The 56,799-nt window shown below is 61.1% G+C and carries 51 protein-coding genes, 2 rRNA genes and 1 riboswitch (1 of these 54 running past the window's edge); of the genes, 22 read left to right on the top strand and 31 right to left on the bottom strand.

The window, feature by feature from the left end; all coding sequences use genetic code 11:
* From gcvA to argH, 6 genes are all read right to left on the bottom strand, one after another.
* Positions 1–259: the 5' end (the start) of a transcriptional regulator GcvA gene (gene gcvA / locus BM399_RS00290; protein WP_092862585.1), read on the bottom strand. 695 nt of this gene lie to the left of the window's left edge; only the first 259 of its 954 coding nucleotides appear in the window; its start codon is at positions 257–259; the stop codon falls past the left edge of the window.
* Positions 260–482: 223 nt separating this feature from the next.
* Positions 483–959, bottom strand: coding sequence for a DUF411 domain-containing protein (locus BM399_RS00285; RefSeq protein ID WP_092862582.1), 477 nt, complete (start codon positions 957–959; stop codon positions 483–485).
* A 39-nt stretch (positions 960–998) separates the two neighbouring features.
* A complete protein-coding gene (locus tag BM399_RS00280) occupies positions 999–3,641 on the bottom strand; it encodes a TIGR02302 family protein (protein WP_244531000.1) in 2,643 nt (880 codons plus the stop codon).
* 202 nt (positions 3,642–3,843) lie between these two features.
* Entirely contained in the window at positions 3,844–5,115 is a 1,272-nt protein-coding gene (lysA, locus tag BM399_RS00275; RefSeq protein WP_092862576.1) for a diaminopimelate decarboxylase, read from the bottom strand.
* Positions 5,116–5,210: 95 nt separating this feature from the next.
* A complete protein-coding gene (lptM, locus tag BM399_RS00270; protein WP_092862572.1) occupies positions 5,211–5,435 on the bottom strand; it encodes an LPS translocon maturation chaperone LptM in 225 nt (74 codons plus the stop codon).
* Positions 5,436–5,495: 60 nt separating this feature from the next.
* Positions 5,496–6,905 (bottom strand): argininosuccinate lyase, encoded by a 1,410-nt coding sequence (gene argH / locus BM399_RS00265; protein ID WP_092862569.1) that lies wholly within the window; start codon positions 6,903–6,905, stop codon positions 5,496–5,498.
* 40 nt (positions 6,906–6,945) lie between these two features.
* Here argH and BM399_RS00260 point away from each other — a divergent pair, with 40 nt between their 5' ends.
* Positions 6,946–7,593 carry a TlpA family protein disulfide reductase gene (locus tag BM399_RS00260; protein ID WP_092862566.1) on the top strand — a complete coding sequence of 216 codons (648 nt, stop codon included), beginning with the start codon at positions 6,946–6,948 and terminating at the stop codon, positions 7,591–7,593.
* Between the two features lie 59 nt (positions 7,594–7,652).
* Here BM399_RS00260 and BM399_RS00255 read toward each other — a convergent pair whose 3' ends face one another.
* A complete protein-coding gene (locus BM399_RS00255; protein WP_092866001.1) occupies positions 7,653–7,901 on the bottom strand; it encodes a hypothetical protein in 249 nt (82 codons plus the stop codon).
* Between the two features lie 239 nt (positions 7,902–8,140).
* Here BM399_RS00255 and dapD point away from each other — a divergent pair, with 239 nt between their 5' ends.
* Genes dapD through dapE form a run of 3 tightly spaced genes read left to right on the top strand, consistent with a single transcriptional unit; the run spans position 8,141 to position 10,911 of the window.
* Positions 8,141–8,983, top strand: a complete 843-nt coding sequence (dapD, locus tag BM399_RS00250) for a 2,3,4,5-tetrahydropyridine-2,6-dicarboxylate N-succinyltransferase (RefSeq protein WP_092862563.1) — start codon at positions 8,141–8,143, stop codon at positions 8,981–8,983.
* 3 nt (positions 8,984–8,986) lie between these two features.
* Positions 8,987–9,739, top strand: a complete 753-nt coding sequence (locus BM399_RS00245; protein ID WP_092862560.1) for a hypothetical protein — start codon at positions 8,987–8,989, stop codon at positions 9,737–9,739.
* On the top strand, positions 9,739–10,911 hold the full coding sequence (gene dapE / locus BM399_RS00240; protein ID WP_092862557.1) for a succinyl-diaminopimelate desuccinylase: 1,173 nt from the start codon (positions 9,739–9,741) through the stop codon (positions 10,909–10,911). Before BM399_RS00245 ends, dapE begins: the two co-directional genes overlap by 1 nt.
* Before the next feature lie 106 nt (positions 10,912–11,017).
* Here dapE and BM399_RS00235 read toward each other — a convergent pair whose 3' ends face one another.
* Together BM399_RS00235 and BM399_RS00230 are read right to left on the bottom strand one after the other, a co-directional pair.
* Positions 11,018–11,356, bottom strand: coding sequence for an HU family DNA-binding protein (locus BM399_RS00235; RefSeq protein WP_045838258.1), 339 nt, complete (start codon positions 11,354–11,356; stop codon positions 11,018–11,020).
* Positions 11,357–11,604: 248 nt separating this feature from the next.
* Positions 11,605–12,744, bottom strand: coding sequence for a 2'-deoxycytidine 5'-triphosphate deaminase (locus BM399_RS00230; RefSeq protein WP_092865999.1), 1,140 nt, complete (start codon positions 12,742–12,744; stop codon positions 11,605–11,607).
* A 136-nt stretch (positions 12,745–12,880) separates the two neighbouring features.
* Positions 12,881–12,959: riboswitch (SAM riboswitch) on the top strand.
* Positions 12,960–13,031: 72 nt separating this feature from the next.
* Between BM399_RS00230 and metZ the strand changes: the two genes are divergently transcribed.
* The 4 genes from metZ to BM399_RS00210 all read left to right on the top strand — a co-directional run bounded on the left by metZ (position 13,032) and on the right by BM399_RS00210 (position 16,666).
* Positions 13,032–14,243 (top strand): O-succinylhomoserine sulfhydrylase, encoded by a 1,212-nt coding sequence (metZ, locus tag BM399_RS00225; RefSeq protein WP_092862553.1) that lies wholly within the window; start codon positions 13,032–13,034, stop codon positions 14,241–14,243.
* A gap of 10 nt (positions 14,244–14,253) precedes the next feature.
* Positions 14,254–14,706 (top strand): Co2+/Mg2+ efflux protein ApaG, encoded by a 453-nt coding sequence (gene apaG / locus BM399_RS00220; RefSeq protein ID WP_092862550.1) that lies wholly within the window; start codon positions 14,254–14,256, stop codon positions 14,704–14,706.
* A gap of 15 nt (positions 14,707–14,721) precedes the next feature.
* A complete protein-coding gene (gene argE, locus BM399_RS00215; RefSeq protein WP_092862547.1) occupies positions 14,722–15,891 on the top strand; it encodes an acetylornithine deacetylase in 1,170 nt (389 codons plus the stop codon).
* A 211-nt stretch (positions 15,892–16,102) separates the two neighbouring features.
* The gene (locus tag BM399_RS00210; protein ID WP_092862544.1) at positions 16,103–16,666 is read left to right on the top strand and encodes an EF-hand domain-containing protein; all 564 of its coding nucleotides are present in this window, start codon (positions 16,103–16,105) and stop codon (positions 16,664–16,666) included.
* A gap of 43 nt (positions 16,667–16,709) precedes the next feature.
* Here the strand turns inward: BM399_RS00210 and BM399_RS00205 are convergent, their stop codons facing one another.
* The 3 genes from BM399_RS00205 to BM399_RS00195 are packed head-to-tail and all read right to left on the bottom strand — an operon-like array spanning position 16,710 to position 19,852.
* The gene (locus BM399_RS00205; protein ID WP_092862540.1) at positions 16,710–17,681 is read right to left on the bottom strand and encodes an Hsp33 family molecular chaperone HslO; all 972 of its coding nucleotides are present in this window, start codon (positions 17,679–17,681) and stop codon (positions 16,710–16,712) included.
* 15 nt (positions 17,682–17,696) lie between these two features.
* Positions 17,697–18,638, bottom strand: coding sequence for an ornithine carbamoyltransferase (gene argF, locus BM399_RS00200; RefSeq protein ID WP_244530999.1), 942 nt, complete (start codon positions 18,636–18,638; stop codon positions 17,697–17,699).
* A 38-nt stretch (positions 18,639–18,676) separates the two neighbouring features.
* A complete protein-coding gene (locus tag BM399_RS00195; protein WP_244531113.1) occupies positions 18,677–19,852 on the bottom strand; it encodes an aspartate aminotransferase family protein in 1,176 nt (391 codons plus the stop codon).
* 663 nt (positions 19,853–20,515) lie between these two features.
* Here BM399_RS00195 and BM399_RS00190 point away from each other — a divergent pair.
* Together BM399_RS00190 and ppk2 are read left to right on the top strand one after the other, a co-directional pair.
* Positions 20,516–21,079 (top strand): GcrA family cell cycle regulator, encoded by a 564-nt coding sequence (locus BM399_RS00190; protein ID WP_092862530.1) that lies wholly within the window; start codon positions 20,516–20,518, stop codon positions 21,077–21,079.
* Positions 21,080–21,319: 240 nt separating this feature from the next.
* Positions 21,320–22,321: a polyphosphate kinase 2 gene (gene ppk2 / locus BM399_RS00185; protein ID WP_092862526.1), complete on the top strand. Its 1,002-nt coding sequence runs from the start codon at positions 21,320–21,322 to the stop codon at positions 22,319–22,321.
* 34 nt (positions 22,322–22,355) lie between these two features.
* Here ppk2 and BM399_RS00180 read toward each other — a convergent pair whose 3' ends face one another.
* Together BM399_RS00180 and BM399_RS00175 are read right to left on the bottom strand one after the other, a co-directional pair.
* Complete coding sequence (locus tag BM399_RS00180; protein WP_092862523.1) at positions 22,356–23,213, bottom strand: hypothetical protein; 858 nt, start codon at positions 23,211–23,213, stop codon at positions 22,356–22,358.
* On the bottom strand, positions 23,210–24,922 hold the full coding sequence (locus tag BM399_RS00175) for an AAA family ATPase (protein WP_092862519.1): 1,713 nt from the start codon (positions 24,920–24,922) through the stop codon (positions 23,210–23,212). Before BM399_RS00175 ends, BM399_RS00180 begins: the two co-directional genes overlap by 4 nt.
* A 116-nt stretch (positions 24,923–25,038) precedes the next feature.
* On the opposite strand from BM399_RS00175, the gene BM399_RS00170 reads away from it, so the two are divergent.
* Positions 25,039–25,536, top strand: a complete 498-nt coding sequence (locus tag BM399_RS00170) for an MmcB family DNA repair protein (RefSeq protein ID WP_092862516.1) — start codon at positions 25,039–25,041, stop codon at positions 25,534–25,536.
* Between the two features lie 36 nt (positions 25,537–25,572).
* Here the strand turns inward: BM399_RS00170 and BM399_RS00165 are convergent, their stop codons facing one another.
* Together BM399_RS00165 and BM399_RS00160 are read right to left on the bottom strand one after the other, a co-directional pair.
* The gene (locus BM399_RS00165; RefSeq protein ID WP_092862513.1) at positions 25,573–26,139 is read right to left on the bottom strand and encodes an ActR/PrrA/RegA family redox response regulator transcription factor; all 567 of its coding nucleotides are present in this window, start codon (positions 26,137–26,139) and stop codon (positions 25,573–25,575) included.
* 158 nt (positions 26,140–26,297) lie between these two features.
* Complete coding sequence (locus BM399_RS00160; RefSeq protein ID WP_092862510.1) at positions 26,298–27,695, bottom strand: ActS/PrrB/RegB family redox-sensitive histidine kinase; 1,398 nt, start codon at positions 27,693–27,695, stop codon at positions 26,298–26,300.
* Between the two features lie 134 nt (positions 27,696–27,829).
* On the opposite strand from BM399_RS00160, the gene BM399_RS00155 reads away from it, so the two are divergent.
* Positions 27,830–28,441 (top strand): SCO family protein, encoded by a 612-nt coding sequence (locus tag BM399_RS00155; protein WP_092862507.1) that lies wholly within the window; start codon positions 27,830–27,832, stop codon positions 28,439–28,441.
* 182 nt (positions 28,442–28,623) lie between these two features.
* The gene (locus tag BM399_RS00150; RefSeq protein ID WP_092862503.1) at positions 28,624–29,418 is read left to right on the top strand and encodes a M48 family metallopeptidase; all 795 of its coding nucleotides are present in this window, start codon (positions 28,624–28,626) and stop codon (positions 29,416–29,418) included.
* Here the strand turns inward: BM399_RS00150 and BM399_RS00145 are convergent.
* Positions 29,398–31,683: a transglycosylase domain-containing protein gene (locus BM399_RS00145; RefSeq protein WP_425284062.1), complete on the bottom strand. Its 2,286-nt coding sequence runs from the start codon at positions 31,681–31,683 to the stop codon at positions 29,398–29,400. The genes BM399_RS00150 and BM399_RS00145 overlap by 21 nt on opposite strands.
* A 366-nt stretch (positions 31,684–32,049) precedes the next feature.
* On the opposite strand from BM399_RS00145, the gene BM399_RS00140 reads away from it, so the two are divergent.
* Both BM399_RS00140 and BM399_RS00135 read left to right on the top strand, forming a co-directional pair.
* Complete coding sequence (locus BM399_RS00140; RefSeq protein ID WP_092862497.1) at positions 32,050–33,840, top strand: cation:proton antiporter domain-containing protein; 1,791 nt, start codon at positions 32,050–32,052, stop codon at positions 33,838–33,840.
* Positions 33,841–33,933: 93 nt separating this feature from the next.
* A complete protein-coding gene (locus tag BM399_RS00135) occupies positions 33,934–34,392 on the top strand; it encodes a DUF4112 domain-containing protein (protein WP_244530997.1) in 459 nt (152 codons plus the stop codon).
* Positions 34,393–34,508: 116 nt separating this feature from the next.
* On the opposite strand, the gene gyrB is transcribed toward BM399_RS00135, so the two are convergent.
* The 7 genes from gyrB to rpsT all read right to left on the bottom strand — a co-directional run bounded on the left by gyrB (position 34,509) and on the right by rpsT (position 43,512).
* Entirely contained in the window at positions 34,509–36,962 is a 2,454-nt protein-coding gene (gyrB, locus tag BM399_RS00130; RefSeq protein WP_092862494.1) for a DNA topoisomerase (ATP-hydrolyzing) subunit B, read from the bottom strand.
* A gap of 147 nt (positions 36,963–37,109) precedes the next feature.
* The gene (locus BM399_RS00125) at positions 37,110–38,342 is read right to left on the bottom strand and encodes a DNA replication/repair protein RecF (RefSeq protein WP_092862491.1); all 1,233 of its coding nucleotides are present in this window, start codon (positions 38,340–38,342) and stop codon (positions 37,110–37,112) included.
* 75 nt (positions 38,343–38,417) lie between these two features.
* On the bottom strand, positions 38,418–38,705 hold the full coding sequence (locus tag BM399_RS21295; RefSeq protein WP_244530996.1) for an immunity protein Imm33 domain-containing protein: 288 nt from the start codon (positions 38,703–38,705) through the stop codon (positions 38,418–38,420).
* A 380-nt stretch (positions 38,706–39,085) separates the two neighbouring features.
* Positions 39,086–40,204, bottom strand: a complete 1,119-nt coding sequence (gene dnaN, locus BM399_RS00115) for a DNA polymerase III subunit beta (protein ID WP_092862485.1) — start codon at positions 40,202–40,204, stop codon at positions 39,086–39,088.
* A gap of 337 nt (positions 40,205–40,541) precedes the next feature.
* Positions 40,542–42,062: a chromosomal replication initiator protein DnaA gene (gene dnaA / locus BM399_RS00105; RefSeq protein WP_092862479.1), complete on the bottom strand. Its 1,521-nt coding sequence runs from the start codon at positions 42,060–42,062 to the stop codon at positions 40,542–40,544.
* Between the two features lie 110 nt (positions 42,063–42,172).
* A complete protein-coding gene (locus BM399_RS00100) occupies positions 42,173–42,616 on the bottom strand; it encodes a rhodanese-like domain-containing protein (RefSeq protein WP_092862476.1) in 444 nt (147 codons plus the stop codon).
* 629 nt (positions 42,617–43,245) lie between these two features.
* Positions 43,246–43,512, bottom strand: a complete 267-nt coding sequence (gene rpsT, locus BM399_RS00095) for a 30S ribosomal protein S20 (protein WP_092862473.1) — start codon at positions 43,510–43,512, stop codon at positions 43,246–43,248.
* Between the two features lie 290 nt (positions 43,513–43,802).
* On the opposite strand from rpsT, the gene BM399_RS00090 reads away from it, so the two are divergent.
* Together BM399_RS00090 and BM399_RS00085 are read left to right on the top strand one after the other, a co-directional pair.
* Positions 43,803–44,387 carry a hypothetical protein gene (locus BM399_RS00090; RefSeq protein ID WP_092862470.1) on the top strand — a complete coding sequence of 195 codons (585 nt, stop codon included), beginning with the start codon at positions 43,803–43,805 and terminating at the stop codon, positions 44,385–44,387.
* A gap of 42 nt (positions 44,388–44,429) precedes the next feature.
* On the top strand, positions 44,430–45,047 hold the full coding sequence (locus BM399_RS00085) for a hypothetical protein (protein ID WP_092862467.1): 618 nt from the start codon (positions 44,430–44,432) through the stop codon (positions 45,045–45,047).
* 9 nt (positions 45,048–45,056) lie between these two features.
* On the opposite strand, the gene mutM is transcribed toward BM399_RS00085, so the two are convergent.
* A complete protein-coding gene (gene mutM / locus BM399_RS00080; protein WP_092862463.1) occupies positions 45,057–45,938 on the bottom strand; it encodes a bifunctional DNA-formamidopyrimidine glycosylase/DNA-(apurinic or apyrimidinic site) lyase in 882 nt (293 codons plus the stop codon).
* A gap of 89 nt (positions 45,939–46,027) precedes the next feature.
* On the opposite strand from mutM, the gene ubiE reads away from it, so the two are divergent.
* The 3 genes from ubiE (at position 46,028) to ubiB (ending at position 49,122) form a co-directional block, all read left to right on the top strand.
* Positions 46,028–46,864 carry a bifunctional demethylmenaquinone methyltransferase/2-methoxy-6-polyprenyl-1,4-benzoquinol methylase UbiE gene (gene ubiE / locus BM399_RS00075; protein ID WP_244530995.1) on the top strand — a complete coding sequence of 279 codons (837 nt, stop codon included), beginning with the start codon at positions 46,028–46,030 and terminating at the stop codon, positions 46,862–46,864.
* A gap of 126 nt (positions 46,865–46,990) precedes the next feature.
* Positions 46,991–47,284: a hypothetical protein gene (locus BM399_RS00070; RefSeq protein WP_092862460.1), complete on the top strand. Its 294-nt coding sequence runs from the start codon at positions 46,991–46,993 to the stop codon at positions 47,282–47,284.
* A 245-nt stretch (positions 47,285–47,529) separates the two neighbouring features.
* On the top strand, positions 47,530–49,122 hold the full coding sequence (ubiB, locus tag BM399_RS00065) for a 2-polyprenylphenol 6-hydroxylase (protein WP_092865993.1): 1,593 nt from the start codon (positions 47,530–47,532) through the stop codon (positions 49,120–49,122).
* Positions 49,123–49,135: 13 nt separating this feature from the next.
* Here the strand turns inward: ubiB and BM399_RS00060 are convergent, their stop codons facing one another.
* A complete protein-coding gene (locus BM399_RS00060; protein WP_045838265.1) occupies positions 49,136–49,456 on the bottom strand; it encodes a carboxymuconolactone decarboxylase family protein in 321 nt (106 codons plus the stop codon).
* A 112-nt stretch (positions 49,457–49,568) separates the two neighbouring features.
* Between BM399_RS00060 and BM399_RS00055 the strand changes: the two genes are divergently transcribed.
* Entirely contained in the window at positions 49,569–50,039 is a 471-nt protein-coding gene (locus BM399_RS00055) for a nuclear transport factor 2 family protein (RefSeq protein ID WP_092862457.1), read from the top strand.
* Positions 50,040–50,093: 54 nt separating this feature from the next.
* On the opposite strand, the gene BM399_RS00050 is transcribed toward BM399_RS00055, so the two are convergent.
* Both BM399_RS00050 and BM399_RS00045 read right to left on the bottom strand, forming a co-directional pair.
* Positions 50,094–50,924 carry an FTR1 family iron permease gene (locus BM399_RS00050; RefSeq protein ID WP_092862454.1) on the bottom strand — a complete coding sequence of 277 codons (831 nt, stop codon included), beginning with the start codon at positions 50,922–50,924 and terminating at the stop codon, positions 50,094–50,096.
* Between the two features lie 6 nt (positions 50,925–50,930).
* Positions 50,931–51,317, bottom strand: coding sequence for a cupredoxin domain-containing protein (locus BM399_RS00045; RefSeq protein ID WP_092862450.1), 387 nt, complete (start codon positions 51,315–51,317; stop codon positions 50,931–50,933).
* A 230-nt stretch (positions 51,318–51,547) separates the two neighbouring features.
* Between BM399_RS00045 and BM399_RS00040 the strand changes: the two genes are divergently transcribed.
* The gene (locus BM399_RS00040) at positions 51,548–52,366 is read left to right on the top strand and encodes a hypothetical protein (protein ID WP_092862447.1); all 819 of its coding nucleotides are present in this window, start codon (positions 51,548–51,550) and stop codon (positions 52,364–52,366) included.
* Between the two features lie 9 nt (positions 52,367–52,375).
* Here the strand turns inward: BM399_RS00040 and BM399_RS00035 are convergent, their stop codons facing one another.
* The 3 genes from BM399_RS00035 to BM399_RS00025 all read right to left on the bottom strand — a co-directional run bounded on the left by BM399_RS00035 (position 52,376) and on the right by BM399_RS00025 (position 56,615).
* Positions 52,376–53,338: a hypothetical protein gene (locus BM399_RS00035; RefSeq protein ID WP_092862444.1), complete on the bottom strand. Its 963-nt coding sequence runs from the start codon at positions 53,336–53,338 to the stop codon at positions 52,376–52,378.
* Between the two features lie 243 nt (positions 53,339–53,581).
* A 5S ribosomal RNA gene (rrf, locus tag BM399_RS00030) occupies positions 53,582–53,696 on the bottom strand.
* Positions 53,697–53,822: 126 nt separating this feature from the next.
* Positions 53,823–56,615: ribosomal RNA gene (locus tag BM399_RS00025) — 23S ribosomal RNA — on the bottom strand.
* Between the last annotated feature and the right edge of the window lie 184 nt (positions 56,616–56,799).

Here is a 56,799-nt window from a genome sequence, read left to right as displayed (position 1 = left end):
AGCGGCTCGACGCAGCGGCGATCAGATCGAACCCCTTCGTCAACTCCTGAGCGAGTGATTGCCCGGCTTCTGTCAGCACGACGCCGCGGCCCGTCCGCTCGAAGAGCGGCGTCCGGAACTCGGATTCGAGCGTGCGGATATGGCGGCTGATCGCGGCGTGCGTGACGTTGAGCTCTTCAGCCGCGCGCGAAAAACTCGATAGCCGCGCGGCGGCTTCGAACGCTTTCAGGGCATTGAGCGGCGGCAGTCTGCGGGCCATGCCCGATGTAACAATTCCTTACACGTCCTGTAAAGCAATGCCGTTTGTCTGGCGCGTGCGCCGGGCGCACCGTTCCGTCAGCGAACAACGCAATCGGAGAACGGCAATGATGCGCGTTATCGAGCACCTGATCGAGACGATAGAAGCGCTGCTTTTTAGCGGTCATCCGCGGGCTCATCCCGAGCATCCCTCAAGAGCCAAACGGAGAAGCTAACTGTCCCTTTTACGATATGGGGCGATCGGCTTTGTAACGGCCAAACGACCGCTGCCCATCTTTTGTAAAGATCACCACTTCATAGGGTTCCGGCTCACCACCCATGCCGGGTGACCCAGCGGGCATTCCGGGAACCGCGAGTCCGATGGCCTGGGGTTTCTCGGCCAGCAGCCGTTGGATGGCATGGAACGGCACATGCCCCTCGATCACATATCCCGAAAGCTCTGCTGTGTGACAGGACGAGAGCGCGGCCGGCACGCCCAAGCGCGCTTTCAAGGCCTTCATTTCCAATGTTTCGGATACGGTCGTCTCGAACCCATGACTACGCAAATGCTCAACCCAGGCGGTGCAGCATCGGCAGTTGGGGTCTTTGAAAACCTTGAGGGTCGGGGCTGATTGAGCCGAGACGCCAGTCGTCAGCGACGATAGCGCCAATACGAGACCTCCAAGAACGGCGCGTCGATCGTAATGATTGGCTTGCTGCATTCGAGGTCCCCCCGAAGATTGAGGCAACGCTGAAACACGCTAAAACCGCTTCAGCAGCCGGTCGATGTATTCGAGTTCGTCCTGCGGCCTGAGGCTCTCACCCGAACGCTTGCGCAGCTCTTCGAGGATTTCGCGCGCACGCTGTGCGTCGATCGCGTCCGGCACCTTCACGGACGTGCCGAGATCAGGCCCCTGCGCGCGCTGCGGCCGGCCCATCGGATCGCGTGGAGAGTTGCCGCCGCGGCCCAAACGCTGCTGTGCATTCTTCTGCATCTGCTCGGCCATCTGCTGAGCGCTTTGGCGCATCTGCTCGAGCGCCTGCCCCTGCTGATCGGCAGCTTCGGCAAGATCGTTTTGCTTCAGCGCATCCTCGGCCCTGCCCATCGCATCCTGCGCATTGCCGAGCTTGTCGGGATCGCCCGCACCCATTTCCTCGAGATCTTTTTTCAGCTTGTCGAGTTCGTTGCGAAGCTGCGCCTGACGATCCTGCAAGCTGCCCTTGCCGTGCTGTTGCCGCCCGGCGGAGTTGCCCTGCGAACCCTGCTGGCCTTGGCCCTGCTGGCCGCCACCCTCCTGATCGGCATCCATGTCGCCCTGGCCGCCTTGCTGGCGACCCTGGCCTTGCTGACCCTGCTTGCCTTTGCCGGTCTTCGGTGACCCCTGACCGTTCGGATCATCCTGCGAGCCGCCTTGTCCTTCCTGGCGGCGCTGCTGACCGTACGTGTCGTCCATCAGCTGCTGCTGCTTGCCGGTGAGGTCGCTCAGCTCATTGAGCTTCTTCATCATCTGCTGAGCGCGCTGCTGCTGGGCGCGTGCCTCGGGCGAATTGCTCGCCTGCAGACGATCCATCAACTCGCGCAACTCGGAAAGCATCTTCTCGGCATCGTCGCGCGAGCCTTCCCGCGCGCTCTTCTCCAGATCCTTCATCATCTGGTCGAGATCTTGCTGGCCGAGCTCCTGGTTCTGATCGCCCTGCTGCTGATCGCCGGAAGGATTCTCCTTCTCCGCGTTCTTCTGCATTTCGTTGAGATAGTCGTTGAGGCGTTTCTTCAGATCCGCCATCGCATCTTGGATTTCTTTGTCGTCGCCCTTTTCGATGGCATCCGACAATCGATCCTGCGCATCCTTGAGCGCGCGCTCCGCCTGTGACAGCGCACCATCCTCGACCTTGAGCGCGATCTGCCAAAGCTCAGCGATGGACTCGTTCATCGCCGAGCGCGTCTCCTGCCGGTCGAGGCGATGATAGATCGCCCGCAGACCAAGATAGACGCCGTCGTCTGTGATGAAGCCCTGCGGCTCCATGGTCAGCGCATCGAGCGCCCGCACGACCTTCGGCCGGTTGCGCGAGTCCTCCGCGAGGTACCGCCGCTGCTCGACCAAAGCTCTCGCCAGCGGATTTTTGAAGCGGCGCGACGGCAGCACGATTTCGATCGGCTCACTGCGCCCGACTTGCCCGCCGACATCCGTTGCTTCGAGCCAAAGCTGAACGCGCTGGCCGGCCCACGGGTGCTCGCCAATGTCGAGGAGCGCCGACGTATCGACCGTCTTTGCCCCCGGGCGCGGAATTTTGAGGCTGAGCACCGGCGGACGCTCGAGCGGCAACCGCGGCCCCGTGAGCGGCGGCGGCTGCGCCCACGACTTTGTTGCGTCCACGGGCTTCGGCGGCGCCTTGCGGACTTTCACTTCGGCGCTCTGAAGGCCGTAGTCGTCTTCCGCCTTGTAGAAAACGCGCATCGACCCGCGCGGCGTGCCGGTGATTTCCTTCGTCAACGCGATCTTCGGCAGCGCATCGGGGATGACGTCGAATGTCCAAAGGCCAAGCTCCCGCGTTCCCGAAAGAGCGCGAACGCGTGCCGACTTGCGGATCTCGTAGCGCGTCTCCGACACGCTCGAGGTATCGCCCTTCTTCGATTTTTCGGGAGGCACGATAACCGGCGCAGTCGCGCCATCGGTCAAGACTTCCAGCGCAACCCCATCCGCGCCGAACCCGACACCCCGGAGCGTCAGCAGGCTGCGATCGGGCACCTCGAAAAATTTGATCCTGTCCTTGGCGTCGTCGGCATTTTGCTGCGAGCCGTCGGCCAGCAGCACCGGCGGCAGCGCCGTATAGGGCGGCGGCGTGACCCAGGCATCGACGCGCGCCGGAGGTCCGGACTCGGCGGTACCGAAACGGAAAGCGGCAGCCAGGCGATCACTGAGGCTTCCTGTCGCCAGAACCGCAATCGGCACGAACATGACGAGCAAAAGCCCGCGGACAGCCCAGGGATCGAAGCGGTCGGTTCTGGGCGCCGGATGCCCGACCCGGAGACGCGAAATCGCCCGCGCCAGACGTTCCCGATGCGCCTGCCAGATCGCCGACGTCGTGGCATTCTGAGCGCCGGAAGTCAGCGTGTCCTCGTAGGATGTCGCAGGCCGGTGCGGAACCCCGGAGCGGCGCTCAATCCGCCGGATGGCGTCTTCCCGCGTCGGCCAGGGAACGCGAACCGCGTACACGACAGCCGCTACGGCGGCGGCCGCGAAAGCAACCAGCAGTATTTTGTGAGGGTGCGGGTCTAGGTAGGGCCATATGCCGAGGAACGACAGCATGACGAACACGAGCGCCACGCCGATAAGCAGCCAGAGCCGCGGCCAAAGGCGCTCGAAAAACAGCGCGACCGTGCTGAGACGTACCTTCCGCGCCAAGGATCGCGAAATATCGGGACCGGGATCCCTGTTCTGGGGCTCTACCATGCCAGCCTAAAGTATCACGGGCCTCTGACCCCGCACGTTAACAAAATGCAACTATGAGGGGCCGAATGACCCGCCTATCGGCCTTTTCTACGGCCTTTTTGTGCGCCAGAGGCGCGGAGCCCCAGTCTCGCCGGTGCGGCCTGCGCCGCCATAATTAGACCTGGAGCCACGGCGGCAGATGATCCGCCCCGATCAAGTCGTCGTAGGTCGGCCGTGGCCGGACCACGGCATAGCGGTCGCCATCGACCAGCACTTCCGGGATGAGCAAGCGGCTGTTGTACGTCGACGACATCACCGCCCCATACGCACCGGCAGACATGACGGCGAGAAGATCCGTGGGCGCGACCGGAGGCAACGTCCTGTCTTCAGCCAGAAAATCGCCCGTCTCGCAAACCGGCCCGACGATATCCTGCTGCATCGGCGACATGTCCGAGCACGCTTCGTTGACCGGCCAGACGTCGTGGTAGGCTTCGTAAAGCGTCGGCCGGATCAAGTCGTTCATGGCCGCGTCGACGATCGTGAACGTCTTGTCGGTCCCTTCCTTCACGTAGACGACCTGCGTAACGAGAACGCCTGCATTCCCGACGATCATGCGGCCAGGCTCAAGAACGAGCTTGAGGCCGAGACCGCCGAGCGTGTCCTTGACGACCGCCGCGTATTCATCGGGTGTCGGTGGAATGTCGTTCGCGCCCCGGTACGGAATGCCGAGACCGCCGCCGATATCAAGATGCTCGAGCGCGATACCGTCGGCTTTGAGATCGCGTGCGAGATCCGCCAGCAGGCGAAACGCATCGCGGAACGGCGCGAGATCGGTAATCTGGCTGCCGATGTGCATATGGATGCCCGAGACCTTGATGCCCGGAAGCTTGGCGGCTTCCGCATAGAGACGCCGCGCGTCCTCATAGGGTACGCCGAACTTGTTTTCGGCCTTGCCCGTGGAGATCTTCGCGTGCGTTTTGGCATCGACGTCGGGATTGACGCGAATGGCGATGGAAGCGGTACGGCCGATCGCCGTCGCGACATCGCTCAGTGCATGAAGCTCCGGCTCGCTCTCGACGTTGAAGCCGTGAATGCCTTCTTCGAGCGCGTAGGCCATCTCACCGCGCGTCTTGCCGACGCCTGCGAAAATGATCTTCGATGCCGGAACCCCCGCCGCACGAGCCCGCCGGAGTTCGCCTTCCGAGACGACGTCCATGCCGGCGCCGAGGCGCGCCATCGTGGTGAGCACCGCCTGATTGGAGTTCGCCTTGACGGCAAAGCAAATGAGCGCGTCCTGCCCTTTGAACGCCCGCGCCAGAACCTCGTAATGGCGCACGAGCGTCGCGGTCGAATAGCAATAGAACGGCGTCCCGACTTCCGCAGCGATGCGTGCGAGGCTTACGTCCTCGGCATGAAGGATGCCGGACTTATACTGAAAGTGATGCATGGGAAGCGCTTCTAGCGGATGAGAAAGACCCCCGTCACCGGAAAAGTCACCGGAGAAGACGAGGAGGCTTCAAAAAAACCGGCCGAGCGAACCGGCTACCGTAACAGCGGATCGAGAATGAACGGTTCATGCGGTTTCGGCGGCGCGTCCGAATTCTGACCGGCGGCGTGAGCATCGGGCAATTTCGCATCGCCAGCCGCCTTGGCGGCAGGCGGTGGCTCGAGGGGCCCTTTAACACCGCAGCCTGCAAAACCGGCGCAAGCCGCGCCGACCAGCGCCACCGCGATCCAGGATTTCGTGCTGCGTGAGAGCACGGCCATGCCAAAAACACTCCAAAACCATTCAGCCCGCTCGAATGGCAGGCGCTGAGAGAAAGACTTTTAGACCTTCCCTCGCGCCTTTTCCAACCGCCTCAGCCACTGACGAGCCATTTTGGCGACGTTCTGTGGCGCGGTTCCCCCATAACTCGTCCGGCTCTTGACCGAGTTCTCCACAGAGAGCACCGAAAATACGGCTTTCGTGATGCGCGGCTCGACGGCCTGCATGTCGCTTAGGCTCAATTGATCGAGATCGACGCCCTTGGCTTCGGCCGCCTTGACGATAGACCCGGTCACATGGTGGGCCTCGCGGAACGGCATTTTGAGTTCCCGGACGAGCCAATCGGCAAGATCGGTCGCCGTCGAGTACCCGCGCCCGGCGGCCGCTCGCATAGCCTCGGCATTGGGCTCGAGATCCGCAATCATGCCCGCCATCGCCGCCATGACGAGACGCAGGCTGGAGAACGCGTCGAACGTCGTCTCCTTGTCCTCCTGCATGTCCTTCGAATAGGCGAGCGGCAGCCCCTTCATCACGATGACGAGGCCCTGGAAGGCCGCCGCGATCCGCCCGACCTTGGCGCGCGCCAGCTCTGCGGCATCCGGATTGCGCTTCTGCGGCATGATCGACGAGCCGGTTGTGAAGCGATCCGACAGTTTCACGAAGCCGAACTGCGGCGTCATCCAGATGACGATCTCTTCGGCGAGCCGCGAGAAATGCACGGCCGTGATGGTCGCTGCAGCAAGCGCCTCGAGCGCGAAATCGCGATCCGATACGCCGTCGAGCGAGTTCGCCATCGGCCTGTCGAAGCCGAGCGCCTGCGCCGTTTGCTCCCGGTCGATCGGGAACGACGTTCCGGCGAGCGCCGCCGAGCCGAGCGGCGATTCATTGAGACGCTTGCGCGCATCCGCGAACCGGCCCCGGTCGCGCGCGATCATTTCGACATACGCCAGCAGATGATGACCAAAGGTCACGGGCTGCGCAGGTTGCAGATGCGTGAATCCCGGCATGACGGTCGCAGCGTGCGCCTCGGCCTTCTCCGCCAGCGCCTGCTGCACATTTGCGAGAGCTTCATCGATCCCGTCGATGGCGTCGCGCACGAAGAGCCGGAAATCCGTCGCCACCTGATCGTTGCGCGAACGTGCCGTATGCAGCCGCCCCGCCGCCGGTCCGATCAGCTCTTTCAGCCGGTTTTCGACGTTCATGTGAACGTCTTCGAGCGCACGGGAAAATTCGAACGTTCCCGCGTCGATCTCCGCCTTGATCTTGTCGAGGCCTTTTGCAATCTCGCGGGCATCGGATTTGGTTATGATGCCGGCTTCCGCCAGCATCGCGGCGTGCGCCTTCGAGCCGCGAATGTCTTGCGGCGCAAGCTGCTTGTCGAAGCCGATCGAGGCATTTATCTCCTGCATGATCTCGGCGGGAGACATTGCGAAACGGCCACCCCACATGGTGTTGGCTGGCTTGTCGGTCACGAGCAGCTCCGTATCAGAGAAGAGAACAAGGTTACCAAAAATGACAGCGAACGGCGCGGGAGGCCCGCAGAAAGCCCTTTGGACTGTGGCGCTGTCGGCGTTGGTCGGGTTCGGCGCCGTATACGTTATCGGAGGCGGGTTGGGCAACGCCGGACCTGAAAAATCCGTGACCGCCGCCCGGGATTTATCGCCGCCCAAGGCCGAACCATCGGCCGGATCGCCCTCCAAGCTCGGAGAAATGGCGGCATTCGTCACGAAGAAGACGCCCGAGCCCCTCCCCGACATCACCTTTCAGGATGCCGACGGCAAGGACGTCAAACTGTCGAGCCTCAAAGGCAAAACGATCCTTCTCAATCTTTGGGCAACCTGGTGCGGCCCCTGCCGTGAGGAGATGCCCGCGCTCGACCAGTTGCAGAAGAAGCTCGGCGGCGACAAGTTCGAAGTCGTGGCTCTGAGCCTTGACCGGAAGGGCTATGAGGAGTCGCGGAAGTTCCTCGACGAGCTGAAAGCAACCAACGTCAAGCTCTACTCGGACGCGAGCGCCAAGCAGGGCATGGCGCTGAAACTTCTGGGAATGCCGACCACGATCCTCATCAACAAGGATGGATTGGAAATCGGGCGGCTGGCAGGCCCCGCGAAATGGGATTCCGACGACGCCAAAAAGCTAATCGAGGCGGCGACGAACTGACCACCTCGAGCAGCTATTCATAAATGAATTGACGGTCGGCGCCTCGAACGGTCGGCGAATTATTTCTTCTTCGTCTTCTGTGTCAGCGCCGAAGCCGCAACCGACTTGGCAGCCTTGCTCGCCTTCGGATCATGCAGGATTTTCGACGCAGCCGACGCGACCTTCTTGCTCGTCGTTTCCTTTGGGCTGCCGGTCTGCGTGAGTGCCGAAGCCGCGACCGACTTCTCAGCCTTGGTCGCAGTTTTGCTCCTCAGCACCGTCGAGGCTGCCGAGGAAACCTTTTTGCTGGTGACTTCCGATTTCGCCATGGACATCGCTTCCTTGTTCCGGGGCCGCGGAAGTGCGGTCCGGCGAGCATGCACCATGCCCGATTCGAATTCACCGTGTAATGACGGTCGGCACCTGTTTTCGTCCGCTTTGTACGCTTAACCTGACGCACGGTGCCGCGAGACACCAATTGGCCTGTGCTCCGAATTGACACCCCGCGCCCGAGAGGCGACAAGCGCTCCTCAAACACCAAGCCGCACAGCATCGGAGACGCTTTCCCATGGCCCACGACGACCTCAAGAAAACAATCGAAACGGCGTGGGAAGCTCGCGACGGCATTTCGTTCGACACGAAAGGCCCCGTCCGCGACGCCGTCGAAACCGCGCTCGACCTCCTCGACAAGGGCGAGGCACGCGTCGCCGAGAAGGCGGAGGGCACCTGGGTCGTCAATCAATGGCTGAAAAAGGCGGTCCTTTTGTCGTTCCGTCTCAATGACATGGAAATGATCCCCGGCGGCCCGGCAGGCAGCTTCTACTGGGACAAGGTGCCCCCGAAGTTCGCGGGCTGGACCGAAGCAGACTTCCGCAAGGGCGGCTTCCGCGTGCTGCCCGGCGCTATCGTGCGCCGCTCCGCTTACATCGCGCCCGGCGCGGTCTTGCTCCCCTCGTTCGTCAACCTCGGCGCCCACGTCGGCAGCGGCACGATGGTCGACACCTGGGCAACGGTCGGAAGCTGCGCTCAGATCGGGAAAAACTGCCATATTTCCGGCGGCGCCGGCATCGGCGGCGTGCTCGAACCCCTTCAGGCCGGACCGGTCGTCATCGAGGATAACTGCTTCATCGGCGCCCGCGCCGAGGTCGCCGAAGGCGTCCAGGTCGGCGAAGGCTCGGTCCTCTCGATGGGCGTCTACATCGGAGCCTCGACGACGATCATCGATCGCGCCACCGGCGAAAAAATGTTCGGCAAGGTGCCTCCCTATTCCGTCATCGTATCGGGTACGATGCCGGGCAAGCCTCTCCCGAACGGAGAACCGGGTCCAAACCTCTACTGCGCCGTCATCGTCAAGCGCGTCGATGAGAAGACGCGGAGCAAGACAAGCATCAACGAGCTTCTCAGGGATTAGGCCGTGGCGCGCAGGTACCGGGCACTCGATGCGGACAAGATCGTCGATACGCTCGAGACGCTCGGGCACCGTATCGCCGATCGTTTTCCGAACTCGGGCCTGTCCAGCGTCTGCGCCGACCTGATATCTGTCGCCCGCCAGACATCCGAGCGCATCGTCTACGTTTCGCGCCCGAACTGGACGCTGCGCTCGCTTCTCATCGTGCTGGTAGTGAGCACCCTCACGGTGCTCGCTTACCTCGCCGCCCAGGCCACAACTCTGAAGGGTACCGACGAGTGGTCGGAGGTCCTTCAGGGCATCGACGCCCTCTTCAATCTTACCGTACTGCTCGGAGGCGGCGCATTTTTCATCTCGACTCTCGAAACGCGCTGGAAACGGTCGCGGGCTCTCGCAGCCCTGCATGAGCTGCGGTCTATCGTGCACGTTGTCGACATGCACCAGCTGACGAAAGACCCGAGCTCCGACCGGGCAGCGACCGTCTCGACATCAGGCCCACAGCGCGAGTTGTCTCACTTCGAGCTCATGCGCTATCTCGACTACTGCTCGGAAATGCTGTCACTGACCGCCAAATGCGCGGCCCTCTACGCCGAACGCCTGAGTGACGCAGTTGTCGTCGATACCGTCGGCGACATCGAGCGCTTGACATCGGAGCTATCGAGTAAGATCTGGCAGAAGATCACGATCGTGCAGAGCCTCGAAGGCCGCGAAACGCCGTTGCCGTCCGCCGGTCAGCTATATGGAAGTCAAACTGTATAATGACCCTAATTCCAACCGATCCCGTTGCGCTCTCACAAGCGCTCATCCGCTGCGAAAGCGTAACACCCGACGAAGCAGGCGCACTGACGCTGCTGCAGAACGTGCTGGAGCCCGCAGGCTTCACCTGTCACCGCCTCGTCTTCTCTGAGCCCGGCACGCCCGACGTCGATAACTTGTACGCGCGCCTCGGCACAGGCCGACCGCACCTATCCTTTGCCGGACACACCGATGTCGTGCCGGTCGGCAACGAAGCGGCCTGGACCGTCCCGCCATTCGCCGGCGAAGTCCGCGATGGAATTCTCTACGGCCGCGGCGCCGTCGATATGAAGGGCTGCATCGGAGCGTTCGTCGCGGCTTCGATGAAATACATCCACCACTATAACGGCCTGCCGCGCGGCTCCCTGTCGTTCATCATCACGGGCGACGAAGAAGGCCCGTCGATCAACGGGACGATGAAAATCCTTGAATGGTTGAAGGCCCGCGACGAAGTCATCGATGCTTGCCTCGTCGGCGAGCCGTCAAATCCCAACGCTCTCGGCGATGAAATTCGCATCGGACGCCGCGGCTCGCTCAACGTCGATCTGACCGTACACGGCATTCAAGGCCATTCCGCCTACCCGCAGATCGCCGACAACCCCGTCCCGAAGCTCGCGCGCATCATCGACCGGCTTTCGACGACGAAGCTCGACGACGGAACGGAAAACTTCCAGCCATCGAACCTGCAGGTGACGGTGATCTCCGTTCCGAACACCGCAACGAACGTCATACCGGGACGCGCCATCGCGAAGCTCAACATCCGCTATAATGACGGCTGGTCGCGGCCTGCGATCGAAGAGTGGGTGCGGAAGACGGCGGCAAGCGCTGCATCCGAAGTCGATGCGAAATACGATCTCGCATTCTCGGGAACAGGCGACGTTTTCCTGACGAAGCCGGGCCCTCTCGTCTCGACGCTCAAAGACGCCGTCAAATCCGTCACGGGCCGCACGCCCGCTTTGACGACCGGAGGCGGCACTTCCGATGCGCGCTTCATCAAGGACATCTGTCCCGTCGTCGAATTCGGCCTCGTCAACAAGACGATCCATCAGGTCGACGAGCACACGAGCGTCGCCGACCTCGAGACGCTGACCGAAATCTACGGCCGCTTCATCAGCGACTTTTTCCGCAACGGTTGAGGTTTCGTTTCGAGCGGCCGGCGCGCGGAACGCGTGTCGCCCGAAACAAATCAAAAAAGGCCGCCATCGCTGGCGGCCTTTTCGCATTACCCCGCTGGAGCGATCGTTAGACCGACTCTTTCAGCTCTTTCGCGGCGCGGAAGGCGATCTTCTTCGAAGCCTTGATCTTGATGGCTTCGCCCGTTGCAGGGTTGCGGCCCATGCGCGCCGGACGCTTGCGAACCTGCAGAACGCCGAGACCGCCGATGCGGATGCGGGCGCCCTTCTTGAGATGCTTCGAAATCTGAGCGACGAGATCTTCGAGCAGCGCGACCGACTGCTTCTTCGGAATCTCGTGAGCCTCCGCGAGCGTCGCGGCAATATGCTTCAACGTAACGGTCTCGATCTTCGCTGCAGCCTTGGCCGGAGCCTTGGCTGAAGTCTTTGGCGCAGCTGCCTTTGCCATTGTCGTCCCTCTTATGCGAATCGGTTTGGTATCGAACACTACATCATCGTTGAAACCCAAAAACATGCGATTTTTGGGCCTTTTTCGAATGAAGCCGGCGAAAAGAGCAGCATTTGTGGCCCGAAAGCAAGCGCCAACATGGGGGTTACACGCAAAAAAGCCGCCAAAACCGCAGTTTTCAGTGCAGTTTGATAGAATGAGCGCAGTGAACGAGGGATAAAAAATCGAAATTTCGCCGTGCAAAGATATTATTTGAAATGCTTTGAGAGTTTCAGACCCTGGCCCTGGTAGTTCGATTTGAGCCCCTGGCCATAAAGCGTTTCGGGCGTTTCGGTCATCCGCTCGTAGATAAGCCGGCCGATGATTTGCCCGTCTTCGAGAATGAACGGCACCTTGTGCGAACGCACTTCGAGGACGACGCGCGAGCCGTTGCCGCCTGCCGCCGCGTGACCGAACCCCGGATCCATGAAGCCCGCGTAATGCACGCGAAATTCGCCGACGAGCGGATTGAACGGCACCATCTCGGCCGCATGCGTCGGCGGCACATGCACGGCTTCCTTCGAAGCCAGAATATAGAACTGATCGGGATCGAGAATGAGCCGCTGCTTGTCCTTGACGTAGATCGGATCCCAGTAATCCCCGACCGGATACGTGCCGACCTTGTCGACGTCGACGACGCCGGTATGCCGCCGCGCGCGAAATCCGACCAGGCCCGTCGCGTCACCCGCGAGATCGACGGTGAGCGCGATACCGCCGGAAATGTCGGCATGCTCCGCCGAGACGAGACGCTCGCGAAGCTGCAATTCGCGCAACGCCGTATCGCTGTCGGCGGCAGGCCCGTTGCGAAAGCGGATCTGCGACAGCCGCGATCCTTTGCGAACGACGATCGGAAACGTTTGAGGACATATCTCCGCGTAGAGCGGTCCATTATAGGCGCGGGGAATTTGATCGAACGCGCCGACGCCGTCCGCGATGACGCGGGTGAAAACGTCGAGCCGGCCGGTCGAGCTTTTCGGGTTGGCCGACGCTTCGACGTCGGCCGGCAACGCGAGCGACTCGAGCAGCGGCACGATATAGACGCAGCCCGTTTCGAGAACCGCGCCTTGGCTCAAGCTGATCGTATGCAATGCCAGATCGTCGAGGTTGGTCTGCACGCGGCCGCCGGGCCTTGGAAGAAAACTCGCACGCACTCGGTAAGCGACGGCGCCGAGCCTGAGATCTAGGCTCGCGGGTTGCACTTGTCCTTCGGCGACCGGCTCCGCAATCGCGATCTCGCCGTCTGCAATCATCCGGGAAATCGCTTGCGCCGGTAGAATGCCGACACCTCGCTCCCGCCGCTTCGACGCCGGATGAGCTTTCTCGGATAACGCTTTTTCGGATTTTGTCATGGCGCCGGTGTACCCCTTCGGCATCGTCTAAAGTACACCAAACGCTTCGCCAAGCGCGACAATGTCTGCAGTAACCGTTATTCCCGCCCGATCGACACCGCCTCTTGACGCCGCAGAGTACGGGGGGTAATCCCGCTCCACACTTCGTGGTCCTTTGGCCGGCCGGCTTGCAGCCACGTTAAACAAGTCGCTAAAGAGGCCGTGTGCGCTCCCGGTTTCCCGCGCCCGGCCTTTCGTCAGCCGGTGCCTATGGACCGGGATTTTTATTGCGCGAAAGGCCGTTTCCGATGGCAGATGACGAACAGTTTCCGTCCAATAACCCGGCTTGGCGGCCCGCCACGGCGCTCGTCCATGGCGGCGTCACACGGTCCGATTGGGGCGAGACTTCCGAAGCCCTCCATCTGACGCAGGGCTTCGTCTACAAAAGCGCAGAGCAGGCTGAAGCGCGCTTCAAGCAGGAAGACCCGGGGTTCCAATACACGCGCTTCGGAAACCCGACGATCTCGATGTTCGAAGATCGCCTGAAGATTTTCGAGGGCGCAGAAGAATGCCGCGCCACCGCAACGGGCATGGCCGCCGTCACCGCCTCGATGCTCTCATATATGAGAACCGGCGATCACGTCGTCGCAGCGCGGGCGCTCTTCGGCTCCTGCCGCTACATCGTCGAGACGCTCTGTCCGCGCTTCGGCATCGAAGCGACGCTCGTCGATGGGAAGGACCTCGACGCCTGGCGCGCCGCCGTTCGCCCGAACACCAAAATGTTCTTCTTCGAGACGCCATCCAACCCAGCTCTCGAGCTGGTCGACATCGCCGCAGTCTGCAAGATCGCGCGCGATAACGGCATCCTGACTATCGTCGACAACGTGTTCGCGACGCCGATGCTGCAGCGGCCGTTGGCGCTCGGCGCCGACATCGTCGTATATTCGACCACGAAGCATATAGACGGCCAGGGCCGCTGCCTTGGCGGCGCGGTTCTCGGAAAATCTGAATTCATCACCAAATACGTCCAGGAATGGGTCCGCCAGACCGGCCCCTCTATGAGCCCATTCAATGCCTGGGTCATGCTGAAGGGCCTTGAAACGCTGCCCATTCGCGTCAAGGCGCAGTGCGAAACGTCTGCCAAGATTGCAGACCTTCTGGCAGGCCTGAAGGGCGTGACCCGGGTAATATATCCAGGGCGAGCGGATCACCCCCAGGCGGCGCTTGCCGCAAAGCAGATGCCGGGCGGCGGCCAGATGATCGCGTTCGAGGTCGAGGGTGGTAAACAGGGCGCCTTCCGGTGCCTTAACGCGCTCCGTTTGATCAGGCTTTCGAACAATCTGGGCGACGCAAAGAGCCTCGTCACGCATCCAGCGACAACCACCCATTTCAAGCTGACTCCCGAGCAGCGCTCGGAACTCGGCATTAGTGATGGTATGATCCGTCTTTCGATCGGACTTGAAGCGGTCGAAGATTTAGCAGACGATCTCACTAATGCGGTGAAGAGGGTCACGGGGTAACGGGGATAATATGAGTAAAAGTACGCCGACTTCGCCATCGAGAAAGGCCGCTTCGGCTGCCGCCTTCCATCCTTATGAAGCGACGACGCGCGGTATCCGCATCCGTGTCGAACCGCGCTACATGGAAGACCAGTCGTCTCCCGAAGATAGCCACTTCGTGTGGTCTTACGCCGTCGAGATCAGCAACGACGGCGGCGAGACCGTCCAGCTCAAATCGCGCATGTGGCGCATCACGGACGCCCTCGGCCGGACCGAAGAGGTTCGGGGCGCAGGCGTCGTCGGCCAGACGCCGGTGATCGCACCCGGCAAGTCGTTCCAGTATACGTCGGGTTGTCCCTTGAAGACGCCGCAGGGTATCATGGTCGGCAGCTATCAGATGTCGGACGAGACGGGAAAGCTTTTCGACGTCGCCATTCCCGCCTTCTCGCTCGATAGCCCCTATACCCGACGCAGCATGAACTGAACCCGGCGTCAGCCGATGACCGCAGCACGAGGCCCAATCCTTACTCCCGTTGAATTGCTCGCGCGCCTCGTGGCCTTCGACACGACGAGCTACAAGAACAATCTTGGCCTGATCGCGTTCGTCGAAGATTACCTTCGAGCGCACGGCGTGCCGTCGCAACGGATCGTCAGCGACGACGGCCAGAAATCCTCTCTCTACGCAACGATCGGTCCGGCTGACGAAGGCGGCATCGCTCTCTCTGGCCACACCGACGTTGTGCCCGTCGATGGGCAGGATTGGACGAGCGACCCGTTCACGTTGAGAGCGGAAGGCGGCCGGCTCTATGGCCGCGGCTCAGCCGATATGAAAGGCTTTCTCGCCGCTTCGCTCGCTGCCGTTCCGGATTTCAAGAAGCGCAAACTCAAGAAGCCGATCCATCTCGCCTTCTCATATGACGAGGAGGTCGGCTGCATTGGCGTTCGCCCGATGATCGCCGAACTCGGCAAGGCGCTTCCGAAACCACGCATGGTGATCGTCGGCGAGCCGACGAGCATGCAGGTCGTCGATGCCCACAAAGGGCCGGTCCGCTGGCGGGTCGACGTCAAGGGACGCGCGGCGCATTCGAGCATGGCGCATCTCGGCGTGAACGCCGTCACCTATGCGACGCGCCTGATCAGCGAACTCGACCGTATGGAAGCCGAGCTGAAGCAGCGCGTCATCGACGTTCGCTTCGAGCCGCCCTATTCAACCCTGCAAGTGACGACGATCGACGGCGGCACGGCGACCAATATCGTTCCCGTGCATTGCAGCTTCGTGTTCGATATCCGAGCGTTGCCGGGATTGCACCCCGACGAGATCGAGGATCGGTTGCGCCGCTACGCCGAAACGCATTGCCTCCCCGAGATGCACGCGATCGCCCCCGAAGCCGGCATCGACATCGAGCGCGTCAATTCCATTCCCCCCTTCGGCGCCGAACCGTCATCCGAGGTCGTCGCGCTCGCTTTGAAATTGACGGGCCAGAACCAAACGTACGGCGTTTCATACGGCACCGAGGCCGCCCTCTTTCAGGATGCGGGCGCGCCATCCGTCGTTTGCGGACCGGGCGATATCGCCCAGGCCCACACAGCCGACGAATGGATCGCCGAAACCGAGATCGCAAAATGCATGGGCTTTCTGGATCGCCTCGGCGCCTGGGCAGAGACCTGAGACGGACCGGAATTCATCCCGCAGCGCAGCGAAAATCCATGCACTGCAACGAGTTAGGCGAGGCCGGATCAAGTGTGACTTGCCTACGACATATCGTGCGACAATCTTGCGGACCCACCACTTTCTTCGCAGAACGCCGTGCTTCCGGCCCACTCTTGTGCGTACCAATCACCCGAGCAGCCGAGCCTTCGCAATCTTTAGAGACTGGCCAATGACCAAACGCTTTTACGTTCTCAATACTTCGGTCTGCGCCATGTCCGCAGCACTCGCGCTCGCCGGATGCTCGACGGCCTCTGTGCCGAGCATCGGGTCGATCAATCCTTTCGGATCGAAGCAGATCTCGGAAATCGATCGCGCCTACCTTCAGGCCGCCGGAAGCTGGGACCTCAACCACGACAACGTCGTGACGTGCAACGAGTGGAAGTCCTACGTTGAAGACCTCTTCAACAGCGCCGACACCGATCACGACGATTCACTCGACGCGACCGAGTGGAACAACCTGACCAAGATCGACAAGTTGTTCGTGACCGCGGATATGAAATATTTCGATCAGAACGGCGACGGCAAGGTCACGCGACAAGAGTTCGTCGACAAGCCGAACCCCGCCTTTGTCCTGATGGACAAGAGCGGCACCTGCAAGCTCGACGGCGCTCAGATCGCCAGCGCCCGCTCGAAGACCGAATACGATGTCTCGGGCAAGGCGCCGCAAAGCGGCGACCCGCGTGACGCGGACGGGGAAGTCGGCAAAGCAGCTAACGGCGGTCTCAACCGATAATCGCGGGCGGGCCTGAGACTCTGCCGCCCGCCGCACCCGATGCTCAGCCGCCAGCCGCTCGTAAATCATCGAGCGAAAACTCATATCGCGCGGTGCAGAACTCGCACGTGACGACGATCTTTCCGTTGTCGTCGAGCATGTCGGATAGTTCGTTGGCGCCGAAAGCGAGCAGCACGTTCTCGACCTTCTCCCGGCTGCACCGGCAGAACGAGGAAAGCGGAATGACCCGCTCGATCGCAACGGCTTCCTCATGGAAGAGCCGCAACAATAGCCGCTCGAGGGTCAGGCCCGGATCGAGCAGCTCAATATCTTCGACCGTCGCGGCCAGCATTTCGACGCGCTTCCAGTCGTCGTCCTGCTCGACACCGCCTTCGAGCGACGCGCTGACGCTTTGCACCATCAGGCCACCGGCACGCCGGTGCCATCGCGTGTCCGACTGCGCCGCTTGACGCGGCGCCACGTAATGCTCGGCGACCGCCGTCCGGATGAACGTCGGCAGGTTTTCGCGCTGTTGAAAGTAAGACGCCGTCGTCACCGAGAGCGGCGCGCTCTCGAACGCCAGCACACCTTGATACCGCTCCTGTCCGGGACCGGAATCGAGCGTGATCGCGAGATGACCGTTGCCCAGCGCCGCCGCCGTCTCGTGGCGCGTCCCGCTTCGAGCGATCTCCGCGATCTTCTCCGCATCGTAGCGCGCGTAACCCCTGAGCCGGCCGCTCGCGGTGTAATCGGCAACGAGAATGGAAACCGGGCCGTCCGAACGAGTCAGCAGATTGAGATTGCCACCTTGCGGCAATGCCGATCCGCAGAGAGCCGCCAACGCCAGCGCTTCCGAAAGCGCCCGGCCCGGAAGGTCGGGCATTGCATGCGGCACGACGATCTGATCGAGCGTCGCCCCGAGCCGCACCAGCCTCCCTCGGATATTCGAGTTCTGCGTGCGAAACGCGACGACGACATCGTCTGCCGGTATGGCAGGTGGGGTCGCGGTCGATTTGGGAGGCGTATCAACCGGCATCGGCGAGACAGTCCCTCAGGCGCCGAAGCACCATGCAAGAATGGCTTTCTGAACATGCAGCCGGTTCTCGGCTTCATCGAAAACGACCGACTGCGGACCTTCGAGAACGTCCTCCGTCACTTCATGCCCGCGATAGGCTGGCAGACAGTGCATGAATATCGCGTTCTTGGCCGCCTTGCCCATGAGCTTCGCATCGACGGCGTAAGGCGCCAGCATTTTCTTCCGCCGCGCAGCATCCGACTGGCCCATCGAAACCCACGTATCGGTGACGACGCAATCGACGTCTTTGACTGCGTGCACCGGATCGGTGCCGATCTCGACATCGCCCTTTTCGCGCCGGACCCACGCGATCGCTTCCTCTTCCGGAAAGAGTTCCTTCGGAGCCGCGATCTTGAGCTTGAATCCGAAACGAACGGCGGCATGCATCCACGAAACCGCAACGTTGTTGCCATCGCCCACCCAGGCGACCGACTTGCCCTTGATCGAACCCAGATGCTCTTCGAACGTCTGGATGTCGGCCATCACCTGGCAAGGGTGGCTCTTCTCGGTCAGGCCGTTGATGACGGGGATCGTCGCGTAACGCGCGAGCTCAAGAAGCGTCGCATGCTCGTTGGCGCGGATCATGATGCCATCGGCGTAGCGCGAGAGAACGCGCGCAGTATCGGCGACGGACTCACCCCGGCCGAGCTGCAGATCAGTATGGTTGAGCGTCAACGCGCCACCGCCGAGCTGGCGCATCGCGATATCGAATGAAACGCGCGTGCGCGTCGACGGCTTCTCGAAAATCAGAACGAGAACCCGATCCTCGATGTCCTTCGGACGAAGCCCCGCCGGCACGCGTTTGCCGGCCTTTTTCATCGCATGGGCTGCATCGATGATGCCCCGCAGCGACTTGCTGTCGAGATCGGAGATGTCGAGAAAATGCCGGACGGTCCGGGCAGTTTGTTTCGTGGTCATGACTTGCGGAGCTTTCTCCAGCTCTTTCGAATTGCCGGTCATCGGGACGTCTCGCGAGCGACGCGGGTGAGAGCGCGAGAGAGGGCTCTCAGCCCTTCGCCGATCTCGTCCTCTGTCGCAATGAGGGGTGGAAGGACGCGGACACTATTGTCGCCGGCGCCGACGATGAGGAGCTCCTCCTCGTTGGCGGCCTTGACCACCTGCGGCGGCGCGACGTGGGCCTTGAGCTTCAATCCCATCAACAGACCCGCGCCGCGAACCTCTTCGACGAGCTCCGCATGCTGATCCCTGAGGCCCTCGAGACCCTGCTTCAGACGCAATGTCTTCAATTGCACGGCTTCGAGGAAGCCGGGCTCCGAGATGACGTCGAGAACAGTCGAAGCGACAGCCATCGCCAGCGGATTGCCGCCGAACGTCGAGCCGTGCGTGCCGGGCGTCATGCCCTTGGCTGCCTTCGCCGTCGCCAAGACGGCGCCGACAGGAAATCCGCCGCCGAACCCCTTGGCGATCGCCATGACATCCGGAGTGATCCCCGCCCATTCGTGCGCAAAGAGCTTGCCGGTCCGGCCCATGCCGGTTTGAACCTCGTCGAGCACGAGCAGCAGCCCATGCTTGTCGCAAAGCTCGCGAACGGCTCTGAGAAATTCCGGCGAGACCGCCCTGACGCCGCCCTCGCCCTGAATGGGCTCAAGCATGATCGCGGCCGTCTCCGGTCCGATTGCAGCTTCGAGCGCTTCGAGATCGCCGAGGTCGACATGATCGAAGCCCTCGGCCGTCGGTCCGAAGCCTTCCAGATACTTCTCATTACCGGCAGCCGCGAGCGTCGCGAGAGTCCGCCCATGAAACGCGCCGCGAAAAGCAATGATGCGCTGGCGATTGGGATCGCCCGATACATAATGATAGCGCCGCGCGACTTTGATCGCGCCCTCGCAAGCTTCCGCACCCGAGTTACAGAAGAAGACCTGCTCGGCAAATGTCAGCCGCGTCAGCTTATCGGCGACCGTCTCCTGGCCCTCGACACGGTAAAGGTTCGACGTGTGCCAGAGCTTCTCGGCCTGTGCTTTTAGCGCCGCGACCAGTTGCGGATGCGCATGACCGAGCGAATTCACCGCGACGCCGGACCCGAAATCGAGATAGCGCTCGCCGGTCTCGGCGGTCAGCCAGCAGCCCTCGCCACGCACGAAAACGATGTCCTGACGGGCATATGTGCCCATCACAGCCGTTGACGATCCGCCGGTTTCGGTAGCGCTACGGGAAGCTTTCCCCAGCGCGGCAGGGGAAGAAGACATGGTGCGTGGATTACCCTGAGCAGAAAATCAAAAAGCCGCCCAATTCCGGCGGCTCAATCACAACCCCTGATAACTCCTGCGCCAATTCCTGTCAATAAATGCTCGGATTTGACCATTGAGATCGCGGGCTGAATTGCCAATGCCACCGCCTTATGGTTGAAACGGGGGAAGGCATACACGAAAATCAGAGATATCCCCTGGCGCGAATCGTCTGTGGCGCGGTCGCCACTTCTCCCTGTCAATACCCCCAAGCTTGCAGCTCTGGCTTGTAGACGGGATTCAGCATGTTGTAACTTATCGTTGTCAGGCCACGAGATATGGCGGCGCCAGCCGCTTTTGCTTGGATGTGTATCGGCCCTGACCGCGCCTTGGGCAACCGCTTGTTAGCGGACCGCCCGTGTCTCGTGCGCGTTCCTGTTCTGCGTCTCCTCAAGTTTTTGCGTTTGTAACCGGTCGGGACCGTCGTCCTCCGCCGTCGCGTCGTGTTCGTTCGCGCGCGTTGGCTTGGGCTCGATTGCGGCCGGGTAACTGCGGGCACCGGGGGGTGCACCGCCGCTGTTGTGCGGCTCGAGAGGGAGCAATCTACGGATGTCTTGGACTGATGAGCGCGTGGACCTTTTAAAAAGGCTCTGGTCGGAAGGACTGAGCGCCAGCCAGATTGCAGGCCGACTTGGAAGCGTGACGCGCAATGCCGTTATCGGCAAAGTGCACCGGCTTGGTCTGTCCGGCCGGGCAACAACTTCGCGAATGAAGTCGCACCGTCCCCGCACCCGACTGGCGAACGCAAAGAGACCGGTGAAGCAGCGCTTCGCGCAAACCGGAAATCCAGCCGTGCGGGCACTCTATATCGACGCTGAAGCTTACGTGGCGCCTGCGGAAGAGATCGAAATTCCGGTCGCCGAACGAAAAACCATTCAGACGCTGGGCGAGTGCAGCTGCCGCTGGCCGATCGGCGACCCGCAAACGTCGGAATTCCATTTCTGCGGCCGCGCCAAGGTGCCGTTGCTGCCCTACTGCGAGGTTCATGCCCGGCGTGCCTTCCAGCCCGTCGCGCCTCGTCGCCGCGAGCGGACAGACATCGAAACGCCGGTCACGGCGAGCCTTCCGGCTCCCGCGATCGCAGGCTCCGACCCGAGCAAGCAGCGGGCCTGAGATTGACTTCTGAGATCCGGAAACCGGATCTCGCACCACGTTTAACCACCGGTATGCCGGGGGGCTTGGCCGGTGGAAGAAGAGAGAAAGCCAGTAGCCGCGGGGGTGGCTGCTGGCTTTCTCATGTCTGCTTCGGATCCGCCCGCTTCAGAAGAACTTGACCATCCGCCTCTCGCCATGACGCCAGGTGGCCACCCTGTGCTAGGGTGCGCCCGCTTTGTCCGGCAACGGAGACGGTAAATGGGTAAGAACAAGCACAAAGACAAAAAGCCCGGCGAGCCCGACGAGTTCGAGCCGCTCTCGGACGAGGCTGCGACCGTTGGCAGTCGCCACAACGGCCCCGAACCGTCCAACGGCGAGAAATCGGCCGATCGCCACGACACGACCTTGCCCAAAGGCTACTCGCTTGATCCTCCGGTGCTCCCGAAGGAAATCGCAGACGCAGCAATGCGCTCCGGCGGTTATCCCTACGATACGCGCCTGAAGGCGACTGAGTACGAAGAGCAGCTGCTGGCGCTGCAAATCGAGCTGATGAAACTCCAGAAATACAATCTCAAAACCGGCAATAGAATTCTCTGCCTCTACGAAGGTCGCGACGGATCGGGAAAGAGCTCGTGCATCAAAGCCTTCGACGAGTACATGAACCCGCGCAACACCCGCACCGTCGCTCTGCCGAAGCCCACGGAAACGGAACGGGGCCAGCTCTACTTCCAGCGTTACGCCGAACACCTGCCGAGTGCCGGCGAAATCGTCCTCTTCGATCGCTCCTGGTATAATCGCGCCGGCGTCGAGCGCGTGATGGGCTACTGCACCCCGGACCAGCTCGCGGTCTTCCTCCGCGAAGCACCCCAGTTTGAAGGCCTCCTCGTCCGCGACGGCATCAAGCTATTCAAATATTATTTGACCATCGGTCGCGAAATGCAGCTGAAGCGCTTCTATGAGCGCGCGAAAAATCCATTGAAACAATGGAAGCTGTCGTCCGTCGATCTCGCGTCGCTCGACAAATACGACGACTACACGCACGCTGAAGTCGAGATGTTCCGCTTCACCAGCACAGCGACCGCCCCCTGGACCGTCGTTCGCGCCAACGATCAGCGCCGCGCCCGCTTGGAAACCATTCGCCACGTCCTGCTGTCGATCGAATACGAAGGACGCGATCTCAAAGCCATCGGCAAGCACGACCCGTTGATCATCGGCTCGGGGCCCGAGTTCTTCCATCCGCAGGTTGAAAAACAATCCTGACGCCGAAGCTCTCCCGCGTTCGCCGAAAGAGACCTTAGCGAACGAGCAGGATTGGCGTACGCGCGACGACGGAAGCGCGCGCCAATTCGCGGCCATCGGCCAGCGCCGAACCGCCGAAAACGGCGATTGTTAAGCTCGGCCTCAGCCGCGCGATGAATTCCGTCAGCGCACCCGGAACGCCGAAGGTCGGACGCGCATCCTCGAAAACGATGGGCAGGCTGGATTCAGACGCCAGCAGTCGCGACTGCCCTTCGATGTCTGCATATCCGTCTGCGGTATCGGCGGCGATCACAATATGCACTGGGGCTCGCGGCGCCGAAAGGCGCTCTGCCGCCCGCAGCATCGACGGCAGCCGATCGGCATCTTCGACGACGACCACGACGCGCGATTGCGCCGATCTCTGTTCGCCGCAGAGCAGAAAGCCCGTCGCGCCGCCGACGTTGGCGAGCAGAGTGCCGATGACGGAATCGCTGTGCGAGGCGGGCATACGCGCCAGCGCAACGATGTTCCAAGGTCCGCGCTCGTCGCACATCTCTGAAATCCGGTCGACGGCGTCGCCCGCGGCGAGCGTGTGGCGCACCGTGACGCCGCGAGCCGCACCGGCCCTGTCGACCGCTCGGCGGCAACGCGCGACGAGAAGTTCGAAACGCCGGTCGTGTTCGACGAGAGCGCTCACCTCGGCGCGCGCGGCGTGTCCAACCATTCGCACAGGCACGCCGTCGGCGTCGCCCGCAGGTCCATCGGAAACGACAACCGTTTCGATCTCGGCCCCATAGGCGGCAGCCAGAAGAACGGGCGCTTCAAGCCGCGACGCTGGATAGTCGGCTGCGGGATCGAGCCAGAGGACGACCCGGCCCGAAAGTTCCGAAGCTTCAGCGACATGCGCGATCACGGCGTGGCGCCCTCGGCGCGCCGTGACAGCGCTTCGGTGAGATCGGCAGCCCGTATTTGCGACGCCGATTGGTCTGCGGCTATTGCGTCCGCCTCCTGCAGCAGGTGCAAGAGGGCAATACCGGCGAGCGACACGCGTCCGCCGCCGCGGCGAACGGCATCCTTATAGATCAGCGGCGCGACGGCCGGATTGAGCGGTCGCAGTCCGTGATCCGACGCCATCCGCGCAGCGCCCTTGGCGAAGTCGCTTTCGCTGAGTTCCGCAATCGGCACCGTCTCGGCGAACTTCGCGACATGCGGGAAGTGCCGCGCAACGCCCGGCTCGATGGCTTCGAGCTTCGACCACGATTGCGCGTCCGCGATGAGCACGATGGTCGCCAACAGCGGGATTGGATCGGCCTTGACGCCGACGCCCGCTGCGTTGACCGGCACGATCTCTTTGCTGCGAATGGCGGCGCTGAGCGCAAGCCACGTCGCCGGATCGGCAGCAAGCCGCCAAGCCTCGATGATGACGATGCCCGATCCCGCCCGCATCAGATGGCCGGGAAGAAGCACGGCGAAGCCCAGCGCATCGCGGCTGATTTCGCCAAGGAGGTCGGTTGCCGACGCCGTCCGCGCGATGACGACATGGCTGCGCACCGATGGATCGGCGAAGTGCCCGTCATCGCAATCGAGAATGACGGACGGAACAGCTTTTTCTGTCCCCATGCCGCGCACCGCGAAAGTCATGAACGATTCTTCGATCGCATCGAGAGCAGCGGCGAGTGAGGCATCGTCCGGATAGGATTTCTTGATGGCCGCAAGACCAGGGCGAACGGCACGCAATGCCGTCTGCCGAAGCAGTGCCTCATGCTTTTCGCTCGCGCCGAATTCCGCCTCGGGGAGCGTCGCCACGATGGATTGCAGCTCGTCCTCGAAAGCGGTGATCTTGGCTTCGACGTTCCGCTTCATCGAATCCGGAAGCGCACGAAAGACATCCGACCGCACGACGCGGCCTTCATGCATCGGCGCGAGCACGTAGCCGTCGAGCGATTTGACGACGGCAATGTTCTGCGCTTCCGCGCGCTGGCGCACCGGCTCGACCGCCTTTTCACTGTGGTATCGCATCTCTTCCTCGAGCAGATCGAGGCTGATGCGATGCTCTTCGCTCCTGAGATAACGATTGAATGCGGCCCACGCCTTGGCCGTGACTCCGCGAACCTCGCGACGGATACGCATGCCCTCGCCAGCCGGCAATGCGAAGCTCTTCGCGCGCGACGGTGCATCGTGATCGACGACGTAGATCCAATCCGGAGCGGGCGACCGCTCCACATCCTTGCCGATCGCTTCGGCAAGTCCAAGACGGCCCGTGCCGGGCTGCCCCATGATGACGAGATGCTCGCCGCGGCTTGCCTCCAACGCCGTTCGAATTTTTGCGATGGCGCGTTTCTGCCCGAAGAAGTGCGTCTGCTCGATTGGCTTGATCGGCGCTAAGCTGTTCGCCGTCTTCTTTTCTGTGGTCTCACTCTCAGCGTCCGCCGTCGAAACATCAGCCAGACGATCCGCAAGTCGATCCGCCAGACGGTTCGTCATCAGTGTCACGACATTGGTCAGTGGCTCGGTTGCGCTACGCGAGCCTGCCCCAGCGGGCGTGGCTTTGGCCGCACCCTCGTCGCCGGCGGTAGCCGGAGCTTCGGCTTTTTTCTCCGCCCTGCTGCGCCAGAAAACCATTCGCACGATCTCTCCCCTGGAGACTCTAACGACCATCGCCGGCTTGTCGGGTGACGAGAAGGCCGCCCCCGCCGCCCGCTTGTCACCGACAGTCGCACGGGCATAATGGCGGCACCATGACCGACGACCCGTCATCCGTAACGAATCCTTACGCCGCGGCTGGTCCCGCAGAAAAGACCCGGGATTACGAACGCGCCCGCGCTATTCTGCGCGGCACGCAGCGCCTTCTCCGCTCCCTCGACTTCGAAAGCGTCAGCGAAGTCTCGCTCGCCAACGGACGCCGCGCCGACGTCCTGAGCATTCGTCGCGATGGCCAGATCTGGATCGTTGAAATCAAGTCGAGTATTGCCGACTTCCGGGCCGATCAGAAATGGCCGGAGTACCGCGACTATTGCGATGCGTTGCTCTTCGCAGTCGCACCGGATTTTCCAACGGAAATTCTACCCGTCGATACCGGATTGATACTGGCCGACGCCTATGCGGGCGAGATGGTGCGAACGCCGCCGCACCATCCATTGACGACCGTCCGGCGCAAAGCGGTGACGCTTGCACTCGCACGTACGGCATCGATGCGGCTGCACGCCGAACTCGATCCGGGCTTCGGAACAGAATGAAGGCCTGAGCGTCGGAATGCGCCTGAGCCTGCCCCGTTACTTCGGAGCGCGCTTCGCGAGGATGCGTTGCAGGGTGCGGCGGTGCATGTTCAAGCGACGCGCCGTCTCGGAGACATTGCGATTGCAAAGTTCATACACGCGCTGGATGTGCTCCCAGCGCACGCGGTCTGCCGACATCGGGTTCTCCGGCGGCGGCGCTTTGGAATCCGTCGGCGCGAGAAGAGCATCCGTGACGTCGTCGGCGTCAGCAGGCTTCGCGAGATAGTCGACGGCGCCGAGCTTCACAGCCGAAACCGCAGTCGCGATGTTGCCGTAGCCGGTGAGCACGATCGCACGCGCATCGGGGCGAGCCTTCGCCAGCTCGGCGATGACGTCGAGACCGGAACCGTCCTCGAGGCGCATGTCGACAACAGCGAACGCCGGAGCCTTTTCGCGAATGAGATCGACGCCTTCAGCAACCGAATGGCCGAAGCGCACTTCGAAGCCGCGAAGCTCCATCGCGCGCGCCAGACGTTGCAAGAACGACCTGTCGTCGTCGACGATAACCAACGAGCGGTCGGCTGGTAATTCATCCTGCTTGAAAGACAGGTCTTCGGTAACCAAAGTAGCCTCCCGGATCACGTATTATCCGTTGCTTTTTTCATGACGGTACATAATCCATCGCCGCCTACCCGGCTGCAACCCCTTACGCAAGCAAAAAACAACCCAAAAGGTTACTATCGGAGCAAAAGAAGGTCGGCCATTCGTGCCAAATTGCCAGATTAGGCGATTTGTGAGGCCGAAGCCCGCCGCCCAGGCCAGGCAAAAGCGCCCGGCGGAAGTTCGAAAGCGGCCCTTGGCCATGAGATCTGGACATTGGCGCCGTGCCGCGGTGGGGTGAGGTTTGAAAACGAAACCGTGGCGCCCGACCGTTCCAGAAGCGTCTTCGCGATGAAGAGACCGAGCCCCAGCCCCGAGTGGCCGTGGTCGCCCTTATCCTCGAAGCGCCGTGACGTAACGTAAGGCTCGCCGATGCTGTCCATCATCTCTGGCGCGAAGCCCGGACCATCGTCGGTGATCGTGAAGTACACGTGCGACCCGTTCCAGCGCGCCGTGATCTGCACCTCTGATTGCGCAAAGCTGACGGCGTTCTCGATAAGATTGCCGAGACCGTAGATCACGCCCGGCCGGCGATGCGCGACGGGCTCGATCCTCACTTCATCGTCGAGCCCCGGCAACGAGCTTGCTGAAATGATGATGCGCTTGCCGGAGTTGCGGTGCGGCGCCGATGCCTCTTCGAGCAGTTCTATGACGCTGAGACTTGCGTGCATCGGATCCTGCTCGTCAGGCTTGCGCGTGAGCTTCTGCAGAATTTCGCGGCAACGCCGGGCCTGGCTGTGAAGAAGCTGCAGGTCCTCGCGATACCGGCTGTCGCTGCCGAGTTCGTACTCGAGTTCCTTTGCGACGAGCGCGATCGTCGATAGCGGAGTGCCGAGCTCATGCGCTGCCGCAGCCGCCAGTCCGTCGAGCGCGTGCAGCCGCTGCTCGCTTGCGAGCACCATGTCGGTCGCCGCCAATGCTGCCGACATCTGGCGGGATTCCTTGTTCAACCGCCAAGTAAAGAAGGCCATGAACGCCATGGACGCGATCAGCGCCAACAGCTCGCCGACCTTGTAATCGGCGGGAAGTTCGAACCGCGTCCCCTCGCGCCACGGCAGCGGATAGTGATAGTCGATCAGCAGCATGCCGGCGCCAATCACGCCCGCTCCGAGGATGATCGTGTAGCGCGGTGGCAGCGTCGCCGCTGCGACCGTGACGGGCGCGACGAGCAAAACCGAAAACGGATTTTGGATACCGCCAGTCAGATAGAGAAGGCCCGCGAGCTGGGCGACATCGTAGACGAGAAGACTGAACGCGAGCCGCGTGCTGAGGCGGTAGCGCACCGGAAAGCGGATCGACAGAAACACGTTCAGCCAGGCCGAGAGCGCGATCAGAACGAGACAACTTCCGATGTTGAGCGGGAAGCCGTACAGCAGCGTCACCGCCGCGATCGCCGCGAGCTGACCGAGAACCGCCATCCAGCGAAGACGAACGCTCGTCAAGAGACGAAGCTGACTCTCGCGTTCGTTTACGATGCCCTTGAGGACCGGCGCGGGCGCGCTATCAGAAGGCATGCTCATGAATTGATGAATCCGGTTTCGGTGTCGTGACCGCAAGCCGCATATCGCTCGCGCTTGCACGCCTGCATTAGAAAGCCGACATGTTATCAGCTTAGCTACATTCTTACCCAAAGGGCGATGGAGACATCAAGCTTATGAACCGTACGACGATTGGGATGGTCTTCGCCGGCCTTCTAACTGGCGCTGCGCTTGGCTTTATTGCGCTGAAAGTGCCCGCGCCTACGGTAAATGGCGAAGCCCAGGTTACCGGCAAACCGGCCGTCGGCGGCCCCTTCAGCCTCATCGATCAAGCTGGCAAGCGCGTCACCGACAAGGACTTCCTCGGACGCTACATGCTGGTATTCTTCGGTTTCACCAATTGTCCCGATATTTGCCCGGCGGGCCTTCAGGTGATGTCGGCCGCGCTCGACAAGCTCGGCCATCGCGCCGACGATATCGTGCCGGTCCTCATCACCCTCGATCCCGCGGAAGATACTCCCGAAAAGCTCGCAACGTATGTGAAAAGCTTTCACCCGCGCCTCGTCGGCTTGACGGGAAGCGACAGTGACGTTGCCGCGGCTGCGAAAGCTTATCGCGTTTTTTACCAGAAAGTTCCGGACGACAAGGATCCTTCGCGCTACAGCATCGATCACTCGGCGATCTTCTATCTGATGGACAAGGATGGAACTTTGCTCGCGCCAATCCCCCACACGAACGACGTTGATCAGCTCGCTCTCGCGATCGACAAAGCAATTCTTAAGCAATAGCGGCGATTCGTTCCTGAGACCGGAGCGCCACACTTTCACATGCTGGCATCGACTCCGGACATTGACGCTGGAGCAATAAGCCGAACCTTGTTAGGTCATCTTGGTGCTGCATTGATCCGGCACACGCGAACGGCACTTCGTTGCATCGATATGATGCGCGTCGGCTTTTGGGGGCAGAGCGCATGAGGATCGCAAATGGACATCGCGCCATCGACCTAAGTTCAAAAACGCGATCGTCAGTCCGCCTCGAAGATATCGGCGCACAGGTCGAGGTTCGTCGTCATCCAGGCGCGCGCCGTTTGACGTTGCGCGTCAGCCGCACGCGCAGAGCCGTGATCGTCACGCTTCCTCTGCAGTGCGATCTCGACGAAGCGGGAACATTTCTCAACCGGCACATCGATTGGGTTCGCGCCCGGCTCGACAGTTTGCCAAACCACGTTCCGTTCGAAGACGCAGCGGCGATGCCCCTGCGCGGCACGCCTCACACCATCTCCTTCACAGGCAACCCGCGCACGCGTGTGATCACCATCGACGATCGTCAGGGTCGCCGCCCGTCGATCATCGTCCCCGGCGATAAAGAGCGCGCACCCGATAGGCTCACGCGGTTTCTATTCGACGAGGCGAAGCGCGATCTCGCCGCCAGCGTCGCCAAATACACGCGTCCTCTCTCGGTCAAGGCGACGCGCATCGGCATCCGCGATCAGACGAGCCGTTGGGGATCGTGCTCGACGACGGGAGCGCTTTCATTTTCGTGGCGCCTGATCCTGGCGCCGTCCTTCGTACTCGATTACGTCGCCGCGCACGAAGTCGCTCATCTCGCGGAAATGAATCACGGACCGCGCTTTTGGGCGCTCGTCAAAAAGATCTGCCCCGATTTTGAGACCGCCAAACAATGGCTGCAGGTTCTGGGCCCCGATCTTCATCGGTATGGGCCGCCGCACGGCCAGCCCGTGAACTCACCACCAGCTGGTGAATGACAAAAACCCGCTCTGTCCGGCAGGCGCAACATTTGGCGCTGTGCCGGTGGCGGTTTTAACTTCGCCCGGCGTCCCCGAAATCGCGCGCGAAACGAAAGCTTCATCGATCTCATCGGCCGGATGATTTTTCGCAGACGCTGAGGGCCCACTCGCATTCGCCGCGAGCGTCTGGCTGACGCCCGGCCGCGCTTGCGCATCGCGCTGCGGCATCACTTGCTGATCTTCTTTCGCCTCGACGACGCGCGGCGGCCGCGTCGCGGTCGAAGCGGGAACAAGCGGATTGATGCCGAAGTCCGCTGCGTCGGCGTCGGCGTTTCCGATAACGGTTCCCGGCAGCGGCTCAGGCGTGAGACCTTCGTGCGCAACGCGCATGACCTGCTTCCAGATTTCGGCTGGAAGCGTGCCGCCGGTCGCGCGGTTCATTGGCTTGCCGTTGTCGTTGCCAACCCACACGCCCGCCGTCAGATGGCTGGTGTACCCGATGAACCAGGCATCGCGAAAATCTTGCGTCGTTCCGGTCTTGCCGGCAACGGGTTGATCGGCAAGCGCGGCCCGCCGTCCCGTCCCGTACACGACCGCCGCATTCAGCATGTCGTTCAATGCGCCGAGCCGATCCGCCTCCGCAATCCGCGTATGCGTGGGCGGCTTGCTTTCGAAAAGAACCCGGCCCGCAGCCGTCGCGACGCGGACGATCACGTGCGGCTCGACGACATCGCCGCCGTTCGAGAATGCCGTATAAGCCCCTGCCAACTCGAGCAGCGTAACTTCCGACGTTCCGAGAGCGAGCGCCGGTCCTTCGCGCAATTCGGATTTCACCCCGAGGCGCTCCGCAAGATCGGCCGCCGTTCCCCGTCCAATGTCCTGGTTGAGGCGGACAGCCACCGTGTTGACCGACTGCGCCAAGGCGCGACGCAGCGTGATAGGCCCAACGTACTCGTTCTTATCGTTCTTCGGCGACCAGCCCCCAATCGTGATCGGAGCGTCATTCGCAACGGTCGCGGGCGACATCCCGCGCTCCAATGCCGCGAGGTAGACGAACGGCTTGAACGCAGAACCCGGCTGGCGCTTCGCCTTGATGGCGCGATTGAACTGGCTGTGGGCGTAATCGCGTCCACCGACGAGCGCGCGAATGCCGCCATCGCCATCGAGCACGGCGACGGCCGCCTGGCTTGCTCCGAGCGCCGTCCCTTTCTGCGCGAGACTATCCGCGACGATTTCCTGCGCACGCCGCTGCAACGTCTTGTCGATCGTCGTTTCTACGACGAGATCGGTATCGTTGCCGCCGGTAATCGCCTCCACCTGCTCCAGCACGTAATCGACTACGTAACCGGAATCGACGGACGCCTTGGCCATCTTCTGCTCGTTGAAGACCAGCGTCTGCGCCAGCGCCTGCGTCTCCTGCGCTTCCGATATGAAGCCCGCGTCGAACATTTTCGAGATCACGACGCGCGCACGCGCGCGCGCTGCCCCAGGGCTGGCTGCCGGCGAATATTTCGATGGCGCTTTGAGGAGGCCGGCGATGAGCGCCGCTTCTGGCAACGTCAGCTCGCGAGCGGACTTGTCGAAATACCGGCGGCTCGCCGCTTCGATGCCGTAAGCCCCGCCACCGAAGTACACCTGGTTCAAATAAAGCTCGAGGATTTCGGACTTCGACAGCCGCACTTCGAGCCACAATGCGAGACCAAGCTCCGCGACCTTGCGCGTCAGCGTCCGGTCCTGCGTCAGGAACAGGTTTTTCGCCAGCTGCTGGGTCAGCGTCGAGCCGCCCTGAGCAAATCGCCCCGCGCGCAAGTTCGCAAACATCGCCCGGATCATCCCGACGGGATCGACGCCGTAATGATCGAAGAACCGGCGATCCTCCGTCGCGACGACGGCGGCGGGCACGACTTTCGGCAGCTGATCGAGGGACACGTACTCGCGGGGCGCGCCCCGCTCGGTCAACGTCGAACCGTCACGCGCCAGAATGCGCACGAGCGGCGCATGCGCGGTGTTGCGGATCGCGAGCGGATCAGGAAATACGACCGTGTAATAGACCATCATCACGGCGAAGGTCAGCATCAGCAGGCCCGTACAGAGGACCCCAGCGCCGAACGCCAACCGGTATTTGAGTTTCAGCCGGCTGAGAAATCCCCGCCGCACAGTGACCGTCGGCGCCAACTGCTGTTGCGGCGGCTGTTGCACGGTGAGTTGCGACGCATCGCCTGGCGTCTCGTCCGATCGGAAGGCCTGCGTCGCAACCGACTGAAACGAACCGGGCAGCGTCATTTCAACCGGCGCGGCAGGACGGCGGCCGCCGAGCAGCAGCCCGCGGACGAGCCACAGTGCAAAACGCAAAACTGCAGCAATGGCGCGCAATACGGTCAAACCTCGAAGGCGGAGTTCGTCCCTTGGCGTCCAGCCTCGGGAAAAGCCTGATCTGAAAAGGGTAGCGGGATAATTCCGCTCATTGTTATCGGACGTTGGCTAAGGTCGCGTTAAGCGCGAACCCGCGTCGTCGGCCGAAACGCGGACTCATCCGATGAGTGAGTTGTAGGCACTGCAAAAGAGCAACGTAGGCGAACAGAAATAATATGCCCTGTGGAATCTGACTTCGCGGACCGCCATAGTGACCGGACATAAAAAGGAGAATCGATGTCCGTTCCGGTCGATCTGGCTAGTTACAAGGATGCGCTTTTAGTTCTCGGCACTGCCGGTGTCGTCGTTCCAGTCTTGCACCGCTTCGGCGTCAGTACGGTTCTTGCTTTTCTTCTATCCGGCGCATTCCTAAGCCCCGGCGGCCTCGGAGCCCTGGTCCCCCACCTTCCTCAGCTTTCCTATCTGACGATTACCGACCCCGAACGATTATCCAAATTTGCCGAGTGGGGCGTCGTTTTCCTTCTCTTCATCATCGGTCTCGAGCTTTCCTTCGAACGTCTCTCGACGATGCGGCGCTTGGTGTTCGGCCTCGGCGGTTCGCAGGTCGTCGTCTCGGCCGCCCTCATCGGTCTGGTTGCCTATGCGCTCGGCCAGCCTCCGGCCGTTGCGCTCGTTATCGGTGCCGCCCTCTGCCTGTCCTCGACGGCCATCGTCATCGAGTTGCTTGCCTCCCAAAAGCGGCTGGCGACGTCCGTTGGGCGAACCTCCTTCTCGATTCTCCTCTTTCAGGATCTCGCGGTCGTTCCGATCCTCATCCTCGTCGGCATTCTCGAGCCGGGAAATGACACGTCGATCGTCGCCAAAATTTTGACGGCGCTGGCTCAGGCGGCCATCGCCTTGCTCGTCATCGTCGGCGTCGGCCGTTTTCTGCTTCAGCCCCTATTTCGCCTTGTAGCTCAGACCCATAACGCCGACCTTTTCATCGCAGCGACCCTATTCGTCGCGGTCAGCACAGCCTTCATAACGGCCGCCGCCGGTCTATCCCTGGCACTCGGAGCGTTCGTCGCCGGCCTTGTCCTCGCGGAAACCGAATACCGCAGAGCCGTGCAGGCGACCGTCGAGCCGATCAAATCGCTGCTGCTCGGCGTGTTCTTCTTTTCAGTTGGCTCGCAGCTCGACATCCAATCGCTGATAGCCGAGCCTGCTGCGATCCTCGCGACGACGGTCGGCCTTCTCGCCATCCAGGCGGTCATCATTTACGTATTGGCCCGTCTCTTCAGCGTTTCGAAATCGGCATCGATTGAATCGGCCGCACTACTGGCGCCGGGTGGGGAGTTCGCCTTCGTGATCCTGACGCTTGCGCACGCGTCGCAACTCATCAATCAAGAGTTGATGAGCATCCTGCTCACCGCCGTATCGATCACGATGGCGTTGATACCTGCGTGCGCCAAGCTTGGCCGCAAGTTCGCCAAACAGTACGTCCCAGCACCGAAAATCGATCCGGAATTGACCGTCACGCCCGTCAGCGACGGCAGCGTCAAAGCTCTCGTCGTCGGTTACGGACGCGTCGGACAACTGATCGGCGACATGCTGACCGAGCACAAAGTCTCCTACATCGCCGTCGACCGCGCGCCAAATCTCGTCGCCAATGCGAGGCGCGAGGGCAAGCCCGTGTACTACGGCGACGTGACGTACGCGGAATTCCTCGAGCATTGCGGTCTCGATACGGCCAAAGCGGCGATCATAACGATCCATAAGGAAAGCGAGATCGACGCCATCGTGCGGTCTTTGCGCAAGAGCCACCCGAATCTGCTCATCGTCGCACGCGCCAAGGACGCGAACCACGCACGCCATCTCTACGAGATCGGCGTCAACGATGCCGTGCCGGAAACGATCGAGGCGAGCCTGCAGCTCTCGGAAGCAGCCCTCGTCGGTCTCGGCGTTCCGACAGGCCCCGTCATCGCCTCCATTCACGAGAAGCGCGATGAGTTCCGCACTGAGCTTCAAAGGGCGGCCAAAAAGGCGGGAACCGAGACGCGCGCATTTCCGCGGAAGCGCTCTAGCTGAGCGCAATCGGCGCGCGCGTACCGCCGCAGGCCTTGTGCTGGAACTTGTCGATCCCACATCACGTTTCCGATTGGAGACGTAATGGCGGAGCCGATGTCGACAATGTTCGAACGAATGGACCGAAGCAGTTTTGAAGGGAGATTTGCAGGCTCCCTTCCGGCGGGTGATTTCGACGAAAGCTTCGCGCGCATCGAAGCCTTGGCGAAGATCCTCGACAGCGCCATCCGCATTCCGGGCACCAAAGTCGTTATGGGTGTCGACGCCGTTCTCGGCCTCGTTCCCGTCATCGGCGACGTGATTTCAGGCGCGATCGCGAGCTACATCATCTGGGAAGCGCGCCGCCTGGGTGCGCCGCGCTGGCTGATCGCGCGCATGGCGATGAATACGGCGCTCGACACGGCCGTCGGCGGCATCCCCATTTTCGGCGACATGTTCGACGTCGCCTACAAATCGAACCTGAAGAACGTCGCACTTCTGAAGCGCCATGCCGATAAGCACGGACACCGCTACGGCCGCCGCCCGACGATCGATGCGACGTACACCGTCGGCTGAATTAGAGCCCCTCTTGTCATCCCGGCCGCCGCGCAGCGACGAGCCGGGACCCAGCGCTAGTTGCGCAGGGTCTCACACCACGACTCGTCCGGAATCATCGCTGGCTTGTGTCTCGCCTAGACGTCCAAGTTCGAAACGTTGAGCGCATTTTCCTGGATGAACTCGCGCCGCGGCTCCACCACGTCACCCATCAGCTTCGCGAAAATCTCATCCGCCTCCGCGAGATCGCCGACCTTGACCTGCAGTAGTGTCCGCACGTCCGGATCGAGCGTGGTCTCCCAAAGCTGCTCGGGATTCATCTCGCCCAGACCTTTGTAGCGCTGCAGATCGAGACCCTTGCGACCCACGTCGTACACCGCTTGCAGCAGCGAACGCGGACCGGTGATGATCTCCGTCTTATCCTTGCGCTTCAGCTTCGCCGGCGTGTCGTAGAGCTCGACCAGATGTTCGTGACGCTCATTCAAGCGCCGCGCATCGAGCGAACCCAACAGCGCCCGGTCGAGTATCTGGACCTCGGTGACACCGCGAACTTCGCGCTTGAAGACATACCCATCGTTGCCGTAGCGGCCTTCCCAGCCCGTTTCCATCTCTTCGGCGATGGAATCGAGACGTCGGGCAATCCGCTGGGCAATTTCGTCTGCCCTCTGGGAATCCGGCGCCGAAAGGATCGACGCATCGAACACACCGCCGATCGCGCCCTGTTCCACGACATTCCGGTTATACCGCGAATGGAGGCCGTTGATGCCGCCCGCGATCTGTCGCGCTTGCTCGACGACGTCGCGCAAATCGCGGCCCGCCCGCTCCGTACCGTTGCCGCTGACGAGCACGGCATCCACGAGGCCCTGATCGATCAGGTAATCCTCGAGAGCGCGCTCGTCCTTCAGGTACGAATGCGACTTGCCCTTCGCCACTTTGTAGAGCGGCGGCTGCGCGATGTAGACGTGGCCCTTTTCAACGAGCTCCGGCATCTGCCGGTAGAAGAACGTCAAGAGCAGCGTACGGATGTGCGCGCCGTCGACGTCGGCGTCCGTCATGATGATGATCTTGTGATAGCGAAGCTTGTCGAGCTTGAATTCGTCACGCCCGATGCCGGTACCGAGCGCAGCGATGATGTTCGTCACCTGCTCTGAGGACAGCATCTTGTCGGTGCGCGCGCGCTCGACGTTGAGGATCTTACCTCGGATCGGCAGCACGGCCTGGAACTCGCGCTTGCGGCCCTGCTTGGCGGAACCGCCCGCCGAGTCGCCTTCGACGATGAACATTTCCGTTTTCGACGCGTCGCGATCCTGGCACTCGGCGAGACCGCCCGGTAGACGCAGCCCGTCGAGCGCACCTTTCCGCCGCGTCAGATCGCGAGCCTTGCGCGCAGCTTCGCGGGCGAGCGCCGCCTCGACGATCTTGCCGACGATGACCTTCGCTTCTTTCGGATGCTCCTCGAACCAGGCGCCGAGCTGATCGCCGACCGCCGATTCCACGACCGGCTTCACTTCCGACGAGACGAGCTTGTCCTTCGTCTGCGAAGAAAACTTCGGGTCGGGCACTTTCACCGAAAGCACGCACGTCAAACCTTCCCGCGCGTCGTCGCCCGAAAGCGCCACCTTTTCCTTCTTCGCGAGACCGGTCTCTTCCGCGTACTTGTTGACGATGCGCGTCAACGCGCTGCGGAAGCCGGCGAGATGCGTGCCGCCGTCGCGCTGCGGAATGTTGTTCGTGAACGTCAGCACCGTCTCGTGGTAGCTGTCGTTCCACCAGAGAGCGGCTTCGACCGTGATGCCGTCCTTCTCGGCATGGATCATGATCGGCTCGGGAAGCGCCGACGCCTTCGATCGATCGAGGTAACGGACGAAAGCGGCCGTGCCGCCTTCGTAATTGAATTCCTGGCGCTTCACGTCGGCATGGCGCGCATCGATCAAAACGATCCTCGCGCCGGAGTTCAGGAACGCGAGTTCGCGCAAGCGATGCTCGAGCGTCGCGAAGTCGAACTCCGTCACGTTGTGAAACGTCTCTGTGCTCGGAAGGAACGTGACTTCGGTGCCGCGTTCCTCGCCAGCGTCGCCGATGACTTTCAACGGCGCAACGGCGTTGCCGTTGTGAAACTCGATGAAGTGTTCTTTGCCCTCGCGCCAGATCCGGCACTTGAGCCAGGTCGACAGCGCGTTGACGACCGACACGCCGACGCCGTGCAGACCGCCAGAAACCTTGTAGGAGTTCTGGTCGAACTTGCCGCCCGCATGGAGCTCTGTGAACACGATCTCGGCAGCCGAACGCTTCGGCACCTGATCATCGTCGCGCTTGATGCCGGTCGGAATGCCGCGCCCGTCGTCGCGCACCGTGCACGAGCCGTCGGGGTTCAGCGTCACCGTGCAGGCATGCGCATGACCCGCCAGAACCTCGTCGACGGCGTTGTCGACGACTTCGTAGATCATGTGGTGGAGACCCGATCCGTCATCGGTGTCGCCGATGTACATGCCGGGGCGTTTCCGAACCGCGTCGAGCCCCTTCAGCATCTTGATGCTGTCCTCGCCGTAGTCATCCGGCGCAGGTGTTTTCTTGAGCGGTTGGGCGTTCATTTTCGGGCTTTCTCAGCGGACGGAAATATGGTCCGTTTTTATAGCACAAAGCGCCCCGAAAAGCCCTAAAAAATCGACAGAAAACGAGGCTCAAAAGCCCTTGTTTTACAGTGTTTTGGATGTGGCCGTTTGTCCCGATCGGCGGACTTACGAAAGGGCCCTGATCTTTCCTTCTTCCACCCCCCAGAATCGAGCCGTTTCCCTAAGCGCCGAGAACGCTTCCGCGTCCGTCCCGGTCATCCAGGCTTGCGCTCCGAGCCGGAGAATTTCAGCGAACAACGCAGCCCTCCGGTGGACGTCGAGATGCGCCGTGATTTCATCGAGGAGGAGGATGGGCGCCGCCCCTTCCTGCCGCTCAGTCAGAAGCTCCGCATGCGCGAGCACCAGCCCGAGAAGCAGCGCCTTCTGCTCGCCCGTCGAGCACTGACGCGCTTCAAGCGCCTTCGGACCATGCTCGACGATGAGATCGGAACGATGCGGCCCATCGAGTGTACGGCTCGCCGCACGGTCGCGTTCGCGCGTTTCGCGGAGCGTCCGCGCGTAGGCATCTTCCGCCTCAATGGCCGAAAGACGCCTGAGATCGTCCTCGATCGTTCCGACGAGCCGGAACGACGACCAAGGAAACGCGGAGTTTGGATCGCGTTCGCGCCGCTTCTCGACGATTGCTGCCATCGCCGCCACGGCTTCGAGGCGGGCAGCCGCGACCGCCACACCCGTCTCCGCCATCACCTGCTCGAAGCCGGAAAGCTGCGCGTTATCGCGCACGCCGTCGGCAAGCAGCCGGTTGCGGCTCGTCATCGCCCGCTCGAACTGCCCGGCGATCGTTCGGTAGCTGTGATCGAAACAGAGAATGAGCCGATCGAGAAAACGCCGCCGCTCGGAAGCCGGTCCCGTGAAGAGCCCGTCCATCGCGGGCGTCACCCAGACGATTTCGAGATAGTCCGCGAGAATGCCCGAGCCCGACTGCGCCGAGCCATCGATGCGGACGATACGGCCGGAACGTTCACCTCGGTCTGAGCTTCTCGAAAATCCCCCTCCCCCTTGTGAATGGGATTCCCCTCCCCCTTGCGGGGAGGGGTTAGGGGTGGGGGTGAACCCCGCCCGCGCTTGTAACCCCGTTCCGATATCTGCCGGCCCCGAAAGCGTATGCGCGTGCGCGGCAATCGCGAAACTTCCATCGCCCCCGGCCCGCGCCAATTCGACGAACGGCACCCGCCGCAAGCCCGTGCCCGGCGAAAGCAACGACAACGCTTCGAGCAGATTGGTCTTGCCCGACCCGTTGGCGCCGACGATCACCTGCGGCCCCGCGTCAGTCGCAACGCTCGCCGAGACATAGCTTCGGAAATTCGTCAGCGTCAGCCGCTCGACCCAGAGCGTCATTCCCCTCCCCCTTGCGGGGAGGGGTTACGGGTGGGGGCCCAGTTCATCTGGAAAGCGCGACGAAGAACTTTCCGGCTACTCTGAGATCCTCTCGAACATACCCGTCGTGTAGTTCTTCTCGAAACTGGCGCCATAAGGCTCATCAATCAAATGAATCCAAGAATCGTCATTGTTGAGCACTTTTCCAAGTGCGATGTAGGCATGCTTCCGGCAATCTAGCGTTTCGCGGGTGGCCCCTCGCATGTCACCCCGAATTCGCCATCCGCTATCGGGAAATTTGTCGTCTGGTTTGCCCATGTTGGGTGTCTCTCGATAGAGGTAGCCCACCGTAAGCTCACCATCGAGAACGCACTGATCAACCATACACCGGTCCCAATATTCTCGGGGCGGCGGTTCTCTCGGCTCGAGATCTGCGTTGCTCTCGTCAAATATGACGTCGATGACGTGCGTTCTCGGCAACTTAATTCGTGAGCCGTGCGCCAGCAGCGGCATATCAAGCGGCGTAGATGCTAAAGTACCCTCCAACCACTCGGCGGTTGTGTGAGTAACTCGTATCCACATTCGCTCTGCGTCAAACTTTTCGCTTCTGGGCCGCGCCGCTATTACCGCTTTTACGAGGTCGCGCTCAGAAATAGCAGCGACTCGAGCGGCACTAGGCAAAAAGAAAGTGTACCGCGCCGAAGCGGCTATCGGCCGAGGATCATCGACCTCGTATAGCTCATCGGGCTCCAGAAAAGCCTCTCCTAAACCCGCATCGGCATCAGCACGTAAAGCGCACTGCCGTCGCCGCCGTCGCGCACCATCGTCGGCGAGCCGGGGTCTGCCAGCAGAAACCGCGCGTCTTCGCTCTCGAGCTGATCGGCAATGTCGAGCAGATAGCGTGCGTTGAACCCGATCTCGAGCGGACCGGACGAATAGCCGACGGCGATCTCTTCCGTCGCGCTGCCGCCTTCCGGATTGTTCACCGTCAGGATCAACTTGTCCTTGCCGACGTTGAGCTTCACGGCGCGGCCGCGCTCGCTCGCGATCGTCGACACGCGATCGACCGCGCTCTTGAACGACGCGTTCGGCACTTTCATTTCTTTGTCGTTGTTGTGCGGAATGACGCGTCCGTAATCCGGGAACGTGCCGTCGATCAGCTTCGACGTCAGCACGACCGGCCCGATCTCGAACCTGACCTTCGTCTGCGACACGCCGACTTTGACTTTCGCGCTCGTGTCTTCGAGAAGCCGCGCGAGTTCATGCACCGTCTTCCGCGGCACGATAACGCCCGGCATGCCTTCCGCGCCTTTCGGCAGCGGCAGCTCCACCTGCGCCAAGCGGTGACCGTCGGTCGCGACCGCGCGCAGCGTCTTGGTGCCGTTCGTCTCGGCGGGGTGCAGATAGATGCCGTTGAGATAGTAGCGCGTTTCCTCCGTCGAGATCGCGAAGCGCGTCTTGTCGATCAGCCGCTTCAAGTCTCCCGCTTCGATCGTGAACTCATGACCGATTTCGCCGACTGCCAGATCCGGGAAATCGTCGGCCGAGAGCATCTGCAGGCTGAAACGCGAATGACCCGACGTGATCGTCAGGCGCTCTTTGTCGCCGTCGCGCTTCATCTCGATCTCGGCGCCATCGGGAAGCTTACGGACGATGTCGTGCAGAACGTGCGCCGGAACCGTCAGCGTACCGGGCGTCGCAACTTTCGCACTGACGCTCTCGCTGACCTCGCGCTCGAGATCCGTCGCCTTGAACATCAGAACGTCGCCGGTCGCCTTCAGCATGACGTTCGACAGGATCGGTATCGTCGTGCGGCGTTCAACGACGCTCGTAACGTGGCTCAGCGCCTTCAAGAGTTCCCCACGTTCGATCTCGAGACGCATGTCTATCCTCAGCATTGACTATGAAATTGCGCGTGGAATGACGGCCAGAAACCGCCGTGGCGTCACGCGCGAGAAAACGGTTGCCCCCGGGGCGAACGGAATCGCCCACGGAGCCGGATCAGAGCCGAAAGATGGCATCTTTTCAAGCGAGATGTATTGGCCAGCCTGGAACCGGCCGGAGAATGGCCAAAGGAACCGGCCAATGACCCAGCCAGGGAACCAGCCGGAAATCCGCACCGCACGGCCTTTTGCGGGCCAAAAAACGGAGAGGCCGGCACTCCAGGGGGTTGGCGTGCCGGCCCTTCGTCGCATCAGGCCGCAAGGGGTGACTTTGCGGTCAGTGGTTGAGAAGCCTCTTCAGCTCCTCAAGCTCGTCTCCGAGGTTCGGATTCTTGCTGATTTCGCCTTCGATCTTCCGGATCGCATGCAAAACGGTCGTGTGGTCGCGGCCACCGAAACGGCGTCCGATTTCCGGGAGAGACCGTGCCGTCAGATGCTTGGCGAGATACATTCCGATCTGGCGCGGCCAGACGACGGAACGATGACGCCTCTGCGACAGGAGATCGCCCTTCGACACGCCGTAATGCCTCGAAATGATGCGGAGGATGTCTTCGATCTTGATCCGGCGCGGCTCGAGGTTCTGAACGAGATCGCGAATGACGGTCTCGGCGATATCTAGCGTGATCGGCGTGCGCATATACTGCCACGTTGCATAAAGGCGCGTAACGGCACCCTCGAGCTCGCGGCCGTTCTCGGTGAGCCTCAGCGCCAGGAGATCGACGACATCCCGTGACAGCGAGAACGACGGGTCCGCCGCGCGCTTCTCGGCAAGCCGCTTGTCGAGCACCTTGAGCCGCAGCTCGTGATCGAGCGATTGCAGCTCCGTGACGAGGCCGCGCTGCAGGCGCGAACGCATGCGTTCGTTGAGGCGCTCGATCTGGTTGGGAGCCCGTGCCGACGCGACGACGACCTGTTTGCCGCCGTCGAGCAGCGCATTGATGATGTGATCGAACTCCTGCTCCGTGCGTTCGCCCTGCAGGAATTCGAGGTCGTCGATCAGCAACATGTTGATGTTGCGGAACCGCTCCTTGAAAGCCAAGGGATCGGACGAGCGCAGAGCCTCGACGAACTGATAACGGAAGCGTTCCGCCGTTAGATAAAGAACCTGAGCGTTCGGCGCGCGCTTCTTCACTTCCCAGGCGATGGCGTGAAGAAGATGGCTTTTGCCGAGGCCGACCTGCGAGTGGATATAGAGCGGATTGTATCCGGGCGCGCCGGAAAGCACCGTTTCGGCGACCTGCGTCGCGCCTGCATGCGCCATGCGGTTCGACGCGCCGACGACGAAGCTGTCGAACGTGTAGCGCGGGTCGAGCGGAGAGCCCTCAAGGCCGCCGGCCGATGTTCTCTGCACCGGAAGCACCGGCGCGCGCAAAGCCGCGGGACGCTGTGGAAGATCGGTGTGCGAAGCCGGCGGCGGCGTCGCAGCGGTCGCCGCGGTGTTGGCGTCTTGAGGACGTGCCTCGCCCGGCCTCTGCGCAACCGCGCCCGGCTGGCGCCAAACCACTTCGACGCGTTCGACGGTCGCGAACTCTATGCGCGAGCAGTGCAGCAGATGATCGGAATAATGTTCTTGGATCCAGTTACGGACGAATTTCACAGGCACCGAAACCTTGACGATCCGGCCGTCGAAGCTTTCGAATTCCAAGCTCTTGAACCAGCTCGAATAGACCTCGTCGCCGAGCTGAACCTTCAGCATCGCACGAACCTTCTGACCGCGGCCCTCTACCGCGCTCGTCGGAGTCCCGGCGCCCTGTCCGCTACCGACATCCTGAGACTCTGCTTTTTGTGCTGCCTGCATAGTATTTTACTCCCCGCTGATAACGCGGGACGCCTAGAAGCGCCCCCCTCTTCACCGTCCGGCGTAACCCTCCGCCGTTCGGTGCCGTCTATGCCGTCTGCGATTTCGCGTTAGCCCTGCACCCAATCGAGACCCGCAAATTTCCAACCGGAAATCCGTCCGCGGTGCTGGCTAGCGTCCAATGGTCCCTCAAAACCCTCCATGACGTTGCGACACCGGCGATACCCCACCGCCGTCATCTGTTCTGCAGCCATCCGGCTGCGGCCGCCTGAGCGGCAAATGAAGAAGATCTCGGTGTCCTTCTCCACACCCCTGGCAGTCAGCGCTGCGTCTAGACGTTCGGTGAAGTCCGGGGCGGTCCGGCCGTCTGGAAATGTCTGCCATTCCATCAGCAAAACTTCCCCATGGAGTCTGGAAAGATCCGGAATTCCAACGAACGCCCACTCGGCACGAGTACGAACATCCACAAGAACGGCCTTCGGATCGCCTTCGAGACGCTTCCACGTTTCGAGGACGGGTACGTCCTCGACTACAGAAGCTTCCAGTTTTTCCACTTATCCCCTCACGTCACACGCAGTACTGATAAAGACCCGCGCAAGTATCCCCAGGTAAGGCCCGGAGAATCCCCAGCTGCTCTGGTCGCCGCCATAGCAACGCCAAAGGTTAGTCGCAGGTCTTTATCTATTTTGACGATGCGCTCGCGGTCGCCAATTCTATTGGCCCTCGAACGCTACGCTCGCCGAACTTACCTGTGCGAACGACCGCTTTTACCCCGCTGCCATCCACTGAGAAATTTACTAGCCCTTAACCTTCTTTTCGACAAGCGGCTCTGATCCCCATTATGGGCGTCCAGCGAGAAGAAAAGTTGTCCACAGGTGTTGGTGACAACGTGAGTCACTTCGCAAGCCCTGTGCATAAACGCCTGACTCATTCGGGATTTTCACAGTTGATGAACGCGGCCGAGCTGCGTGGTCGCAGCTGTCACCGACATGTCATTTTTTTTTGGCGCGGCCCCAGAACGAAAGCCGTCCCTGAGACCGCTTCCCCCGCCCAGCGCCCGCGATTGGCGGGATTCCAGCAGGTTAATGGCGTTAAAAAAAAACGGGCCCGAAATTGGACCCGCTCTTTACCGGTGCGAATGTGCAACAGGGAGGAAAATTGGCCCCTGTTATTCACATGTACGTTACGCGCTCATGGCCTTGACACGCTGAGCGAGCCTGGAAACCTTCCGGCTGGCCGTGCGCTTGTGCATGACGCCCTTCTGCGCGCTGCGGACAAGCAGGGGCTCGGCGGCGGCGAGAGCGGCCTTGGCCTTAGCGGCATCGCCCGAAGCAATAGCCTCTTCGACACTGCGAACTTCGGTTTTGACGCGCGTGCGGCGGCCCTTGTTCACTTCAGTGCGGCGGATCATCTGGCGCGCGGCTTTTTTCGCCGACGACGTGTTAGCCATAGGTTGTCCTTACGTTGCTACGAATGCGCCTGCGCGACGGCAAAAGCCAAGCGAGGCAGCGGGTTAAAGAAGATCATAATCGGCCCGGGATTTGTGGATCCAGGCACGGTTTGCGGGGGGTATAGCCGCCCGCGGAGCATCGGTCAATGAAGCCGCGCAACGAAAATGCCCGATTTTCGGCGAAAACCAATTGCGCCGCCGGTCGCAGCGCTTTTCCCTGCTATTTGCGGTAAGGCGGAACATAGACGACGATCACTGACACACTTACGTCTTGGGGGGGCTTCCAGAGAATGTTGTCTTGGACCGGTTGGCTTTTTGCACTGGCAGCAGCCATTTTTGCGACGATCTTAGCCGCAGCCGCAAACCAGCCGATGTTGCAAATGGCCGCCGTGGCCGCCGTCAGCATCGCAATTGCTCTCATCGCGATCCGCGAGCATCGCCAGCTCAATGACGTCGGCGCCCCCGCAAGCGCCGTTGCGAGTTCGACCGCCCGTTACCTCGCCCTGATATGGGCCTGGGGCGGGCTGACGTTGCTGGTGACCTACCTGTTCATCATCGAAGCGCGTTGGGCCGAATGGTGGCAGTTCTTCTTAGGGTTCGCTTTCGCAGCCTTGGCGAGCATCGGTTTCTCGTTCCTGCTCGATCGCGATCGGGCCGCCGGACGCACCGACGCCACGCTCGTCAAGTTTGGGCGCATCCTGCTGAAAGCGCAGGTCGTCGGCATGGTCGCAGGCATCATCAGCCTCTTCGTCGACGAGAAATTTCCGCGCGCGGAGACGCACGCCGATTGGGCCGGCTGCAACATCTTCTTCTTCGGCGCCCTGGCAATTGCAGCGATCAGCCTCAATGCGATACGGTCGCCCGCCAACGCGTGATCGAAGACGAGACGCCTCTCACCACAGGGACAATCGGCCGAAATGACCTTGCGCCCATCGCTTCCCTGGCTGCTGACGACGCTCGCAGTAGCCCTGATCGCCATGTTCTTGGCCGCAGGCGCTCTGCAGAAAGTCGAAGCGGCGATCGCCGCGGCGGTCTTCGTATTCGTCATCGTGACGGCGGCCATACGAACGAACGCGCCGGCTTGGCGGCGAGCGCCGGACGTCGGCGAAATAACGCCGCGTGATGCCTTGATCGCAAGCATCCGGCTCGTGATGCTGAGCTTTCTTTGGTGCGGCCTCGCCTTCTTCGCGATCTATCTCGGCACCACCATTCGCTGGCAGCACGGCTGGCAATATGGCTCCGCCATGGTGTTGGTCGCTGGAGCCTACGCCTATTACCTGTCGCGTCTGAAAGACCCGCAGGACGACTGGTCGAAACCGCAGGCAATCGAGCGCATGGTTCGATTTATGACCTATCAGGCTTTCGCCATCGGGGGCGGACTCGTCTGGCTCATAAGCTCGGGAAAGCTCGCAACGCTCCGCGGCGATTGGGCGGCAAACCAGCTTTTCCTCGCCGGCGGTTTCGCCGTGATGTGCCTCAGCGCCATTATCGTCAAGACGAACAGCGCCCTCGCCGAGCGTCACGCCGCCAACTGACGTCGCATCTCACCGCTGACAGCGCGGGCAATAGAATGTCGCGCGCCCTGAGTGGACGGCACGGCGTATCTCGCCCCCACACCCTGGTGTCTGACAGACCGACCCGGCGCGATCGTAAACCCCGAACCTCTCCTGAAACGCGCCGCGCTTTCCGTCGGCATGGCGGTAATCGCGAAGCGTCGAACCACCTGCGTCGATCGCGCGTTCGAGAACGTCCCGGATTGCGGGCACGAGCCTGACGGCGCGTTCCGTCGGCGCCCCGCGCCGGTTCGCCAGACTCGCGGCAGCCTTGTCCGGCGACAGCCCCGCCTGATAGAGCGCTTCCGAAACGTAGATGTTTCCGAGCCCCGCGATCACGTGCTGATCCATCAGAAAGGCTTTGAGATTGACCTTTCTCCCCAGCGCCTTGGACGCCAGGTATTCAGCCGTCAGCTCCTCGCCGAGCGGCTCGGCGCCGAGATCGCGAAAGAGCGCATGCTGCGCGCGCTCCCTATGCGCCATCATCACCATGAAGCCGAAGCGTCTCGGATCATTGTAGATCACCTTCGTCCCATCCGAGAGATTGAGCACGACGTGATCGTGCGTTGGATCGGGGCCCGTCCCATGCGCGTACTGGCCCGGAGTATCGGCGATCCCGCCGTGGACGATGGTGAAGCGCCCGGTCATGCCGAGATGCATGACGAGATCCTCCCCGCTCGACAGCGATGCAATCAGATACTTCGCACGGCGCTCGAGCCCGACGATCGACTGCCCGGCGACCCGCTGGGCAAATCTCTCAGGAAACGGAAACCGTAAATCGGGGCGCCGCGCATCGAGCGACTTAACCCGGCGGCCGACCAGAACCGGCGCCAGGCCGCGACGAACGGTTTCGACCTCCGGAAGCTCGGGCATGGCGGAAATATTACCTGGTGTTGAGCCGGCGTTGAGGATGAGACGAGCCGACGATAGCGCGCCAATGCGCGAACGGCTATGCTGCGGATATGGATCAGAATTCGCAAACTACAAGCCAGAATACCGCCCAGAATACCGGCCAGAGCACCGCCCAGAATACGGCTGAGCACGGGTCCGAAAACACGGCGTCGTTCGGCTTCCGCGCCGTCCCCGAGACCGAGCGCCAGGGCCTCGTCAACAAGGTCTTCGCGTCCGTCGCCGGCCGTTACGATCTGATGAACGACCTGATGTCGGGCGGCCTGCATCGGCTGTGGAAGCGCGAGCTGATCACGATGCTCAACGCGCCGCGCGGCACAACATCGTTCAAGCTGCTCGATGTTGCCGGCGGCACCGGCGACATCTCCATCCGCTATGCCGAAGACAGCGGACCGAACGCCACCGCCGTCATCTGCGACATCAGTCCCGAGATGCTCGAGGTCGGCCGCCGTCGCATTGCTGACGCCGGCCTGCAAAACCGCATTCAGTGCGTCGAAGGCAACGCCGAGGAATTACCCTTCGAGAGCAGCAGCTTCGACGCCTACACGATCGCATTCGGCATTCGTAACGTCACCCACATTGATAAGGCGCTCGCCGAGGCCTATCGCGTCTTGAAACCCGGCGGCCGCTTCCTTTGCCTCGAATTTTCCGAATGCCGTGTCCCGGTTCTCGACCGCCTCTACGACTTTCACTCATTCGAGATCATTCCACGCCTTGGCCAATTGACGGCCGGAGACGCAGAATCTTATCGCTATCTCGTTGAAAGCATCCGCCGTTTCCCGACCCAGGAGAAATTCGCGGAACTTGTTCGGGGTGCCGGGTTTTCCCGCGTCAACTACCGCAATTTGACGGGCGGCATCGCGGCCATCCACGGCGGCTGGAAGATCTGACGGCAACAATCCAAAGGTGTTCTGGCTCCGCTGGTGTGTCTGCAATTGACGCCGCGCGAGACCGTTCATAGTTTTCCACGCAGGGACGGGAAGAAACATTTTCTTCCCTAGGAGGAGGTGGGACACATGAAAACAATCACTCTTGGCTGTGCGTTGGCGATAGCCGCCATTTCGTTTGGTGCCGGAACCGCGAACGCCGGATGCGTAACGAAGGGCGCGGTCGCGACTTCGAGCTCGGCGGATTCCGCGAAGTGGTTTGCAATGGAAACAATGGTGCAGAACGTCAGCTGGGGCCTCTGGCCGGGCTTCCTCGCAAACGGCGACGTCGCGGGCTACAAGGTCATCAACAAGCGGTACCAGTGCAAGCCAGACGGCGGCATGGTCACCTGCCACGGCCGCGCGACCTTCTGCACGAAATAAGTCGATTAGAGATTTTGAATCCGGAAGCGCCCGTGTCAACACGCGGGCGCTTTTCGTTTTCCCACCGCGATGCCCCGAACCTAGGTCGCGTTGTATGGCAACCTCGTCGCCGCGCTTCGCAATGGCGCAGGATATTTAACCGTCTTTACCCGATACATGAGGTTCGCTTGACCTAGACGCATTGCGGCGCAATGTGGCCTCAAGCCAGCTATCGATCCACGAAACAGGACCACGAAATCGAAGTCATGCCCGGAGCGATCCTTAACACGCTAAGACTCGCGCGCGCCGGGTTTGTGCTTGCACAGTATGGAGTTCGCTTCGTGCCGGCAGGCGTGCCGGTACCGCTGCCGCTCAAAATTGCTCGCGCGGCAACGCTCCCGATCGAGTTCCTGTCGGCGCCATTTCAAAAAAGCGTACCGCGAGCAACCCGCGTCGCAACCGCGCTGACGAAGCTCGGCCCGAGCTACGTCAAGCTCGGACAGTTCCTGGCGACCCGCGCCGACGTCATCGGTCCCGAGCTGTCGGCGGATTTGCGCCACCTCCAGGACAAGGCCGAACCCTTCTCGATGGCGGAAGCCCGCGAGACGGTCGAGCGCGCGCTCGGCGGCAAGCTGGAAGATCACTTCGTCGAGTTTGGCCCGCCCGTCGCCGCCGCGTCGATCGCCCAAGTCCACAAGGCCTACGTGCTCGAAAACGGCATCAGGAAAGCCGTCGCCGTCAAAATCCTGCGACCGAATATCGAGAAGCGCTTCAATCGCGACCTCGACAGCTACTATTTCGCCGCGCAGATGATCGAACGCTTTTATCCGCCCGCACGGCGTTTGAAGCCCGTCGCCGTCGTCGACAATTTGAAACACACGACCGCGCTCGAAATGGACCTCCGTCTCGAGGCCGCCGCGATCTCCGAGATGGCCGCGAACACCACCGAGGACGATGGCTTTCGCGTGCCCGCGATCGATTGGAAACGCACGGCGAAGCGCGTGCTGACGGTCGAATGGATCGACGGCACGCCAATCTCGCATCGCGAAACGCTGCTGGCAAAAGGCTTCGACACCTCCGCGCTCGGCCAGACGGTGCTGCGCTCGTTCCTTCGCCACGCCATGCGTGACGGCTTCTTCCATGCCGACATGCATCAGGGAAACCTGTTCGTCGACGACAAAGGCATGATCGTCGCCGTCGACTTCGGCATCATGGGCCGGCTTGGCCTCGCCGAGCGCCGTTTCCTCGCCGAGATCCTGCACGGCCTCATCACGCGCGACTATCATCGCGCCGCCGCGATCCACTTTGAAGCCGGCTACGTTCCGCCCCACCACACTGTCGAGGAGTTTGCGCAGGCGATGCGCGCCATCGGCGAGCCCATTCAGGGACGGACGGCGGAAGAAATTTCGATGGCCGATCTGCTCGGCCAGCTTTTCGCCTACACCGAAGTCTTCGACATGGAAACCCGGCCGGAACTCATCCTGCTGCAAAAGAGCATGGTCATCGTCGAAGGCGTCGCGCGTGATCTCGATCCGTCGCTCAACGTCTGGGTTGCAGCGGAGCCCGTCGCCAAGGAATGGATGGAAGCCAACCTGTCGCCGCTCGGCCGCCTTCGCGAGGCCGGGCGCGGAGCCGAAACCATCGGCGAAGTTCTACTGAAAACGCCGGCCCTTCTCCAAAATCTCGCTCAGGCGATTACCGGCTATTCCGAAATGGCGCGCTCCGGCGTGCGCCTTGACGAACAGACGATCGAGAACATCGCCTCGCGCTCCAAGCGGAGCCGCGCCGCCGATGTCGCGCTCTGGATCGGCGCGCTGAGCCTCGCCGTCATTGCGGTAAAGCTCTTCGGCTTTTTCTGATCCCGGAATGCCACTACCGTTTTGCCTTGCGCGGGCCGACGAGGTGCGTGCCGTGCGCAATCGCAGCCGTTGCCCGCATCGCTGCAGCAATATAGACGACCTCCGCTATCTCAGCTTCCGTCACACCCGCGTTCTCCGCATTGGTGCGATGAACTTCGAGGCTGTACGGACATTGCGTCGCAAGAGCCACGCCGAGCGCGATCAATTCCTTGTAGCGCCGTGGAATAGCTCCTGGCGCCATCGCCGCCCGGTCGAAATTTTCGAACGCGGCCATCGTCGTCGCAGAGAGATTACGAAGATGCGGCAGATTGGATAAATTGGCGATATCATACATTTGGAGCCTCCCTCGATCGGGGTCACTCGACCTGCCGATTTGCGAAGAAACCTCGTGACGTTTGCGTCCAAGGTCAAGCCGCCCTCGCAGGGAGAGAACTGAGGAGAGAAAGATGTCAGACGTTCGGCCGCCGCTACCGCCGTTCACGCGCGAAACTGCAATACAAAAAGTCCGCGCTGCGGAAGACGGATGGAATTCCCGCGACCCCCATAAGGTCTCGCTCGCCTACACAGTCGACAGCCGCTGGCGCAATCGCGCCGAGTTTCCCGTCGGCCGCGAACAGATCGTCGAATTTCTAACTCGCAAGTGGAACCGCGAACTCGACTATCGACTGATCAAAGAACTCTGGACGTTCGCCGACAATCGCATCGCCGTCCGCTTCGCCTACGAATTCCGCGACGACAGCTTCCAATGGTACCGGTCATACGGCAACGAGAACTGGGAATTCGATGCGAACGGTCTGATGCGGCTGCGTTACGCCAGCATCAACGACCTCAGAATCTCGGAAAGCGATCGCAAATTCCATTGGCCGCTCGGGCCCCGCCCCGCCGATCATCCGGGGCTTTCCGATCTCGGGCTTTAAAACGCGATCGATGAACGAACGATCGGCGCCGCGCGATTGCCGGCGCCGATTTTTTTATCGCGAACTCACTGCGGGCCGCGTCGCCGGCGTCCGCACAATGAAGCCGAGAAGGAAAATAGTGCCCGCAGTAATGCCGTAGGCGATCAGCTGCATGCCCGTTGGCTTGGCCATATAACCGATCAAGATGTGCAGGATCTGTCCGAACCAGCTCTTTTCCGACAGAAGCCACGACGTATCCCAAACCGGCGTGTCGAGAACATTGAGGAGACCGGCGCTGGAAAGCTGCGCTACCGCGGACGCGGCAAGGCCCGCAGCGAGCAGCGTCACCAGAACACCGGTTACCGAGAACATTCGCTTCAATGGAATTGCGGCAAGCCCGAAATAAAGCACCATCGACACGGCGGCGCCGAGCGCCAACCCAATCACCGACCCAATCAGCAGTTGGCCCGCCGTTTCCGTTCCACCCATGACGATGCCGGTCATGAAGAGCACGACCTCGCTACCCTCGCGCATGACCGCGATGGCAACGGCCGCTCCAAGTGCGAATAGCGATCGGCGTCCCGCGGTCACATCGTTTCCGAGTTGCCGCAGCTGCTGAGTCATCTCGCGCGCGTGCTGCGCCATCCAGACCACGTGCCAAGCCAGCATCACGACAGCAAAGAGCAGAATTGCCGCGATGAAAATTTCATGCCCGCGTCCATCGAATGCATTCGAGATGCCGGCCGCGAAGAACGCGACGACGGCTGACCCGGCAATTCCTGCGACGACGCCGAGAGACACCGCTCCGCCCCGGCCGATCACACCACGCGAGGCGGCAAGCACCACGCCGATAATCAGACCAGCTTCGAGAACTTCGCGAAAAACGAGAACGAGCGCGGCAAGCATGGGCAATTACTCCACTACGATGTGGCCCAACGCCGAATCCTGGTGAAATTCGCCGAAGAACATGTAGGTGCCGGGCTTCAGCGGCTTCAGCCTGATGATGGCGCTGCTGTTGCCGGCGATGATTTTTTCGAATCCGAGTTCGTAGCTTTCAAACTCTTCCGGAGTCGCATCCAGATTCTTGACCGTGATCTTGATCGGCTTTCCGGCAGGCAGTTTCAGCGAGTCCGGCTCGAACTTGTGATCTTTGATCGAGATCTCGATCGCGTGCTCTTCTGCAGCCTGAACCTCAGACGCGCCGATCCACGCCCCGCCAACGGCGATTGCAGCAACAGCGAGTGCGGAAATGAAAGCGCGAAAGCGCGCGCCGATACGCGAGGAGAAAGAAGTGCCCATTGCAACTCCTAATAGGTCAGGATTCAAGGTCCCGAGATCAGGTTCTGCGGTCACGTAGAGCCAAGTAGCCAATAATAGTCAAGAATTTTCGCCCCCAAAGAGACTGCGAGAATTTTACGAATTCGTGAGGTCGGGGAAGAGATTTCGCGTTTATCCGGCGTTGCCATTTTTTGGCCAGGAGGATGCGGTGCATATGCAGCGCGGGAATAGGTATCCAACGAGGATTGGCTATGTACTCCCGCGCTTCCGATTCGACCGATGCATTCCCCTCCTACGAGCTGGGCGACGTGCTTTCACGGGCCGAAGAGCCCGAAGCTTTCTACGCCGGCGAGCCGATCTCGGCGCCGCCGCGACGGCGCGGCAATCCGGTTCGGAAATTATATTTATTCTTATTCGTAGTGCTGGCCGCGGGTGCAGGTCTCACGCATTTCGGCGCCCCGCTGCAGCAGTGGATCGCCAGCGTCGAGCAGATTATCGCGACTGAGATGGCCGCGAGACAACCGGCGCGACCGCTCGAACCGGTTCCGGCGCACGATGCGGCGACTGCCGAAAATTCGTCTCCTCTGCCGCCGCCGCCCGAGACACATTCTCAGTCGTTGCCCGAAGTCGTCATCGCGGAAGCGCCAGGCGCCGGAGCGGCTTCTCAAACCTGGGAGACAAACACCGACGCTGCCGCGGCCGGCGCATCATCGCCACCAGCCATGCCGGCTGATCCGTATCGCAAGCGCGCGGAAGCTGCAGGACTTCATCCCGATCTCTCGCACGTGCTCTTGGCGCACCTCACCGCAACGGATTATCGCAACGCCGCCTTCGCCATCGACAAGGCAGTGAAGACGGTTCCGGACGATGGGAATTTTGCGTGGCCTCGCTCCGGCAAGGGCGGCGTCGCCGTCTTCAATGTTCATTTCGTGCCGGGCGCCGGACGCGACTGCCGGCGCTATGTCGTGACCGTGACCAAGGATCGATGGACGACGACAGCGCTCCCGATGGAACGCTGCGGCGTGAAGCTCGCATCTCGCGGCCAAGTGAAAGAACAGTCCGTCGAGTGACGCGCGGCGTCAGGGCCCCTGCAGACCAAACGCCTGGCGCAACTTTTTGCGAAGGTTCGAGTCTTTGGATTTGTCGCCAGCTTTGCCGAGAGCTGGACCACCGTACGTCGCATACAAGAAATCGCGAACCTCGGGAGCCCGGTCGTATTGATGGACGGCAGCCGGAACGGCTCCCTTCGCAGTCACCAGAACTCCGTCCTTCACCTTGAGGAATTTGGTGTTCCGGCCTGAAAGCGTCGCGATCGCACCGTCGTAAGGGATCACGATGGAAGAGGGCGCAAGATTGAGACGGGCCACGACATTTGTCGTCGCCTGATCGACGCCCGAACGCATGTGATGTCTGCGCCCGACCAATTGACCGAGGAGCAGTTTCTCCCACAAGTACATGATCGCGTCGCCGTGCCGGGCGAGCACCGTGCCGCTGCAAATGACTTCATGACGCCTGACGCGCTCATACACGTCCGCGCCGAATGTTCTCCGGATCGCATTGCCGTTCCATCCGGCAACATCGTGCGAGAAGCCTTCGCCCTCTTCGCAAAATATAACCGGCGCATCGGGGAGAGCCTGAAAGATGTCGGCCTGAAATACGACGTCCCGCGTATCAGCCAGAAACACCCGCTCCACTTGCCCCATGAGGGCCTGCAAAACGGCGATGTAATCGGCGACACGCGCGAAGTTCATATGGGGTCGGCCGAGGCCCGGCGTGCCCGGGTCCAACAGATAATCGACGCCTTCGGCTTCAAGTGCTTTGCCGAGTTCCGCGTCGTCGTTGACGACGAGAAGAATACGGCAGTCGTGAAATTTCCGCGCTGACCGAACAAACGGCCTCAAGTCCGCGATGCTGTAGTTACGCCCGATCCCGAGGATGAGATTTTTGCCGGTCCCATGCCGCAATTTGATCTGCGGCCTTGGCCGAACGAGCTCGCTGCGGAGCCAGCGCGCGTACAGTTTCGACCAGATATAGTCCAGCATACCGTGAGATATCCCAACCCAGCAGGCGCCTCGTCCAGCAATTCATTGGCGCGAGTTCTAGACGCCACCAGAAAAGATGCAAAGCGAAGTCCGATCAAACCAGAGCGGATAAGACGAAACACGTTCGCGACAAGTCGCAAAAACAAAAACGCGCCGCCGGCACGAGGCACGGCGACGCGTTTGAAAGCGATCGATAGAGGTGATTGACTTCGTTTGTTCGAAATTCACATGACGTCTCGGCAGACCTGGCAACGACCTACTCTCCCGCGTCTTAAGACGAAGTACCATCGGCGCAGGGGCGTTTCACGGCCGAGTTCGGAATGGGATCGGGTGCAGCCACCCCGCCATAATCACCAGGTCAGCGGAGACGTCATATGACTTCTATTTCTGGTCTTTTCTGGATGCAAATGCCTACGCTCATCGCGGCGCTCGTGAGAGCGGCGCCTGCCTAAGAAGGCAAAACGATGAGCATTGCTAAATGAGAGCAATCAAGCCAATCGAGTTATTAGTACCGGTAAGCTACACGCCTTGCAGCGCTTCCACACCCGGCCTATCAACGTGGTGGTCTTCCACGACTCTCGAGGGAGAACTCGTTTTGAGGTGGGTTTCCCGCTTAGATGCTTTCAGCGGTTATCCCGTCCGTACATAGCTACCCTGCTGTGCCGTTGGCACGACAACAGGTCCACCAGAGGTACGTCCATCCCGGTCCTCTCGTACTAAGGACAGATCCTCTCAATTCTCCTACACCTACGGCAGATAGGGACCGAACTGTCTCGCGACGTTCTGAACCCAGCTCACGTACCACTTTAAATGGCGAACAGCCATACCCTTGGGACCTGCTCCAGCCCCAGGATGTGATGAGCCGACATCGAGGTGCCAAACGACGCCGTCGATATGGACTCTTGGGCGTCATCAGCCTGTTATCCCCGGCGTACCTTTTATCCGTTGAGCGATGGCCCTCTCACAAAGAACCACCGGATCACTATGACCGTCTTTCGACTCTGCTCGACTTGTCAGTCTTGCAGTCAGGCTGGCTTATGCCATTGCACTCGACGATTGATTTCCGACCAATCTGAGCCAACCTTCGTACGCCTCCGTTACGATTTAGGAGGCGACCGCCCCAGTCAAACTGCCCACCATGCGCTGTCCCGGATCCGGATAACGGACCGCGGTTAGACAACCATAATCACTAGGGTGGTATTTCACATTTCGGCTCCGCCCGAGCTAGCGCCCAGGTTTCATAGCCTACCACCTATCCTACACAAGCAGTCACGATTGCCAGTGCAAAGTTGCAGTAAAGGTGCACGGGGTCTTTCCGTCTAACCGCAGGAACCCCGCATCTTCACGGGGAATTCAATTTCACTGAGTGTGTGCTGGAGACAGTGGGGAAGTCGTTACGCCATTCGTGCAGGTCGGAACTTACCCGACAAGGAATTTCGCTACCTTAGGACCGTTATAGTTACGGCCGCCGTTTACTGGGGCTTCGATTCAAGGCTTGCACCTCTCCTCTTAACCTTCCAGCACCGGGCAGGCGTCAGGCCATATACGTCGTCGTTGGACTTAGCATAGCCCTGTGTTTTAGGTAAACAGTCGCCACCCCCTAGTTTGTGTCCTGCCCTTCCGGTTGCCCGAAAAGACAGCCTGCTTCTCCCGAAGTTACGCAGGTAATTTGCCGAGTTCCTTCAGCACACTTCGCTCAAGCGCCTTGGTATTCTCTACCAGTCCACCTGTGTCGGTTTCGGGTACGGTCTACGTGGGGGCTATTTCCAGGGACACATTCGCTGCCTCGGCAATCCAATAAGCCTCAACAACTTGCTGCATCCGTCACACACCCACTGGCCCACGAATATTAACGTGGTTCCCATCGACTACGGCTTTCGCCCTCGCCTTAGGGGCCGGCTAACCCTGCGCAGATTAACTTTACGCAGGAACCCTTGGACTTTCGGCGGAAGTGTTTCTCACACTTCTTTCGTTACTCATGTCTGCATTCGCACTTCCGATACCTCCAGGAGCCCTCACGGGTCTCCCTTCACAGGCTTACGGAACGCTCCGCTACCGCGTGCATTGCTGCACACCCGCGTCTTCGGTACACTGCTTTAGCCCCGTTACATTTTCGGCGCAGGAACCCTTGTTTAGACCAGTGAGCTGTTACGCTTTCTTTAAATGATGGCTGCTTCTAAGCCAACATCCTGGTTGTTATGGGATTCCCACATCCTTTCACACTTAGCAGTGATTTAGGGACCTTAGACGGCGATCAGGGTTGTTTCCCTCTTCACGACGGACGTTAGCACCCGCCGTGTGTCTCCCAGATAGTACTTCCAGGTATTCGGAGTTTACTTAGGTTTGGTAACCCTGTAGGGGCCCCTAGCCCATGTAGTGCTCTACCCCCTGGAGTATTCATCTGAGGCTCTACCTAAATAGATTTCGCGGAGAACCAGCTATTTCCTGCCTTGATTGGCCTTTCACCCCTTGCCACAGTTCATCCGAGGCTTTTTCAACAGACACCGGTTCGGTCCTCCAGTGGGTGTTACCCCACTTTCAACCTGACCATGGCAAGATCGACAGGTTTCGGGTCTAATCCGACGAACTGAACGCCCTGTTCAGACTCGCTTTCGCTACGCCTACAGCTATCGCCTTAAGCTTGCTCGTCAGACTAAGTCGCAGACCCATTATACAAAAGGTACGTCGTCACCCTTGCGGGCTCCGACTGTTTGTAGGCATCCGGTTTCAGGTACTATTTCACTCCCCTCGTCGGGGTGCTTTTCACCTTTCCCTCACGGTACTGGTGCACTATCGGTCGGTAAGGAGTACTTAGGCTTGGAGGGTGATCCCCCCATGTTCAAACAGGATTGCACGTGTCCCGTTCTACTCGAGGATAAAGCTCTGCATTACCTGTACGGGGCTGTCACCCGCTGAGGCCCACCTTTCCAGATGGTTCCAGTTGTCATTGCTTTATCACTGGCCTAGTCCGCTTTCGCTCGCCACTACTCGCGGAGTCTCGGTTGATGTCCTTTCCTCCAGGTACTGAGATGTTTCAGTTCCCTGGGTTTGCTTTTAACCCCTATGTATTCAGGGCTAAATACCTTCTGATGACACCCTGAAATCCGCACCCGCTTTCACAGGTGCAAATTTCAAGATGTCGAAGGTGGGTTTCCCCATTCGGAAATCTTCGGATCAACGGCTGTTCGCGCCTTCCCGAAGCTTATCGCAGCGTACCACGTCCTTCATCGCCTCTTACCGCCAAGGCATCCACCAGATGCCCTTAAGTCACTTGATCGCTCTCATTTGCAATGCTCACCACACAAGGCTCCAACACCAATCCCTCGGCAAAGAAGGAGTGCCAATCACCAAGCATGTTCGACTGTAAGCATTGACCAGAAAGACCAGGTCCATTCGCGCGAGCCCACACACACAGAATGCATGCGGTCCGCCCAAACGAACCTAGAAGTCAATCAGACTAA

The organism is Hyphomicrobium facile, assembly GCF_900116175.1.
Lineage (GTDB): Bacteria > Pseudomonadota > Alphaproteobacteria > Rhizobiales > Hyphomicrobiaceae > Hyphomicrobium_B > Hyphomicrobium_B facile.
This window is presented reverse-complemented; position numbering and strand designations above follow the sequence as displayed.

Bases quoted from the DNA above. Each gene is read 5' to 3' on its own strand.
- apaG (WP_092862550.1), top strand. From the start codon at position 14,254: ATGAGTAAAAGTACGCCGACTTCGCCATCGAGAAAGGCCGCTTCGGCT.
- BM399_RS00060 (WP_045838265.1), bottom strand. From the start codon at position 49,456: ATGTATGATATCGCCAATTTATCCAATCTGCCGCATCTTCGTAATCTC.
- BM399_RS00210 (WP_092862544.1), top strand. From the start codon at position 16,103: ATGACCAAACGCTTTTACGTTCTCAATACTTCGGTCTGCGCCATGTCC.
- BM399_RS00155 (WP_092862507.1), top strand. From the start codon at position 27,830: ATGAACCGTACGACGATTGGGATGGTCTTCGCCGGCCTTCTAACTGGC.
- mutM (WP_092862463.1), bottom strand. From the start codon at position 45,938: ATGCCCGAGCTTCCGGAGGTCGAAACCGTTCGTCGCGGCCTGGCGCCG.
- dapD (WP_092862563.1), top strand. From the start codon at position 8,141: ATGGCCCACGACGACCTCAAGAAAACAATCGAAACGGCGTGGGAAGCT.
- ubiE (WP_244530995.1), top strand. From the start codon at position 46,028: ATGGATCAGAATTCGCAAACTACAAGCCAGAATACCGCCCAGAATACC.
- BM399_RS00190 (WP_092862530.1), top strand. From the start codon at position 20,516: ATGTCTTGGACTGATGAGCGCGTGGACCTTTTAAAAAGGCTCTGGTCG.
- BM399_RS00035 (WP_092862444.1), bottom strand. From the start codon at position 53,338: ATGCTGGACTATATCTGGTCGAAACTGTACGCGCGCTGGCTCCGCAGC.
- BM399_RS00170 (WP_092862516.1), top strand. From the start codon at position 25,039: ATGACCGACGACCCGTCATCCGTAACGAATCCTTACGCCGCGGCTGGT.
- metZ (WP_092862553.1), top strand. From the start codon at position 13,032: ATGGCAGATGACGAACAGTTTCCGTCCAATAACCCGGCTTGGCGGCCC.
- BM399_RS00040 (WP_092862447.1), top strand. From the start codon at position 51,548: ATGTACTCCCGCGCTTCCGATTCGACCGATGCATTCCCCTCCTACGAG.
- rpsT (WP_092862473.1), bottom strand. From the start codon at position 43,512: ATGGCTAACACGTCGTCGGCGAAAAAAGCCGCGCGCCAGATGATCCGC.
- BM399_RS00160 (WP_092862510.1), bottom strand. From the start codon at position 27,695: ATGAGCATGCCTTCTGATAGCGCGCCCGCGCCGGTCCTCAAGGGCATC.
- BM399_RS00055 (WP_092862457.1), top strand. From the start codon at position 49,569: ATGTCAGACGTTCGGCCGCCGCTACCGCCGTTCACGCGCGAAACTGCA.
- ubiB (WP_092865993.1), top strand. From the start codon at position 47,530: ATGCCCGGAGCGATCCTTAACACGCTAAGACTCGCGCGCGCCGGGTTT.
- BM399_RS00260 (WP_092862566.1), top strand. From the start codon at position 6,946: ATGACAGCGAACGGCGCGGGAGGCCCGCAGAAAGCCCTTTGGACTGTG.
- BM399_RS00195 (WP_244531113.1), bottom strand. From the start codon at position 19,852: ATGGGCACATATGCCCGTCAGGACATCGTTTTCGTGCGTGGCGAGGGC.
- BM399_RS00255 (WP_092866001.1), bottom strand. From the start codon at position 7,901: ATGGCGAAATCGGAAGTCACCAGCAAAAAGGTTTCCTCGGCAGCCTCG.
- argE (WP_092862547.1), top strand. From the start codon at position 14,722: ATGACCGCAGCACGAGGCCCAATCCTTACTCCCGTTGAATTGCTCGCG.
- lptM (WP_092862572.1), bottom strand. From the start codon at position 5,435: ATGGCCGTGCTCTCACGCAGCACGAAATCCTGGATCGCGGTGGCGCTG.
- lysA (WP_092862576.1), bottom strand. From the start codon at position 5,115: ATGCATCACTTTCAGTATAAGTCCGGCATCCTTCATGCCGAGGACGTA.
- argF (WP_244530999.1), bottom strand. From the start codon at position 18,638: ATGACCACGAAACAAACTGCCCGGACCGTCCGGCATTTTCTCGACATC.
- dnaN (WP_092862485.1), bottom strand. From the start codon at position 40,204: ATGCGTCTCGAGATCGAACGTGGGGAACTCTTGAAGGCGCTGAGCCAC.
- BM399_RS00050 (WP_092862454.1), bottom strand. From the start codon at position 50,924: ATGCTTGCCGCGCTCGTTCTCGTTTTTCGCGAAGTTCTCGAAGCTGGT.
- BM399_RS00135 (WP_244530997.1), top strand. From the start codon at position 33,934: ATGTCGACAATGTTCGAACGAATGGACCGAAGCAGTTTTGAAGGGAGA.
- BM399_RS00085 (WP_092862467.1), top strand. From the start codon at position 44,430: ATGACCTTGCGCCCATCGCTTCCCTGGCTGCTGACGACGCTCGCAGTA.
- BM399_RS00090 (WP_092862470.1), top strand. From the start codon at position 43,803: ATGTTGTCTTGGACCGGTTGGCTTTTTGCACTGGCAGCAGCCATTTTT.
- BM399_RS00205 (WP_092862540.1), bottom strand. From the start codon at position 17,681: ATGCCGGTTGATACGCCTCCCAAATCGACCGCGACCCCACCTGCCATA.
- BM399_RS21295 (WP_244530996.1), bottom strand. From the start codon at position 38,705: ATGGTTGATCAGTGCGTTCTCGATGGTGAGCTTACGGTGGGCTACCTC.
- dapE (WP_092862557.1), top strand. From the start codon at position 9,739: ATGACCCTAATTCCAACCGATCCCGTTGCGCTCTCACAAGCGCTCATC.
- ppk2 (WP_092862526.1), top strand. From the start codon at position 21,320: ATGGGTAAGAACAAGCACAAAGACAAAAAGCCCGGCGAGCCCGACGAG.
- BM399_RS00235 (WP_045838258.1), bottom strand. From the start codon at position 11,356: ATGGCAAAGGCAGCTGCGCCAAAGACTTCAGCCAAGGCTCCGGCCAAG.
- BM399_RS00125 (WP_092862491.1), bottom strand. From the start codon at position 38,342: ATGACGCTCTGGGTCGAGCGGCTGACGCTGACGAATTTCCGAAGCTAT.
- BM399_RS00150 (WP_092862503.1), top strand. From the start codon at position 28,624: ATGAGGATCGCAAATGGACATCGCGCCATCGACCTAAGTTCAAAAACG.
- BM399_RS00145 (WP_425284062.1), bottom strand. From the start codon at position 31,683: ATGACGCTGCCCGGTTCGTTTCAGTCGGTTGCGACGCAGGCCTTCCGA.
- BM399_RS00045 (WP_092862450.1), bottom strand. From the start codon at position 51,317: ATGGGCACTTCTTTCTCCTCGCGTATCGGCGCGCGCTTTCGCGCTTTC.
- BM399_RS00070 (WP_092862460.1), top strand. From the start codon at position 46,991: ATGAAAACAATCACTCTTGGCTGTGCGTTGGCGATAGCCGCCATTTCG.
- BM399_RS00140 (WP_092862497.1), top strand. From the start codon at position 32,050: ATGTCCGTTCCGGTCGATCTGGCTAGTTACAAGGATGCGCTTTTAGTT.
- dnaA (WP_092862479.1), bottom strand. From the start codon at position 42,062: ATGCAGGCAGCACAAAAAGCAGAGTCTCAGGATGTCGGTAGCGGACAG.
- BM399_RS00175 (WP_092862519.1), bottom strand. From the start codon at position 24,922: ATGGTTTTCTGGCGCAGCAGGGCGGAGAAAAAAGCCGAAGCTCCGGCT.
- BM399_RS00285 (WP_092862582.1), bottom strand. From the start codon at position 959: ATGCAGCAAGCCAATCATTACGATCGACGCGCCGTTCTTGGAGGTCTC.
- gyrB (WP_092862494.1), bottom strand. From the start codon at position 36,962: ATGAACGCCCAACCGCTCAAGAAAACACCTGCGCCGGATGACTACGGC.
- BM399_RS00230 (WP_092865999.1), bottom strand. From the start codon at position 12,744: ATGACAAAATCCGAAAAAGCGTTATCCGAGAAAGCTCATCCGGCGTCG.